Here is a 57,671-nt window from a genome sequence, read left to right on the forward strand (position 1 = left end):
CTGGACCGTCTTCGTGCTGATGCTGGCGGTGCAGGCGGTGGCGCTGATCCGGCAGATCGGGCTGATCCTGCGCCAGTCCGAGCGGGGCATGCCGGCCCTGGTGATCACGGCCGCCTCCTTCCTGGCGCTGATCAGCTTCGCCGCCGCCTACAGCGCGCTGGCCCACCAGCCGGGTGAGTTCAACGGCCTGCACACCCGGCTGGACGCGCTCTACTTCACCGTGGTGACGATGGCCACGGTCGGCTACGGGGACATCACCCCGACCGGCCAGTCGGCCCGGCTGGTGGTGATGCTGCAGATCGGCTACACCCTGGTCTTCCTGGCGGCCGGCTTCACCGCGCTCAGCCAGCGGGTCCGCGGCCGGATCAGCCGGCACAGCGAGCAGCGCGAGGCCCGCACGGAGCACCGGCAACGGCACGGCGACGGCCCGCACGAGGGCGGCCCGGACGGCAGGGGCCCGCACGGTTGAGCTTTCGCGGACCCCGGCACATCCTGGTCAGATGACCGCGATGTTCGAAGAGGAGCTCCGCGCTCAGCTCGCGCTGGCCCGGGAGGACCTGGCCAAGGCCGCCGGTGAGGGCGACCTCGACGGTGTCCAGGCCAGCGAGGGCCGGATCGCCGGCCTGCTGCGGCTGGCCGCCAGCCACGGCATCACCCTCCCCCACACCCCGTCCGAGGAGCGCGGCGAGTCCTGACCCGCCGCCTCCCCTCCCCGCCGCCCGCCCCGACCGCACAGCGAAGCCCCCGCCCCCCGACCGTCCGACTCGCGCGAAACAGCAGGAAGCCCCGGTTCGGATTTCTCCGAACCGGGGCTTCCGGTTGTGCGCGAGGGGGGAGTTGAACCCCCACGCCCTTTCGGGCACTGGAACCTGAATCCAGCGCGTCTGCCTATTCCGCCACCCGCGCATCTGGGTGATGTCGAAGATGCTAGCCGATCGTCCGGGTGAGGTCGAATCGGTTTGGACCCGCTTCTTTCTCACTCGGCCGGTTTCGGCTCCCTCTCGGGCGCCCCTTCCGACGTGGAAAACATTAGCACGGCCCCGGCCGAACCTACGAATCCATTCCGGCCCCGGACCTGCACAGCTCCCCGGAGCCCGCCACCGGAGCGGTCCCCCGGCGGCTCCGGCACAGGGGTGAGCGCCGCGGCGCGCGGGTACGTCCCGTTGCGCGGCACCGGCCGGGTGTGCCGCGCCCCACGCCCGTCCACCACGTGGCCGGGGAACCGTACAGATGACCCGGGCGTGGATACGATCAGTACGGAAGTACCGCAATCGGGCCCGCGCGCCCGGCCGAAGCCCCAGAGCCCTTGGAAGGGGGTGCCCCGTGGGAGTGATGAAGAAGTTCGAGCAGCGACTTGAGGGTCTCGTGAACGGCACCTTCGCCAAGGTGTTCAAGTCCGAGGTCCAGCCCGTGGAGATCGCCGGCGCGCTGCAGCGCGAGTGCGACAACAACGCCACCATCTGGAACCGGGACCGCACCGTCGTGCCCAACGACTTCATCGTCGAGCTGAGCCCGCACGACCACGAGCGGCTGAGCCCCTACGCCGCGCAGCTCGGCCAGGAACTGGCCGGCATGGTGCTGGAGTACGCGGAGGCGCAGCGCTACAGCTTCCTCGGCCCCCTGCAGGTCAACCTGGAGCGGGCCGACGACCTGGACACCGGCCTGTACCGGGTGCGCAGCCGCACCCTGGCGGCCGACGCCCCGGAGCCCCCGGCCGCCGCCTACCAGCCCGCCCCGCAGCAGCCCGGCTACGGCCGCGGCCCGGCCCCCGAACCCACCGGCGGCGGCTGGGCGCAGAGCAGCCAGCCGACGTACGCCGGTGCGCAGCAGCTCCCGGGCACTCCCCCCGCCGCGCCCCCCGCGCCGACGGGCGGCAACGTCCGCCCGTTCCCCGGCAGCGGCACCGGCGCCACCACCCGGCGCTGGATCGAGGTCAACGGCACCCGGCACCAGATCACCGGCAGCGCCTGCGTGCTGGGCCGCTCCACCGAGGCCGACGTGCGGATCGACGATCCCGGGGTCTCCCGCAAGCACGCCGAGATCCGCCCCGGGAACCCGGCCATGGTGCTCGACCTCGGTTCCACCAACGGCATCGTGGTGGACGGGCAGCACACCCAGCGCGCTACGCTCCGCGACGGCTCGCGGATCGTCGTGGGCTCCACGACGATCATCTACCGACAGGTCGAAGGGTAGGGCGAGCAGCGGTGTCCGAGCTCACACTGACAGTCATGCGGCTGGGCTTCCTGGCCGTCCTCTGGCTGTTCGTGATCGTCGCGGTCCAGGTGATCCGCAACGATCTGTTCGGCGCCAAGGGCGGTGCCCGGATCGGCCGGCGCTCGGCCGGCGCGGCCGCCGCCGCGGCCCCCGCAGCCGCCGGTCCCGCCCGCCCGCAGCCGCAGGCCACCGGCCGGGACGGCGCCGCCGCGCCCGCCCAGCAGGGCGGCGGCCGGCGGGCCCGCACCGGGCCCAGCCAGCTGGTGGTGCTCGAGGGCGGACTGGCCGGCACCACGGTCGCGCTGCAGGGCCAGGTGATCACGCTGGGCCGGGCCCACGACTCCACCATCGTGCTCGATGACGACTACGCCTCCTCGCGCCATGCCAGGATCTACCCCGACCAGACTGGGCAGTGGACCGTAGAGGATCTAGGCTCCACCAACGGCACGTATCTGGACCGTCAGCGGCTGACCCAGCCGATGCCGCTGCAGGTCGGCGTGCCGATCCGTATCGGCAGGACCGTCATCGAACTGCGGAAGTAGTAGCGCATGAGGGACAGCAGCACCCCGCCCGTTGGCAGCCGGGAAGGCAGCGCGCCCGTCGCCACTGCCCCGCGCGAGGCACAGAGGGGAGCAGTCGCCGCATGAGCCTCGTGCTGCGTTTCGCCGCCGGCAGCCACAAGGGCCTGATCCGCGAGGGGAACGAGGACTCCGGCTACGCCGGGCCCCGCCTGCTCGCGGTGGCCGACGGCATGGGCGGGGCGGCGGCCGGCGAGGTCGCCTCCTCCGAGGTGCTCAGCTCGCTGATCGCCCTGGACGACGCCGACCCGCACGGCGACCTGCTGGGCCTGCTGAACGACGCGGTCCAGCGCGCCAACGACCGGCTGCGCCTGATGGTCGAGCAGGACCCGCAGCTGGAGGGCATGGGCTGCACCCTGACCTCGCTGCTGTGGACCGGCGAGCGGATGGGCCTGGTGCACGTCGGCGACTCCCGCGCCTACCTGCTGCGGGACGGCGTGCTGCAGCAGATCACCCAGGACCACACCTGGGTGCAGCGGCTGGTGGACGAGGGCCGGATCACCGCCGAGGAGGCCGAGACCCATCCGCAGCGCTCGCTGCTGATGCGCGCCCTGGACGGCCGCGGCCAGGTCGAGCCCGACCTGGCGATCCGCGAGGTCCGGGCCGGCGACCGCTACCTGATCTGCTCGGACGGCCTCTCCGGCCCGGTCAGCCACCAGACCCTGGAGGAGACCCTCGGGAGCTTCTACGCCCCCGAGCCGACCATCCAGGCGCTGATCGAGCTGGCGCTGCGCGGCGGCGGCCCCGACAACATCACCTGCATCGTCGCCGACGTGCTCGACGTGGGCCCCAGCGACACCCTGAGCGGCCAGTTCGCCACCACCCCCGTGGTGGTCGGCGCGGTGGCCGAGGGCCCGCACGGCACCGCCGTGGACAACCAGATCATCGACACCCCGGCCGGCCGGGCGGCCGGCCTGGGCCGCCAGCAGCCCCCGCAGGGCGCCTTCGGCCCGGCCGACGGCTACGACCCGGCGCAGGGCGGCTTCGGCCCCGCCGAGGGCTACCCGGGCGCCGAGGGGTACGGCGAGGGCTACGGCGGCCCCGAGGGCGGCTACGACGCCTACGGCCAGGGCTACTCCCAGCAGCCCGACTACCAGGCCGGCCCGCCCGCCGAGGGCCACCCCGAGCAGTCCGCCGAGCCGGCCCCCGAGCAGCCGAAGCGCAAGCGCCGCTGGTTCCGCCGCTCGGCGATCACCGTGATCGCCCTCGGCCTGGTCGGCGGTGCCGCCTACGCCGGCTACAGCTGGAACCAGGACCACTACTACCTGACCGCCAACGACGGCCGGGTCGCCGTGTACCAGGGCCAGAAGCTGATCGGGCTGGACCTCTCCTCGCTCAAGGAGCAGACGGACGTCCGGACCTCGCTGCTCTCCACCGCCCAGCAGCAGGCGCTCGGCCAGACCATCAAGGTCACCGGCATGGACGCGGTCTCCCAGCGGCTGAACGACTTCCGGGCGCAGGCCGCCGTCTGCGCCAAGGTCGCCGCCACGTCCAACGGCGGCAGCCAGGCACCGGCCGCCCCGGCCGCCTTCCTCACCGCCACCCCGAAGGCCGCGCCCAAGGTCGGCGCCTCCCCGGCCGGACCGGCCGCGACCGCCGCCCCGCTCCCCTCGGCCAGCCCGGCGCCCACCGCACCGGCCACCCCGGCCACCCCGGAGCCCACCGCCACCCCGAGCCCGACCGCCACGCCCGCGCCGAGCGCGCCGCCGCTCAGCGCGGACGAGCAGAAGCTGGCGGGCAACTGCCAGCAGCCCGCCTGAACCGCCCGCACCGACCCGGGGGCCGCACCGGCCCCCGGGTTCGTGCGGTTGAATGACAGTCGCCGCCGGTCCGCGCGGCGTCCAAGGAGGGGACCCGTCTCGTGAACAAGCCGATCCGACGGGTCGCCGTCTTCTGCATGGTGCTGGTCTTCGCACTGCTGCTGCGGGCCAACTGGGTGCAGGCGGTGGTCGCGGACAGCTACGCGAGCAACCCCAACAACGAGCGGGCCAAGTACGACCAGTACGCGAACCCGCGCGGCAACCTCATCGTGGGCGGTCCGAACGGCCAGCCGATCACCCGCTCCGACCAGGTCAACGGTTACCGGTACAAGTACAAGACCGGCTTCACCAACGGCCCGATGTACGCCCCGATCACCGGCTACTCCTCGCAGGCCTACGGCTCCAACGGGCTGGAGGGCCTGGAGAACGGCATCCTGGCGGGCACCGACGACCGGCTCTTCTTCGGCAACGCGATGGACGCCCTGACCGGCAAGGACAAGCAGGGCGGCAACGTCGTCACCACCATCAACCCGGCCGTGCAGCAGGCCGCCTTCCAGGCGATGGGCGACAAGAAGGGCGCCGCGGTCGCCCTCGACCCGCGCACCGGCGCGATCCTGGCGATGGTCAGCACCCCGTCCTACGACCCCAACTCGATCGCCGGGCAGGGCGACTCCGACTCCGCGGCCTGGAAGTCGCTGAACGCCGACCAGAACCAGCCGATGCTCAACCGGGCGCTGCGCGAGACCTATCCGCCCGGCTCCACCTTCAAGCTGGTGACCGCCGCCACCGCCTTCGAGACCGGCAAGTACCAGAGCCCGGACGACCAGACCGACACGCCCGACCACTACATCCTGCCGGGCACCACCACCGAGCTGCACAACGACAGCCCGGAGGAGAACTGCGGCCAGGCGACCCTCAAGTACGCCCTGGAGATCTCCTGCAACACGGTCTACGGCAAGCTCGGCGCCGACCTCGGCAAGGAGAAGCTGCTGGCCCAGGCGCAGAAGTTCGGCTTCAACAGCACCGTGGACACCCCGATCCGCTCGGTGGCCAGCAACTTCCCCACCGACTCCACCCCGGACGGCACCGCCCAGGACGCCATCGGCCAGCACAACACCGCCGCCACCCCGCTGCAGATGGCCATGGTCGCCTCGGCGATCGCCAACAACGGCAAGCTGATGCAGCCCTACCTGGTGGACGAGGAGCGGTCGGCGAGCGGCACCACCATCTCCAAGCACACCGAGAAGTCGCTCGGCCAGGCGATCAGCCCCGCCACCGCGCAGAAGCTGCAGCAGATGATGGCCGACGTGGTGCAGAACGGCACCGGCAAGCGGGCCCAGATCGACGGCGCCGAGGTCGGCGGCAAGACCGGCACCGCCCAGCACGGCGTGGACAACAAGGGTCTGCCGTTCGCCTGGTTCGTCTCCTACGCCAAGGTGGGCACCAACTACCCGGTGGCGGTCGCGGTGGTGGTCGAGGACGGCGCCGCGCAGAGCGACGAGATCAGCGGCGGCAGCATCGCCGCGCCGATCGCCAAGCAGATCATGCAGGCCGCGATCGGACACTAGCCCGAACCGGGGGCCGCACCGAGTAGGCTCCGTCAGTCGGGGGCGATCCGGTACCGGTCTGGTCTCGGCTGCCGGGCGTGTCGAGTTGCCGCCGGGTCGACCGGTAGCGTATCCGCCAGCAGCGGGTCTGCCCGCGGCCCGGTCCTGCCCCGGCGGGACCGGGGTGGGGCCCGAGCCACAGAACCACCGTGGCGGTCGCGGGCGTCACTACTGGAACGTGCGGGGACACCTACGTCACATCCTCACCGGTCGGTGGGGGAGAGGGTCGGAACTATGGAAGAGCCTCGTCGCCTCGGCGGCAGGTACGAGCTGGGCGGCGTCCTCGGGCGCGGCGGCATGGCCGAGGTCTACCTCGCCCATGACACCCGGCTCGGCCGTTCCGTCGCAGTGAAGACGCTCCGGGCCGACATGGCCAGGGACCCCTCCTTCCAGGCCCGCTTCCGCCGCGAGGCACAGTCGGCGGCCTCGCTGAACCACCCCGCCATCGTCGCCGTGTACGACACCGGCGAGGACTACATCGACGGCATCTCCATCCCGTACATCGTGATGGAGTACGTCGAGGGCTCGACCCTGCGCGAGCTGCTGCACTCCGGGCGCCGGCTGCTGCCCGAGCGCGCGCTGGAGATGACCATCGGCATCCTGCAGGCGCTGGAGTACTCGCACCGGGCCGGCATCGTGCACCGCGACATCAAGCCCGCCAACGTGATGCTCACCCGGCAGGGCAACGTCAAGGTGATGGACTTCGGCATCGCCCGCGCGATGGGTGACGCCGGCATGACGATGACCCAGACCTCGGCCGTGATCGGCACCGCCCAGTACCTCTCCCCGGAGCAGGCCAAGGGCGAGACCGTGGACGCCCGGTCCGACCTCTACTCCACCGGCTGCCTGCTCTACGAGCTGCTGACGCTGCGCCCGCCGTTCGTCGGCGACTCCCCCGTCGCCGTCGCCTACCAGCACGTCCGCGAGGAGGCCGCGCCGCCGTCCAGCTACGACCCCGAGGTCCGCCCCGAGGTGGACGCGATCGTGCTGAAGGCGCTGGCCAAGGAGCGCGACTACCGCTACCAGAGTGCCGACGAGATGCGCGACGACATCGAGCGCTTCCTGGACGGCCTCCCGGTCGCCGCCGCCCAGCAGGCCGCGGCCTACGGCATGGGCGGCTACGGCTACGACCAGCAGGGCTACCAGCACGACCCGTACGGCCAGACCAGCATGATGCCGCAGCAGCCCGGCTCCGCGCCGACCACCATGCTGCAGCCGGTCGGCCAGCAGGGCTACGACCCGAACGGCTACCAGGACACCGGATACGACGACGGCTACGGCAACGGCGGCGAGGGCTACGACGACCAGCCGCGCAGCCGCCGCCGGGACGACCAGCCGAAGAAGAGCAACACCTCCTGGATCATCCTGGCCGTCGCGGCCGTGCTGGTCCTGGTCGGCTCGTTCTTCGTCGCCTCGGCGATGTTCAAGGGCAGCAGCGGGCCCAAGCAGCTCACCGTGCCCACCCTGACCGGCAAGACCTTCGACGAGGCCACCAGCACGGCACACACGGCCGGCGCCAAGCTCACCGTGGTGAAGGGCGACGCGATCCCCTGCGGCACCACGCCCAAGGACTCGGTCTGCCAGCAGAGCCCGGCGGCCGGCGGCACCATCGCGGAGAACGGGCAGATCACCGTCCAACTCTCCTCCGGCCCCGGCAAGAGCCCGATCCCGAGCGTCACCGGCCAGAACAAGGACGCGGCCACCCAGGCGCTGCAGGCGGCCGGCTTCCAGGTCGGCCCGCCGACCTACGCCAGCGACGACACCGTCCCGCAGGACTCGGTCATCTCGCAGAACCCGGCCGGCGGCACCCCGGCCGACCCGAACAGCACGGTCACCCTGACCCTCTCCTCCGGTCCCGGCAAGCTCACCGTGCCCAACGTGGTCGGCCAGACCTCCGACGCGGCCACCGCGGCCCTGCAGGCGGCCGGCTTCAGCAACATCGACACCAGCAAGACCACCCCGAGCACCAACGCCTCCCAGGTGCCCGGCACCGTGGCCTCGCAGTCGCCCAACGCCAACGGCAAGGCGGCCAAGAACGCGCAGATCACCCTGACCATCTACGGCCAGGCGGCGAAGGTCACCGTGCCGATCCTGGTCGGCAAGACCTACGCCGACGCCTTCGCCGCCCTCAACCAGCTGCACCTGGCCTCGACCGTGGTCGCCGGCCCGCAGGACGCCAACGCGATCGTCACCGGCGCCAACCCGCAGGCCGGCAGCCAGGTGGACCCGAGCGCCACCATCCAGCTCACCACCATGAAGGCGCCGGAGCAGCCGCCGACCAAAGGGGCCAACCCCACCGGCGGGACCGGGCTCCCCGGCTTCCCCCCCTTCGGCAACGGCAACGGCAACACCACCAACGGGTAAGCACCCGAGGTAGCACCTGAGCGAAAGCCGTGGGGCTGTGGACAACCCGTCAGTTGTCCACAGCCCCACGGCTTTTCCACACCGTCACCGACGCCTGCGCCGCCCGTGCCCCGCCGTGGAGGAGAGCGCGCACAGGTACTCCACCCGGCCGCCCAGCGTCCACACCTCGCCCGACACGTCGCTCAGCCGCACCGTCATCGCCGCCAGCAGCTCCTCGTCCCGCCGCACCCGCCGGGTCAGCTCGGCGTGCCGCTCCTCCAGGGCCGCCAACTGCACCAGCAGCTCCTGGTGGCGCCGCTCCATCCGCTCCACGGCCTGCCCGGCGACCTCCGCGACCAGCGCCTGCGACCATTCGGTGCGCGGCGGCTCGGACGGCACGTAGCGGCCGGTGCGGCGGATCGCGGGGATGACCTCGTGGGTGAGCCAGCGCTTGAAGGCACGGGCCTTGGGCTTGCGGGAGCGGAGCACGAGCGAGTAGAGGCCGGGCTCGTTGACGATGGAAAGCTGCTGGTCACCGCCAGGGGTGTCGCCAATGACGACAGCCTTCTCATCCTCCTCCAGGGTTTTCCACAGGACGTGGCGCGGGTTGCTGATCTCCAGCACCGCACACACGTCGCGCGCCACCCACCAGGGATCGCCGTTGATCATCACCACTCGGACTTCCTGACCGTCGAAGTCGAAGGGGATGAGCGGCCTCTTCTGATGATTCGTCATACCGCTTCAACGATTCACCCATTCGGCAGACACCGACCCACCCCAGCGCACAGGCGCGCGCCACCAGCCCCTCATGCGCCCCGCCGAAAGGGGGGTCTACTTAAAGCGACACCCTTTCACCGCAGCTCCGCCGGCGGCGTCCGCTCGGCGTCCACCGGGTCGACCCGGACCAGCGATCCCCAGACCGCCATCCGGTAGCGGGAGGTGTAGACCGGCGTGCAGGTGGTCAGGGTGATGTAGTGGCCGGGCTTGGCGTAGCCGGCCTTCTCCGGGACCGGGGCGACGATGCCGGTGTCGTACTTGCTGGTCTCCTCCAGCACCGCGTCCACCCGGTAGACGTACCAGCGGTCCCGGGTCTCCACCACGATCGAGTCGCCCCTGTCCACCGCGTCGAGGTCGTGGAACTTGGCGCCGTGGCCGTCCCGGTGGGCGGCGAGGGCGAAGTTGCCGGACTGGTCCCAGGGCATCGCGGCGGCGTAGGGCTGGGTGTAGACGCCCGCCACGCCCTCGTTCAGCACGTCCGGGTCGGTGCCCATCTTGATCAGCACCGAGTTGCCCTTGCCCAGGGCCGGCACGTGCAGGAAGCCGATGCCGTCGCCGGGCTGGTAGCCGGGCACGGAGGAGGCGGCGTCGCCCGGGGCGGGGGCGGTCCAGGTCTGCCGCAGGTGCTGCCCGGCCTGGTCGGCCTGACGGCTCGCCAGCACGTCGGTCCACCAGAGCGAGTAGGCGACGAAGAGGGCCACCACCACCCCCGTGGTGATCAGCAGCTCGCCGACCACCCCCAGCAGCCGGGCCTGCGGCGAGCGCCGCCGTCGGACCAGCCGGGTGCTTCCGGTCTGCTGCTGCGTCACGCGCCCTCCGCTCCCGGGGGCCCGGCCGGGCGGCGGGTGCCGCGCGGCCGGAGCCGGTGGATCAGGAGTTGGTCAGCGCGGGCGGCTGTCCCTGGCTCCTGGGTCGTTCATCGATCATCTTGCCAAAGACGATCAGCCGACCCCGGGCACTGAACTCGGGCGTGCAGGTGGTCATCGTGATGTACCGCCCCGCCTGGTTGAACGGCGAGCCCTTGGGAATCCCCTGAAGCACGGCCACGTTGGTGGGCGGAGTCTCCGCGATGCCGCCCATCACCTGGTAGGTGTAGTAGGTGGTGGCGGTCTCCACCACGATCTTGTCGCCGGGCGAGAGTTCGGCCAAACGGCGGAACGGCTGCCCGTGCGTGGTGCGGTGGCCGGCGACGGCGAAGTTGCCGGCCTGGTCGGTGGGCATGCCCGTGCCGGTGTAGTGGCCGACCAGGCCCTTGTTGAGCACCGAGTTGGTGTCGGTGCCCTCGGCGATCGGGTCGGTGAGGCCGATCTTGGGCACGTGCAGGATCGCGAAGCCCTGGCCCGGTGCGAAGGCGGTCGCGCTGGGCGCGGCGGACGGGGCGCCGCCGGGCGCGGCGGGCGCGGCCGGGGCGTTGTTCCACTGCTGCTCGAGGTTGTTGCGGGTGCTGTCGGCGATCGCGTCGGCCTGCACGTTGGTCCACCAGAGCTGGTAGGCCACGAAGAGCAGCATCACCATGCCCAGCGTGATGAACAGCTCGCCGACCAGCCGGGCGGCGACCACCCGCTTGCGCTCCTTGGGCCGCACCACCGGGCCGCGCTTGCCGGTGGCCCGGCGGCGGCCGGAGCCGGAGCGCATGGCCATCCGCCCCTGCGCCCGCCGGCCCTCGCCGGCCGCGGCCGGCGCCGCCTGCTCGGCCCGCTGCCCGGGCAGCTGGACCACTCGCAGTTGCAGCGTCTGGTCGGCCAGCCACGGGTACTCGGGGGCAGGTTCGACCGGCTCCGGCGCCTGGTAGCCGGTCGGCTCGGCCTCCTGGTAGACGCCCCAGCCGTCGGCCTCGCCGCCGTTCTGCTGGTAGCCGTACCCGGTCTGCCCGCCCGGGTACTCCTGGTACTGCCCCGGCTGGTACGGCGGCTGCCCGCCGTCCTCGTACCACTCGCCCTGGCGCCCCTCCGGGCGCACCGCAGTCATCTCAGCCCCGGCCGATCACCGGGGCGAGGCCGGCCGAACGCCCGACCGCCTCCGCATCCCCGCACTCGGCCAGCCAGTTGGCCAGCATTCGGTGTCCCCCCTCCGTCAGCACCGACTCCGGGTGGAACTGGACCCCCTCGACGGGCAGCTCCCGGTGCCGCAGGCCCATGATGACACCGCTTCCGGTCCGCGCGGTGACCACCAGCTCGGCCGGCACGGTGGCGGGCTCCACCGCCAGCGAGTGGTAGCGGGTGGCGGTCAGCGGCGAGGGCAGGCCGGCGAAGACGCCGGCGTCCTCGTGGTCAACCGCCGAGGTCTTGCCGTGCAGCAGCTCGGGCGCCCGGTCGACCACCGCGCCGTAGGCCACCGCGATGGACTGCAGGCCCAGGCAGACCCCGAAGAGCGGCAGGCCGATCGCCGCGCAGTGCCGGACCATCTCCACGCAGACCCCGGCCTCCTCGGGCGAGCCGGGCCCGGGGGAGAGCAGCACCCCGTCGTACCCGTGCCCGCCGTCCCGCGGCACCGCCCGGTCCACCGTCAACTCGTCGTTGCGCACCACCTCGCAGGTGGCGCCCAGCTGGTAGAGGTACTGGACCAGGTTGAAGACGAAGCTGTCGTAGTTGTCGACCACGAGGATCCGCGGAGCGGTGACGGACGAGGCCATGCGAGCTGACTCCGGTGAGTAGAGGAGGATCGGCGGGACGGGGGTGCGGAACGTCAGCCCTGGCCTCCGCCGCCGTTGTTCACCGTGACGTCGTTGAAGGGGAGCAACGGTTCCGCCCACGGGAAGACGTACTGGAAGAGCAGGTAGACCGCACCGACCACGAGCAGCAGCGAGATGATCGCACGGACCAGCGCGTTGCCCGGCAGGTGCCGCCAGATCCAGCCGTACATGGTGCTCCCTCGAATCGGACCGTGTGGACCAGAGTAGACCGCCCGTCTTCGCGGACGGCCTGCCCAGGCCGATCCGCCCCGCGGTCGCGCCGGGCCGTGCTACTGGCCGGTGGCGGCGTGCAGGTCGGTGCTGCCGGTGTAGCCGGGCAGCGTCAGGTCGCCGCCCTCCTGCACCTTCCAGCCGAGCCCGTAGGCCGCGACGTACTGCAGGTAATTGTGGATCGAGGAGTCGCCGTCCAGCGCGGCCTTCAGGTCGGCGGTGCGCCCGACCGCCCGGATCACGTAGGGCGGCGAGTAGACCCGGCCCTGCAGCAGCAGGGTGTTGCCGACGCAGCGCACCGCGCTGGTGGCGATCAGCCGCTGGTCCATCACCTGCACCCCGGCCGCGCCGCCCCGCCAGAGGGCGTTGACCACGGCCTGGATGTCCTGCTGGTGGATCACCAGGTCGTTGACCCCGGGCTCGGGCACGCCGGGCATCCGGGCGGTGGCGTCCGGCGGGGCGTCGTTGAGGGTGACGGTGAGTCCGGGGCCCTGCACCGGGTCCAGGCCGGTCTGCCCGCGCAGGGCGGCGAGCAGGTCGCTGTCCGCGGGACTGCGCCCCTGCTGGCGGGCGAGCGCGTCCGCGCGCTGCTGGAGGTCGGCGTTGTCGCCCTGGGTCTGCCGGTTCTGGTCGCTGCGCTGCTGTATCAGGTCGCCCAGCCGCAGCAGCGAGTTGTCGGTGCGCAGGTCGATGCCGTGGGCCGCGTGCGCACTGACGTAGAAGAGCACTCCGGCGAGGGAGAAGACGCCGCAGGTCAGGGCACGACCGACAATTCGGGTGGGGTTGCGGCGGGCGGGAGCGGGCTGCTGGTCCGGTTCCCCGGAATTCTCGGAATTCGGCACCGTACCCTTATCTCCTTCCGACCCGCCGAACCACTACGCTAACGGACGCCGGTGGCATGTGCGGAGTACCTTCCGGTACTCCTCGTACGGACCCGGCTCTGCATCTGCCGCCCCGCCCCGCTGCACCCTGCGCGGTCTCACAGCGCATCGACAGGAGAGCCCCTCGTGCCGAAGTCTCGACTCCGCAAGAAGTCCGACTACACCCCGCCCACCACCGCGACCGCGGTCAAGATCAGCTCCGGTCGCAGCTGGGTGGCCCCGGTGATGCTGGCGCTGTTCCTGATCGGACTCGCCTGGATCGTCACGTACTACGTGACGAGCGCGAGCTGGCCGGTCCAGGCCTGGGGCAACTGGAACATCCTGGTGGGCTTCGGCTTCATCGCCGGTGGCTTCGGCGTCTCCACCCAGTGGAAGTAACGCCGGTCCGCTGACCCGAGTTCCTCGGACCGCTCCGCCCACCGGGCGGGGCGGTCCGCAGTGCTGCCCGGAACCTGGGCTCTACCGGGTGCGACCGGTGCTACCGTCCGCTTGTCCACACGGTTATCCACAGTGGGGAAAAGTCACCCGAGCCTGTGGATAACTCGGTGATCGTCAACAGCCCGCCGTCAACCCGGCAGGGGAACGCGCGTAGACCCGATCAGTACCTGCTGTGTGCACAACACTGCGGACTGTGGACAACTGTGCGGTTCAGACGCCGAGCCGGGCGTTCTCCACCAGCACCATGCCGACGACCACGGCCAGCACCAGCAGCACCGTGCCGGCCTGCACCAGGTTCCGGTTGGCCCGCGGCGCGTACATCAGACCGATCCCGGTGAGCAGCCCGGCCACCAGGCCGCCGACGTGCGCCCGCCAGTCGATCCCGGGGAACGAGAAGGTGATCACCAGGTTGAAGACGATCAGCGCCACCACCGGGCCGAGCGGCTGCTTGGCCGCCCGGAAGAGCACCACGGTGGCGCCGAACAGGCCGAAGATCGCGCCCGAGGCGCCCAGCGAGGCCGCGTCCGAGCCCGACACCAGGTAGACCAGGGCGCTCCCGGCCAGCCCGCTGACCAGGTAGAGCGCCAGGAACCGCAGCCGGCCCAGCACCCGCTCCAGGTTGGGCCCGACCCACCAGAGCGCCAGCATGTTGGAGGCCACGTGCAGCGGCGCGGTGTGCAGGAAGGTCGCGGTGAGCAGCCGGTAGTACTCGCCGTCCGCCACGCCGTAGCGGGCGCCGCCGCGCAGCACCCGGCTCCGCAGCACCCAGTCGTCGGCCAGCGGCTTGTAGAGGTAGGCGGCGAGCAGGAAGACCGCCAGGTTGACCCCGATCAGGGCCTTGGTGACCAGCGCGCCGTCCCCGGTGAGCCGGCCGCCGAACCGGGTGGTCGGCACCTGCGCCCTGGCCTGGGCCCGCGCCTCGGGGCCGCGCACGCACTCCGGGCACTGGAAGCCCACGGCGGCGTCGATCATGCACTCGGGGCAGATCGGCCGGCCGCAGCGGGAGCAGCCGACCCCGGTCTCGCGCTCGGGGTGCCGGTAGCAGCGCGGCAGCACGTGCCCGGTGGCTCCGGTGGGTGCGGCGGGGCCGAACGGGCCGTCCTGGGCCATCGCGCCTCTTCCTCCCGAGGTGGTTCCCTGACAAGACGAGTCCCGGTGCGGGTCCGCCGCGCGGCGGTGCACCGGGACCGTCCAGGCTACTGCCGCCGTAGCGGCGCCGACAGGAGTCAGCCGCGCTTGATCTCCACCGACTCGATCACCACGTCCTCGACCGGGCGGTCGTTGCGGCCGGTCTTGACCACGGCCAGGTCGGCGACGACCTTCTGGCTGGCCGCGTCGGCGACCTCGCCGAAGATGGTGTGCTTGCCGGTCAGCCAGGCGGTCGGGGCCACCGTGATGAAGAACTGCGAGCCGTTGGTGCCCGGGCCGGCGTTCGCCATGGCCAGCAGGTACGGCTTGGTGAAGGCCAGGTCGGGGTGGATCTCGTCGCCGAACTTGTAGCCCGGGCCGCCGATGCCCTGACCCAGCGGGTCGCCGCCCTGGATCATGAAGCCCTCGATGATCCGGTGGAAGATCGTGCCGTCGTAGAGCTTGGCGTTGGTCTTCTGACCGGTGCGCGGGTCGGTCCACTCGCGCGTGCCCTCGGCCAGCTCGACGAAGTTCGCCACGGTCTTCGGGGCGTGGTTCGGGAAGAGCTTGACCACGATGTCGCCGTGGTTGGTCTTGAGGGTCGCGAACAGTTCCTCGGCCACGAGGATGCCTTCCTTCTCTCGGTCAATGACCAAAGCATCATGGCAGACGGCTCAGCCTGCCATGCAAAGGGACAAACCGGGATGCATGATCTCGAATGAGGTGGATAAGTGCTTGGTTAGGACGCCCCAGGAGGAGGATCCCCGTGACCCGTATGCCCGCTCTACCCAGTTTGGAAGACGCACGCGAATCGGCCGGCCGGACCCTGGAGTCGCTCGCCCCGTTCGCGGCCACGGCCCGGGAGAGCGCCGCGCAGTACGCCGACGAAGCCCGTCAGCGCCTAGGACCGGCCCTGGAGGCGGCCGCCGAGCAGGCGCGCCAGGGCGCCCACTCGGCCCGCGAGGGCTACCAGAAGCACCTGGTGCCCCGGGTCGGCCATGCTTGGGCCGCGCTGCCGCCGAAGAGCCAGGAGAACGCCCTGAAGGCCGTCCACCGGGCCCAGGAGGCCGCGCTGGCCGCCAAGCACTCCGCCGACCACGCCGTGGCCGCCGCCGTGCCGGTGGTGCAGGAGGCACAGGCCCGCGGCACCGCGGCGCTGACGGCCCTGCAGGGCGGGGTGAGCGCCGAGGAGATCGGCCGGCTGGCCGAGCGCAACCGGCGCCACAGCGGCGGCCGCGGCTCCCGCCTGCTGGCGGTGGCCGGCCTGCTGGCGATCGGCGGCGGGCTGCTGGCCTGGGGCTGGTCCCGCCGCAGCCGTGAGCCGGAGTGGCTGGTCGAGCCGCCGCAGGTGCAGAGCACGCCCGACCCGGTGCACCCCGTCTCCCGGCCCTCCGGCGCCACCGCGGCCGGCGAGGGCGGCCCGGCGGGCCTGAACGGCTCCGGACCGGCCGACCCCGAGCCCGCCGACGAGGACGGCCCGGAGAAGGCCTGAGGGCCGTGCTGACGGCCCGTCGGCCCGGCAGCAGAACAGCAGCAGAACGGCCGATGGCCGGCCCGGTGGAAACCGGGCCGGCCATCGGCCTGACTGTGGAGCTTAGGAGACTCGAACTCCTGACATCTGCCTTGCAAAGGCAGCGCTCTACCAACTGAGCTAAAGCCCCTCGACGGTGCCCCGGGGCGCCGTCGGACAACAGCGTACCGGGTCCACCGGACGATCGTGCGCAGCTCCCGGCACTCGCACCGGGCCACGCCCCGGGCCGGCGACCGGGCCGCCCGGGGACGGGACCGCCGCCCGGCCGAGGGCCGGGGGAGGGGGATTCAGCGGCCGGCCGGGATCGGGTCGGTGGCCTCGGTCCACAGGTCCTGCTCGGCACGGTCGGCCTGGACCTGACGGTAGACAAAGAAGCCGCCGAGGGCGACCAGGGCGACCAGGAGGAGCTTCTTCACCGCGGGACCTCGTCCTTCTCAGCTGGGAGCGATCCGCCGCAAGGGTCCCGGCCGACCGGCCGGGGCGGCGAACCTCGGATGTTCAGGTGCGGGCCGGCGATCTCGTCGACCGCGCCGCCCTGCGGCCGATGATACACACCCGTGTCCTGTCCGAGACCGGCTATCGGGCGCCCAACCGGCGGTCCTTGCCGACAGTTTGACGGCGCAGCGTCCGCCCGGCGCGGCCCCTTCCCCCGGGCGCGCCGGATCCGGGCCCGGTCCGCGGCCGCAGCGGCACCGCCGGGTCGACCTGGGAACGCGGTGTCCGCGCCGCCTCAGGACTCCAGGTCCGCGGGATCGGGGCGGCCGAACAGCACCGTCGCGTCGTCGTGCCGCTTGCCGGCGAACCGGCCCGGCGGGTCGGCGCGCTCGGCCTCCCGGACCGCCGCCACCAGCTCGCCCGGCCCGGCCTTCTCCAGCACCTCCAGCAGTTGCCGCCAGCTCCAGCCGTACCGCTCCACCAGCCGCGACACGCCGTCCGTCAGCACCGCGAACCGGCGCACCTCCCCGATCGGGTGAGAGCCGGTCAGCGCCTCGTCCGCGGCCTCCGGCCGGGTACCGGCCACCCAGAACCCGCCGGGTGCGTTGCGCAGCCGGGAAACGGTCGCCAGGTCGTAGCCGGGCAGGTGCTCCACCCGGTCGTCCAGCACGGTCAGCAGCTCGCCGCCGGCCAGCTCCACCAGCACCGGGGAGTCGGCCAGCACCAGGTGGTCCAGCCGCCCGCTCCCCCAGCGCACCATCGCCACGGTGGCCGACGGGCTGTCCGGGTTCTCCAGGTCGCAGCCGCCGCCGTGCAGCTCCCGCAGCGCCAGCACCCCGGCCCGCAGCACCTCGCGCAGCGCCAGTTCCGGCCGCGCCACCAGGATCCGGGCCAACTCGGCGCCGAGCGTGCGGGCCAGCCAGGCCACGTCGTGCACGCAGCCGGTCGCCGCCCCGCCGGCGGTCGCCCCGTCCAGCACCACCGCGAACCCGTCGCCAGCCAGCACGAAGTCCTCGTTGCCCGGCCGACCCGGCATCGCCTCGGTCAGGTACCCGATCCGCATCGCGGCTCCTCTCCCGGTCCCACCCCGCCGGAGCCACGGTAAAGGAGCCACGGTAAAACAGAGCGCCCCGGATGGTGAACCATCCGGGGCGCTCTCGCAGGTGGGCCTAACAGGACTTGAACCTGTGGCCTCTTCCTTATCAGGGAAGCGCTCTAACCGTCTGAGCTATAGGCCCTTGCCGCACTGAAAGATTAGCGGACCGATGGCCGATCTCCCAAATCGATGCCGGCGCCCCCGTCACGACCCCTGCTTCGCAACCCGCAGCTCAGCGCCGTCGGCCCGCTCGGCGGGGCGCAGCAGCCACTCCTCGCGGGTGGCCGGGAGCCGGGACTCGCCCCGGCTGGTGGTGCGCACCGCGAGCACCTGGTTGATCCCGATCCGGTTCTCCTCGAAGGCCAGCGCGGAGGCCGCCATGTAGAGCCGCCAGACCCGGGCCCGGCCGCGGCCGGCCAGCCGGACCGCCTGCGGCCAGTGCGCCTCCAGGTTGGCCACCCACTCGCGCAGGGTCAGCGCGTAGTGCTCGCGCAGCGCCTCCACGTCGCGCACCTCGAAGCCGGCCTCCTCCAGGCTGGCCACCGTGCTGCCGATCGGCGACAGCTCGCCGTCCGGGAAGACGTAGCGGTCGATGAACGGGCTGGTGCTGTGCGGCACGCCCGGCAGGTCGGGGCGGCGGGAGATCTGGTGGTTGAGCAGCCGCCCGCCGGGGGCCAGCAGGCCGTGCAGGCCCGCGGCGTAGACCCGGTACTGGGCGCTGCCGACGTGCTCGGCCATGCCCACCGAGGAGATCGCGTCGTACGGGCCGTCCGGGATCTCCCGGTAGTCCTGCAGCCGGATCTCCACCCGGTCGGCCAGCCCGGCCGCCTCGACCCGCTCACGGGCCAGCGCCACCTGCTCGGCGGAGATGCTCACCCCGACCGCGTGGACCCCGTAGTGCTCGGCCGCGTGCAGCACCAGCGAGCCCCAGCCGCAGCCGACGTCCAGCAGCCGCATGCCGGGCCGCAGCCCGAGCTTGCGGCAGATCAGGTCGAGCTTGGCGGCCTGGGCGTCCTCCAGGCTCTTGCCCTGCGGGGTCCAGTAGGCGCAGGAGTAGACCATCGAGGGGCCCAGCACCAGCCGGTAGAACTCGTTGCCGACGTCGTAGTGGTGGCTGATCGCCGCCCGGTCCCGGCCGCGGCTGTGCAGCCGGCCCTGCTGGCGGGCCTCCTCCGGCGGCGGCACCGGCCGCGGGCCGAGCGCGCCGACCCGGGCCAGCACCCCGACCACCCGGCGCCCGGCCGGGCCGGCCAGGTCGGCGGCGCCCAGGTGCAGGTCGCGGATCTCCGGCCGCTCGGCGAAGTGCGCCACCTCGGCGAGCACCTGGTACAGGTCCTCGCCGGGGCCGAGCTCCAGGTCTCCGGAGACGTAGGCGCGGGCCAGGCCCAGCTCGCCCGGTGCCCAGAGCAGCCGGCGCAGCGCCCGCCGGTTGCGAAGCACCAGCACCGGTGCCCCCGGTGCGCCCGCGACGCTGCCGTCCCAGGCCTGCAGGCGGAAGGGGAGCCGGCTGCCGACCAGCCCCTCCAACGCGCCGACGAGCTGCGATGCGATCTGTGCCATCCGTGGAACCTCCGCGCAACTGGGGACAGCTGAACGCCGAGCTGGCCGCCCCGAGACCCGATCCGGTAGCCGTGCAGGCGGGCCGACCCAGCCAATCCGGAACCGTGCCGACGGACCCCGGCGGCACGCCGGGCCCCGGACGGCAGTCACCCGAATGACGAGCGAAGGCGGGCCCCCTTCCGGTCGAACAACCGGGGGGACCCGCCTATGCCGGTTTGATGAGAACCGGTTCGCATGAGGTTTCCAGCAGCTGACTTTCGGTCAGTTCACCGGCCGGATGGCCGGATCACTCCTCCTCGGCGAGGGTCAGCTCCACGCCGCCGGTGAAGCCGGCCGCCGCGTTGTAGATGAACGCCGACAGGGTGGCCAGCGCGGTCAGCAGCACCACGTCCACCACGGAGATCAGCGCGGTGTAGGTGATCACCTTGCCGAAGCCCACGTAGTCCATGATGTTGACGCCGCCGGAGCCGCTGCTGCCGGAGCCGGTGACGTCCTTGAGGGTCTTGCCCAGCGAGGAGAAGACGCCCAGCGAGTCCAGGGTGGTCCAGAGCACCGCGGCGGCCACGATCATGATCACGCCGAGCGCCAGCGACAGCAGGAAGCTGACCTTCATCACCGACCACGGGTCGGCCTTCACCACCCGCAGCCGGGCCTTGCGCAGCCGGCTCGCCGCGCCGCCGCCGGCGCCCTGGCCGGACGGCGCCGGACGCCGCGGGGCACCCGGACCGGACGGCGAGCCGTTGCCGCCGGCGCGGCGCTCGCCGCCACCGCCGCCGCCAACTCCGCCACCGGCCCCGCGCGGCTGGCCCTTGGTGTAGGTGGTCGGCTGCGAGTAGCCGCCGGCCCCGGGGGCCGGCGTGCTCGGCGGCGGCGGCACCGGGGGCTGGGCGCCGTAACCGCCGGTGGAGCCCACCGCGGACATCAGGGAGGTGGACTGCGCCGGGTGCTCGGTCGGCGGCTGCGGAACACCTCCGTACGGCGCGCCGCCAGGCACGGCACCTCCCGTGGTCCCACTCACTCTGGATCCTCCCGCAGTTCCTCACCGGGACGCGGCCGCGTCCCGGCTGACACTCCACTGTGCGGCATCAAGCTGAGAAACCCGTAACCGGGGCGGCCGGCGCCCCCGCCGAAGCAGCGGGAGCGCCGGCCGCCCGAGCGGCGTCAGGCCTGGTCAGCACCGTCGGACGGCCCGTCCGCGAGCTGCGCCGCGTCATCCGTGCCGTCCAAGGCGGACGCGGCGCCGTCGGCCTCGTCCTCCTCGGCCTCCGCGTTGCGGGCCATGCCCACCACCGCGTCGCGCTTTCCGAGGTTGATCAGTTGGACGCCCATGGTGTCACGTCCGGTTTCACGGACGCCGGAAACCCTGGTCCGGATCACACCGCCGGAGAGCGTGATCGCCATGATCTCGTCGGTCTCCTCGACCACCAGCGCGCCGACCAGCGAGCCGCGGCCCTCGACGATCTTCGCCGCCTTGGTGCCGTAGCCGCCGCGGCCCTGCACCCGGTACTCGTCCACCGGGGTCCGCTTGGCGTAGCCGCCGTCGGTCGCGGTGAAGACGAAGGTGCCGGGCCGGACCACGTTCATCGAGAGCAGCTCGTCGTCCTCGCGGAACGCCATGCCCTTGACCCCGGAGGTGGCCCGGCTCATCGGCCGCAGCGCCTCGTCGGTGGCGGTGAACCGGATCGACTGGGCCTTCTTGGAGACCAGCAGCAGGTCGTCCTCGGCGGAGACCAGCTCGGCGCCGATCAGCTCGTCGTCCCGGCCGTTCTCGTCGGTGCGCAGGTTGATCGCGATCAGGCCGCCGGAGCGCGGCGAGTCGTAGTCCTTCAGCGGGGACTTCTTGACCAGGCCCTCGCGGGTGGCCAGCACCAGGTAGGGCTTGTCCAGGTAGGTGCGGATCGCCATCACCTGGGTGATGTGCTCCTCCGGCTGGAAGGCCAGCAGGTTGGCCACGTGCTGGCCGCGGGCGTCCCGGCCGGCGTCCGGCAGCTCGTAGCCCTTGGCCCGGTAGACCCGGCCCTTGTTGGTGAAGAACAGGATCCAGTTGTGCGTGGTGGTCACGAAGAAGTGGTCGACGATGTCGTCCTGCTTCAGCTGGGCGCCGCGCACGCCCTTGCCGCCGCGCTTCTGCGAGCGGTAGAGGTCGGACCGGGTGCGCTTGACGTAGCCGCCACGGGTGATCGTGACGACGATGTCCTCCTCCGCGATCAGGTCCTCGACCGACATGTCGCCGTCGAAGGGGATCAGGGTGGAGCGCCGCTCGTCGCCGTACTTCTCGACGATCGCGGTCAGCTCCTCGGAGATGATCTCGCGCTGGCGGGTCGGCGAGGCCAGGATCGCGTTGTACTCGTCGATCTTGCGCTGCAGCTCGTCGTGCTCGTCGGTGATCCGCTGGCGCTCCAGGGCGGCCAGCCGGCGCAGCTGCATCTCCAGGATCGCGTTGGCCTGCAGCTCGTCGATGGCGAGCAGGTTCATCAGGCCGGTGCGGGCGGCGTCCGCCGACTCCGAGGCCCGGATCAGCGCGATGACCTCGTCGATCATGTCCAGCGCCCGGAGCAGCGCGCGCAGGATGTGCGCCCGCTCCTCGGCCTTGCGCAGCCGGAACCGGGTGCGCCGGACGATCACGTCGACCTGGTGGTTGACCCAGTGCCGGATGAAGGCGTCCAGCGAGAGGGTGCGCGGCACCCCGTCCACCAGGGCCAGCATGTTGGCGCCGAAGTTGGTCTGCAGGTCGGTGTGCTTGTAGAGGTTGTTCAGCACCACCTTGGCGACCGCGTCGCGCTTGAGCACGACCACCAGGCGCTGGCCGGTGCGCGAGGAGGACTCGTCGCGGACGTCGGCGATGCCGGCGATCCGGCCGTCCTTCACCAGGTCGGCGATCTTCAGCGCCAGGTTGTCCGGGTTCACCTGGAACGGCAGCTCGGTGATCACCAGGCACTGCCGGCCCTGGATCTCCTCGACCTCGACCACCGCGCGCATGGTGATCGAGCCGCGGCCGGTCCGGTAGGCCTCCTCGATGCCGCGGCGGCCGACGATCAGCGCCCCGGTCGGGAAGTCGGGCGCCTTGATCCGCTCGATCAGCGCCTCCAGCAGCTCCTCGTTGGAGGCGTCCGGGTGCTCCAGCGCCCAGAGCGCGCCGGAGGCCACCTCGCGCAGGTTGTGCGGCGGGATGTTGGTGGCCATGCCGACCGCGATGCCGGTGGCGCCGTTGACCAGCAGGTTGGGGATGCGGGCCGGCAGGACGGTGGGCTCCTGCGAGCGGCCGTCGTAGTTGGCGGCGAAGTCGACGGTGTCCTCGTCGATGTCGCGCATCATCTCCATGGCCAGCGGGGCCATCTTGCACTCGGTGTAGCGCATCGCCGCGGCCGGGTCGTTGCCCGGCGAGCCGAAGTTGCCGTTCCCGTCGACCAGCGGCATCCGCAGCGACCAGGGCTGGGCCAGGCGCACCACGGTGTCGTAGATCGAGGTGTCGCCGTGCGGGTGGTAGTTGCCCATCACGTCGCCGACCACGCGGGCGCACTTGTAGTAGCCCTTCTCCGGCCGGTACCCGCCGTCGTACATGGCGTAGAGCACCCGGCGGTGCACCGGCTTGAGACCGTCGCGGACCTCGGGCAGCGCGCGGCTCACGATCACGCTCATCGCGTAGTCGAGGTAGGAGCGCTGCATCTCGGTCTCGAGCTCGATCGGCTCGACCCGCATCACGACCTGGGAGTTCGCGGGCTGCTCGTCGCCCTCGGGACGGTTGTCGTCGACCACTGCCGGTCAGTTTCCTTTCACGCGTGACTGGACGGAAGGTGACGTGCGGTCACACGTCCAAGAAGCGGACGTCCTTGGCGTTGCGCTGGATGAAGGAGCGGCGCGCCTCGACGTCCTCGCCCATCAGCACCGAGAACAGGTCGTCGGCCCGGGCCGCGTCCTCCAGGGTCACCTGGAGCAGCAGCCGGTGCGCCGGGTCCATGGTGGTGATCCGCAGTTCCTCGGCGTTCATCTCGCCCAGACCCTTGAAGCGCTGGATCGCGTCGTCCTTGGGCAGCCGGCGGCCGGCGGCCGCGCCGGCCGCGATCACCGCGTCCCGCTCGCGGTCGGAGTAGACGTACTCGAAGTCGTCGCGGCCCCATTTGATCTTGTACAGCGGCGGCATCGCCAGGTAGACGTAGCCGGACTCGACCAGCGGGCGCATGAAGCGGAAGAGCAGGGTGAGCAGCAGGGTCCGGATGTGCTGCCCGTCGACGTCGGCGTCGGCCATCAGCACGATCTTGTGGTACCGCAGCTTGGACTCGTCGTAGTCCTCCTGGATGCCGCAGCCGAAGGCCGAGATCAGCGCCTGGACCTCGGTGTTCTGCAGCACCTTGTCGATCCGGGCCTTCTCGACGTTCAGGATCTTGCCGCGGATCGGCAGGATGGCCTGGGTGCGCGGGTCGCGGCCCTGCTTGGCCGAGCCGCCGGCCGAGTCGCCCTCGACGATGAAGATCTCGCACTCGGCCGGGTCCTTGGACTGGCAGTCGCTCAGCTTGCCCGGCAGCGAGGCGGACTCCAGCAGGCCCTTGCGGCGGGTCAGGTCGCGCGCCTTGCGGGCCGCCATCCGCGCGGTGGCCGCGGTGATGGACTTGCGGATGATGTCCGCGGCCTCGGTCGGGTTGCGGTCCAGCCAGTCGTTCAGGTGCTCGTGCACCACCTTCTGGACGAAGGTCTTCGCCTCGGTGTTGCCCAGCTTGTCCTTGGTCTGGCCCTCGAACTGCGGCTCGCCCAGCTTGACCGAGATGATCGCGGTCAGGCCCTCGCGGATGTCCTCGCCGGAGAGGTTCTCGTCCTTCTCCCGGAGCAGCTTCTTCTCCCGCGCGTAGCGGTTGACCAGGCCGGTCAGGGCCGACCGGAAGCCCTCCTCGTGGGTGCCGCCGCCGTGGGTGTGGATGGTGTTGGCGAAGGAGTAGACGCTCTCGGTGTAGGAGGCGTTCCACTGCATGGCGATCTCCACCGAGATCGTCCGCTCCTTGTCCTCCGCCTCGAAGTCGATCACCGAGGGGTGGATGACCTCGCCCTTGCGGGAGTTGAGGTCCTTCACGAAGTCGGCGATGCCGCCCTCGTAGTGGAAGGTGATGGAGAGCGGCTTGCCCTCGTCGTCGGTGTGCTCCTCGCGCTCGTCGGTCAGCGAGATGGTCAGGCCCTTGTTGAGGAAGGCCATCTCCTTGAACCGGCGGGAGAGCGACTCGAAGGAGTAGACGGTGGTCTCGAAGATGTCCGGGTCGGCCCAGAAGGTGACGCTGGTGCCGGTCCGGTCGGTCGCCTCGTGCCGGGCCAGCGGCGCGGTCGGGGCGCCCAGCTTGTACTCCTGGGTCCACCGGTGGCCCTCGGTGTGGATCTCCACCGCGAGCCGGGTGGAGAGCGCGTTCACCACCGAGACGCCGACGCCGTGCAGACCGCCGGAGACCGCGTAGCCGCCACCGCCGAACTTGCCGCCGGCGTGCAGCACCGTCAGCACCACCTCGACGGCCGGCTTGTCCTGGCCCGGCATGATGCCGACCGGGATACCGCGGCCGTTGTCGACCACCCGCACGCCGCCGTCGGCCAGGATGGTCACGTCGATGGTGTCCGCGTGGCCGGCCAGCGCCTCGTCGACCGAGTTGTCGACGATCTCCTGGACCAGGTGGTGCAGACCGCGCTCACCGGTCGAGCCGATGTACATGCCCGGGCGCTTGCGGACGGCGTCGAGGCCCTCCAGCACCTGGATCGCGCTGGCGTCGTACGCCTTCTGGGAGGACGGGTCGGTGGGGACGGGGGACTGGCTGGACTCGCCGGAATCGGCCACGAAGCGCCCTCTCTGGCACAGCGCGGGCCGCATCCCCACCCGGATTCGGGCGGGCGTGCGACCACGGCGTTTCGACTCAGTTACCGCAAGCGGCAGTGTTTGCGCTTCAGTCTACCGGTACGACCGACAGAGATGGGCGTTTGGCAGGCCCTGAAGGCGGATTTGCCGCCCCGAATCCCCTCCGCACATGTCCCGATACTCGCCCCGGGGGCTCAGCGGCTTCACACGGGCCGTCAGCGGTTCCGGAAGTGTGCGCTCCGTCAAGACCGCGGCCGCCCGGTGAGGGGTCCGCGGGGTCAGCCCCAGGTGTCCCGGGGGCCCTGGCTGCCCGGTGCGCGCAGCCGGCCGTACCGCCGCTGCGCCGTCGCCGGACCCAGCACCTTGATCACCAGGACCGTGCCGTGCCCCAGCTCGTGGTTCAGCCGCGCCACCAACTGCCTTGCCAGCAGGCGCAACTGGGTGGCCCAGGCGGTGGAGTCGCAGCGCACCGTAAGGATCGCGTCGGCCTCGTCGAAGTGCTCGGGCACGCAGTGCGCGGCGATGTCGGGGCCGACGATCTGCGGCCAGCGGCCCATCACCCCGGCCACCGCGGCCGGCGCCTCCCAGCCACGCTCCGTGATCAAACGATTGAGCGCGGCCCCCAGCGGAACCGGGTCCCGGCCGTCCGCCCGGGCCCCGCTGCGCAGGCCGTGCCGGCGCGCCTCGCGCTTCTCCCGCACCTGCTCGCCACGCTGCCTGGCCTGCTCCTTGGCCGCGCGCAGCGCGACCCGGGCCAGATCGACCCCGGAGAGCTCCCGTTCCTCGCCCATCGGCGGTGCGCTCCTTCTTCCCCAGGCTGTGGACAGACCAGGGTACGACTACGACGGCATCCTGATGACCTCGCCGCCCGAGACCGCGTACCTGGTCCCGGCCAGCTCCTTCGGCACGTCCTCCGGCACGGCCGCGGTGACCAGCACCTGCTCGCCGTCGGCCACCATCCGGGCCAGCTGGTCCCGGCGCCGGGCGTCCAGCTCGGCGAAGACGTCGTCCAGCACCAGCACCGGCTCGCCGCCGTCCGCCCGCAGCAGCTCGTAGCTGGCCAGCCGCAGCGCCAGCGCGAACGACCAGGACTCGCCGTGGCTGGCGTAGCCCTTGGCCGGCAGCGGGCCGAGCAGCAGGCCCAGCTCGTCCCGGTGCGGGCCGACCAGGGTCAGGCCGCGCTCGGTCTCCTGCTTGCGGACCGCCTGCAGGGCCGCCAGCAGCCGCTGCTCGGCCTCCTCCCGGCTGCCCGGCGGCTCGCCCTCGAAGGCCGAGGCGCGGTACTCCAGCTCGGTCGGACCGCCGCCCGGCGCCAGCCGCTCGTAGGCCTCGGCGACCAGCGGCCGCAGCGCCGCCACCAACTGCAGCCGGAAGGCGGTCAGCTCGGCGCCGGCCTTGGCCAGGTGGCCGTCCCAGACCTCCAGGGTGGACAGGTCGGCGCTCTTGCCGCCGCCCCGGCGGGCCATCGCGGCGGTCTTCAGCAGCGCGTTGCGCTGCTTCAGCACCCGCTCGTAGTCGGCCCGCACCCCGGCCAGCCGGGGTGCCCGGGCGGTCAGCAGCTCGTCCAGGAAGCGCCGCCGCTCCCCCGGGTCGCCCTTCACCAGGGCCAGGTCCTCGGGGGCGAACAGCACGGTCCGCAGCAGGCCCAGCACATCGCGCGGGCGGACGTTGTCGGAGCGGTTGATCCGGGCCCGGTTGGCCTTGCCGGGGGTGATCTCCAGCTCGATCAGGGTGGTCCGGCCGCGGTCCTCGACCGAGCCGCGGACCACCGCCCGCTCGGCGCCGTGCCGGACCAGCGGCGCGTCCGTGGCCACCCGGTGGCTGCCCAGGGTGGCCAGGTAGCCGACCGCCTCGACCAGGTTGGTCTTGCCCTGGCCGTTGGGCCCGACGAAAGCCGTCACGCCCGGGTCGAGGGGCACCTCGACCCGGGCGTAGGAGCGGAAGTCGGCGAGCGACAGATGCGCGACATGCATGGCGAAGCTCGGACTTCCCGGACCGCTCGGACTACTTGGACTCGACCGCGTGGCCGCCGAACTCGTTGCGCAGCGCGGCGATCATCTTCATCTGCGGCGAGTCCTCCTGGCGGGAGGCGAACCGGGCGAAGAGCGAGGCGGTGATGGCCGGCAGCGGCACCGCCTTGTCGATCGCCGCCTCCACCGTCCAGCGGCCCTCGCCGGAGTCGGCCGCGAAGCCGCGCAGCTTGTCCAGGTGCTCGTCCTTGTCCAGCGCGTCCACCGCGAGGTCGAGCAGCCAGGAGCGGATCACCGTGCCCTCCTTCCAGGAGCGGAACACCTCCCGGACGTCGGTCACGCTGTCCACCGCCTCCAGCAGCTCCCAGCCCTCGGCGTAGGCCTGCATCATGGCGTACTCGATGCCGTTGTGGACCATCTTGGCGAAGTGGCCGGCGCCCGCCCGGCCGGCGTGCACGGAGCCGTACTCGCCCTCCGGCTTGAGCGCGTCGAAGACCGGCTGAACCCGGGCGATGTGCTCGGCCTCGCCGCCGTACATCAGCGCGTAGCCGTTCTGCAGGCCCCAGACGCCGCCGGAGACGCCGCAGTCCACGAAGCCGATGCCCTTGGCGGCCAGCAGCTCGGCGTGCTTCTCGTCGTCGGTCCAGCGGGAGTTGCCGCCGTCCACCACCACGTCGCCGGGGGCCAGCAGCTCGGCCAGCTCCTCGATGGTCTGCTGGGTCGGCGCACCGGCCGGCACCATCACCCAGACCACCCGCGGTGCCTGCAGTGCCTCGACCAGCGCGGGCAGCGAGGCCACGTCGGCCAGGGCGGGGTCGCGGTCGTAGCCGATGACGGTGTGGCCGGCGCGGCGGATGCGCTCGCGCATGTTGCCGCCCATCTTGCCGAGACCGATGAGGCCGAGCTCCATGACAAGTCCTTACCTGTGGTTACGTGCCTGACGACGGCGCCGTTGCCGCGACTGAAGAGCCTACGCCGCGCCGCCGTCCACAGGGTGTGGAGCCACAGGGTGTGGACGGCGGCCCGGCGGGCGGCTCGGCGAGGGTCAGCCCGAGAGCCGGACCGGCATGATCAGGTACTGGTAGGCCTCGTCGGCCTCGGCGTCCACGGCCGGCTTGCCGGAGAGCAGCGCGGGCTTGGTGGAGGTGGTGAAGGCCAGCTGGGCGTAGGCGGCGTCCACCGCCTTCAGGCCCTCCTCCAGGTAGCCGGGGTTGAAGGCGATCGAGATGTCGTCGCCCTCGAGGTCGGCGTCCACCCGCTCGGTGGCCTGCGCGTCGTCGCCGGAGCCGGCCTCCAGGGTCAGCACGCCCTGCTCGAAGTTGAGCCGGACCGGGGTGTTGCGCTCGGCCACCAGCGAGACGCGCTTCAGCGCCTCCAGGAAGGGCTGGGTCTGCACCGCGGCGATCGCGTTGAACTCGGTCGGGAAGAGGCTGCGGAACTTCGGGAACTCGCCCTCCAGCAGCCGGGTGGTGGTGCGGCGGCCGTTGCCCTCGAAGCCGATCAGGCCCTCGCCGGCACCGCCGGAGGAGAGCGCGATCGAGACGCTGTCGCCGCTGCCCAGCGACTTGGCGATGTCCTGCAGGGTGCGGGCCGGGACCAGGGCGACCGCGGAGATGTCCGGCTGCTCGGGCTTCCACAGCAGCTCGCGGACGGCGAACCGGTAGCGGTCGGTGGCGGCCAGGGTGATCCGGTCGCCCTCGATCTCCACCCGGACACCGGTGAGCACCGGCAGGGTGTCGTCCCGGCCGGCGGCCACCGCGGCCTGGCTGACCGCGGTGGCGAAGACCTCGCCGGAGACGGTGCCGGTGGCGGTGGGCATCTGGGGCAGCGCGGGGTACTCGTCCACCGGGAGGGTCGGCAGGGTGAACCGGGAGCTGCCGCAGACCACGGTGACCCGCATGCCGTCGGTGGAGATCTCCACCGGGCGGTTGGGCAGGTTGCGGGAGATGTCGTTCAGCAGCCGGCCGGAGACCAGCACGGTGCCCTGCTCCTCGACGTCGGCCTCCAGCTCGACCCGGGCCGAGACCTCGTAGTCGAAGCCGGAGAGGGCGAGGCGGCCCTCCTGGGCGGTGAGCAGCAGGCCGGCCAGCACCGGCACCGGCGGCCGTGCCGGGAGGCTGCGGGCCGCCCAGGCCACCGCCTCCGCGAGAACGTCACGCTCCACCCGGAACTTCACCGGTAACCGCCTCCTGGGTCCTGCTGTCGCTTGCCGATCCTGGCCCTGCTCTGTTGTTGCCGAGGACAGTCTGACGCACTCGACGGACAGTCGACGCCGAGCGGTGCAAGTCGGGGGAACAAGTGTCGGAGCGGCTTGTCCACAGATTTCGGCCCGCCCCGCTGTTGAGCGAATCGGAGGCTCTCTAGGTGTAGTCGTAGTAGTAGGGCCTGTGGATACCGTGGATAACCCCGTTTTCGCAGGTCAAGCCCCGAATTTTGTCCACAGTGGCTGTGGAGGGCGCCGGTGGATAACCAGGGCCCGCTGTGGACGGCGGAGCGTTACCCACAGGGCACGCTGAGTATCCACAGGTTTTCCCCAGCGCCGTCCCCAGGTTTTCCCCCGGTTATCCACGGCCAGTGGGTCAACATCACGTGACGGCTTTCACACCAGCCGATGAACCCTGCGCCAAGGTTGTCGAACAGTGGACATCTCTGTGGAGAAGCTGGGGATAACCGGGCCTTGCCTGGGGACAGCCGGTGGACAACTCTTTCGGCCCCCTGACGCCCCGCCAACTGTCCACATCCTGTGGATAACTGTTGTGCACAAATCCCCAGGGGGCTGACCTGCGGCGAAGAGCGTAGCGGCGCCGGGGCTGTGGAGGAATTCTGGATAACTCCGGGTTCCCCACCCTGTGGACGGCGGCTCGGCCGGTGGTCCTGTGGAGAACGGCTCGACGGGCCCGCACTGTTCGAATCACTGCTCAGTTGTGCGAAGCGGCCCGGAGGCTGTCGGATCGTCAGCCGTGAGCCTTCCCCGGCCGGCGGCCGCTACACCCGGGGTCCCCCGGGTAGCCGAAAAGGGCCGGTGGGCGACCGAAAACGGTCGCCCACCGGCCCTCGGCGCGGTGGGGGTGCCAGGGTCCCGCAACGGCCCTCCGGGGCCGCCGCAGGGCCGCTAGCTCTTGATGCGGTTGGTGAGTTCGGTGACCTGGTTGTAGAGCGAGCGGCGCTCGGCCATCAGCGAGCGGATCTTCCGGTCGGCGTGCATCACCGTGGTGTGGTCCCGGCCGCCGAACTGCGCCCCGATCTTCGGCAGCGAGAGGTCGGTCAGCTCCCGGCAGAGGTACATGGCGATCTGACGGGCCGTCGCCAGCACCCGGCTGCGCGAGGAGCCGCACAGGTCCTCGACGGTGAGCCCGAAGTAGGCCGCGGTCTGCTGCATGATCACCTGCGCGGTGATCTCCGGCCCGGCGTCCTCGTCCCCGCCCGGGATCAGGTCCTTGAGGACGATCCCGGCCAGCTCCAGGTCCACCGGCGAGCGGTTGAGGTTGGCGAAGGCGGTGACCCGGATCAGCGCCCCCTCCAGCTCGCGGATGTTGCGGGTGATCCGGGAGGCGATGAACTCCAGTACGTCCGCAGGGGCGTTGAGCCGCTCCTGGATCGCCTTCTTGCGCAGGATCGCGATCCGGGTCTCCAACTCGGGCGGGGTGACGTCGGTGATCAGTCCCCACTCGAACCGGTTGCGCAGCCGGTCCTCCAGGGTGGTCAGCAGCCGGGGCGGCCGGTCCGAGGAGAGCACGATCTGCTTGTTGGCGTTGTGCAGGCTGTTGAAGGTGTGGAAGAACTCCTCCTGCGTCGACTCCTTGCTCGCCAGGAACTGGATGTCGTCGACCAGCAGGATGTCCATGTCCCGGTAGCGCTTGCGGAACGCGTCCGCCTTGCCGTCCCGGATGGAGTTGATGAACTCGTTGGTGAACTCCTCCGAGCTCACGTACCGCACCCGGGTGCCCGGGAAGAGGCTGCGCGAGTAGTGGCCGATCGCGTGCAGCAGGTGGGTCTTGCCGAGGCCTGACTCGCCGTAGATGAAGAGCGGGTTGTAGGCCTTGGCCGGGGCCTCGGCGACGGCCACCGCGGCGGCGTGCGCGAACCGGTTGCTGGCGCCGATCACGAAGGTGTCGAACAGGTACTTGGGGTTCAGCCGGGCGGCCGGCTCGTCCTTGCGGCCGGGCTCCGCCGAGGGGGCACCGGGCGGGGCGGGCACGCCGGCCACCGGGGTGCGGCCGGCGACCCGCTCGGGCAGGCCGGGGCCGTGGTCGGCGCGGTCCGGCCGGTCCGGCTCGCCGCGCTCCAGGCGTTCGGAGCGTTCGGGACCGGGGCGCTCGGGCCCGGTCCGGTCCGGACCCGGCCGGTCGGAGCCGGCCGGCGGCTCGGCGCCGGGGCGCCCGCCGGGCAGCCCGCGCAGCGCCGCCGGCGGCAGGTCGCGGCGCAGCGGCGGCATCCCGCGCCCCGGGCCGCGGCCGCGCGGCTCGGACTCGGCCGCGTCGTAGGCGCCGCCGAACAGGTCGCCCTGGGCGGGGCGGCCGCCGGGCGGGCCGGGCTCGGGCTCCCACTCGCGGTACTGGTACGGGTGCTGCTCCTGGTAGCCGCCGGGCTGGGGGTAGCCCTGGCCGCCGTAGCCCTGGTCCTGGTACTGGTAGTCGCCGTAGCCGCCCTGCTGCGGGTAGCCGGGCTCGGGGTAGCCGGCGGGGGAGCGGCGCTCCTCGTAGGAGCGGTCCTGGTAGGGCGCCGGCTCGCGGTAGTCGGGCTGCGGCTCCTGCTGGGGTTCGGGCTCCGGGGCGCGCGGGGCCGGGGCGGGCGGCGCCGCGTTGGCGTCCACCATGACGGCGATCCGCACCGGGCGGTCGAACAGCCGGCTCAGCTCCTCGGTCAGCTGCGGCAGCAGCCGGCCCTCCAGCACCTGCTTCGCCCATTCGTTCGGGGCGGCCAGCAGCGCGGTGTCGTGCATCATCCACATCGGCTGGGTGCGCTGCACCCAGACCTTGTCCCCGTCCCCCACCGAGGTGTCGTTGACCAGCCGCTCGACGACCTCCGCCCAGGCGGGGACGAGGTCGCTGTTGACATCAGCCACTGGTGCACGCTTTCTCGTTCCCCCGTCGGGGGGATGAACAAAACCAGACAAGTCCTGCAACGGTAGTCAGCGGGCAGAGCTGATTCAAGTTGTTGTCCACAGGCTGTGGGCGGGCGCCGGACCGGGTGCCGGTTTGACCCTCAGGTGCCGGTCCGCGTACCGTAACCAGGTCGAGTTGTCGATGGCCGCTGCCGCATGCCCGCGGGTCACACCGCTTCCAGATGGCGCGCAGCACGGGCGCCGTGGATTGTCCGAAACCCAGCAGACCTGGGCATTCGGGCCGGATTTCCCGGAAGTGAGGGGAGATCGCGCGGACGCACGGTGACGGCCAACCCGCAAATCGTCACCCTACGATTCACCCCAGGAGCCCCCGAGTGAGCAAGCGCACCTTCCAGCCGAACAACCGTCGTCGCGCCAAGACCCACGGCTTCCGGCTGCGGATGCGTACCCGTGCCGGCCGCGCCATCCTGGCGACCCGCCGTGCCAAGGGCCGCGCCAGCATCTCCGCCTGATCCGCGTCCAGGGTCTGCAGTGCTGCCCTCCGAGAATCGGCTGCGGCGGCGCCAGGACTTCGCGACCGCGGTGAAACGCGGCCGCCGGGCCGGACGGCCCCTGCTGGTGGTCCACCTGAGAACGGCGGACCACTCGGCGGGGCAGGTCGACGGGTACAGCGACTCCCACCCGCACGCCACCGAGGGGCTTCCCTCGGTGCGTGCGGGTTTCGTCGTGAGCAAGGCAGTCGGCCCGGCCGTGGTCCGCAACCTGGTGAAGCGCCGACTGCGTCACCTGGTGCGCGAGCGCCTGGCCGCGCTGCCCGCAGGTAGCCTGATAGTGGTACGGGCGCTGCCCCCGGCGGGGTCCGCCTCGTACCCGGATCTTGCACATGACCTGGATGCCGCGCTGAAGCGGTTGCTCCGGACGGATCCGGCCGCAGCGACCGGATCAGGGCCGACAGGATCAGGGCGATGAAGTACCTGCTGATGGGGCTGATCAGGGTCTACCAGTGGACGATCAGTCCGCTGCTCGGCCAGGTCTGCCGTTACTACCCCTCGTGCTCGCACTACGGGTACGAGGCGGTGCGGGTGCACGGTGCCGTCAAGGGCAGCGTGCTGACCGCCTGGCGCATTCTGCGCTGCAACCCCTGGTCCCCGGGTGGAGTGGACCACGTACCGCCGCGCAAGCGTCCCGTCTGGCACCAGCGCCTGCGGGCGCTGCGGCCGACCAGGACGACCGGTAGCGCCGCGCTCCCGGAGCCGACGACCAAGCCCAATGCTCAAGGAGTCTGACCGGTGACCTGGTCCTTCCTGAACCCCCTCTACACCGCGGTGTCCTGGATCATCGTCCAGTTCCACGCGTTGCTCAGCCACATCTTCCCGGCCGACAGTGGTTGGGCCTGGGGGCTGTCGATCGTCCTGATGACGGTCCTGATCCGGATCTGCCTGATCCCGCTCTTCGTGAAGCAGATCAAGGCGACCCGGGCCATGCAGGCGATCCAGCCGAAGATGAAGGCCATCCAGGAGCGCTACAAGAACGACAAGCAGCGCCAGTCCGAAGAGATGATGAAGCTCTACAAGGAGGCGGGCACCAACCCCTTCTCGAGCTGTCTCCCGATCCTGGTGCAGTCCCCGTTCTTCTACGCGCTGTACGGCGTGCTGCACAAGGTCTCGCAGAACCAGCCGATCGGCTACATCAAGGGCGACGTGCTGGCCAGCGCGCACGCGGCCAAGATCTTCGGCGCCCCGCTCTCCGCGAGCTTCGTGAACAGCCACGAGACCTCGGTGAAGATCGTCACTGCGCTGATGATCCTGCTGATGTCGCTCTCGCAGTTCATCACCCAGCGCCAGCTGATGACCAAGAACGTGGACCTCTCGGTCCAGACCCCGTTCATGCAGCAGCAGAAGATGCTGATGTACGTCTTCCCGTTCATCTTCATCTTCCTGGGCATCAACATGCAGGTCGGTGTGCTGGTCTACTGGCTCACCACCAACGTCTGGACCATGGGCCAGCAGCTGATCGTGATCCGCAACAACCCGACGCCGGGCTCCAAGGCCTGGGACGAGCGGCAGGCGCGGCTCAAGGCGGCCGGCCGGCTGAACCCGGACGGCTCGGTGGTCAAGGGTGCCGGGTTCCTCGGCCTCTTCGGCGGCGGCAAGGCCACCGCGGCCCAGCAGCAGGCCGCCGCGGTGGTGGAGGAGTCGGTGCAGGTGCGCCGGCAGCAGCCGCGGAAGCAGACCAAGGCCCAGCGCCAGCAGGTGCACGGCGGTGCCGCCAAGGCGCAGCCCGGCCAGGCACCGGCGGACGAGGCCAAGGAGGTCGAGCAGCCGGCCGCACCGGTCGAGGACGCGGTGCCCAGCGGGCAGGGAGCCGGCGGCGGCAAGCGCCAGCCGACCACCAAGCAGCCGGGCGGCGGTGCCAAGCGCGGACCGCAGCAGGGCGGCCAGCGGCCGAAGAAGAAGTCCTAGCGCCGCGCCGGTTGGCTCGGAGCCTCTCTGACCGTCGTTCCCAGCCCGCTCGCCGGGCCCGTATTACCTAAGGAGTCCCTCCCGTGACGGAAGGCACCACCTCCGCCGCCGAGACCGGTTCGGCCGCCGCCGACTCGGACACCCTGCTCGCCCGCCTGGAGCAGGAGGGCGAGATCGCAGCCGACTACCTGGAAGGCCTGCTGGACATCGCCGACCTGGACGGCGACATCGACATGGACGTGGAGGGCGACCGGGCCCTGGTCTCCATCGTCGGCGACGGCAGCGACCGCACCCTGCAGCGGCTGGTGGGCCAGGACGGCGAGGTGCTGGAGGCCCTGCAGGAGCTGACCCGGCTGGCGGTGCACCGGGAGACCGGTGAGCGCAGCCGGCTGATGCTGGACATCGCGGGCTTCCGGGCGCGCAAGCGCGAGGAGCTGGCCGAGCTGGGCGCGCAGGCGGCGGAGGAGGCCAAGCGGACCGGCGGGCCCGTGAAGCTGCGGCCGATGACCCCGTTCGAGCGCAAGGTGGTCCACGACGCGGTGGCGGCGGCGGGTCTGCGCAGCGAGTCGGAGGGCGAGGAGCCCCAGCGCTGCGTCGTGGTCCTCGCGAGCTGACCGCGCAGGACCGGTCCGGCGGCCGCCCGGGGAACGACGCGGCCACCGGAGTACCGGACATCGAGGACCCCGCTCGCACGTCGGTGCGGGCGGGGTCCTCGTTCGTTGGTGATGGGCGGCGGGTGCGGTGATGCGCACAATGGCGTGGGATCGTTTCACGTGAAACCTCTGAGCGGAGAGACTGAGATGGCGACGGAGAGTGCGGCGACCGAGGGCGGTGCCAAGGAGCTGCCCGAGGCTCCGCCGGCGGCCCGGGAGATCTTCGGTGAGAACTTCCCGGCGGCACAGCGCTATGCGGAGTTTCTGGCGACCGCGGGGGTGCAGCGCGGGCTGATCGGCCCCCGGGAGGTGCCCCGGCTCTGGGACCGGCACGTGCTGAACTGCGCGGTGCTGGCCGAGCTGCTGCCCGAGGGAGCCTCGCTCTGCGACGTCGGCTCCGGGGCCGGGCTGCCCGGCATCCCGGTGGCGCTGGCCCGTCCCGACCTCTCGGTGACGCTGCTGGAGCCGCTGCTGCGCCGCACCAACTTCCTGGAGGAGGTGGTGCGGGAGCTCGGGCTGGAGAACGTCACGGTGATGCGCGGCCGGGCCGAGGAGATGGTGGGCAAGGTCTCGGTGGAGTTCGTCACCGCCCGCGCGGTGGCCCCGCTGGAGCGGCTGGCCGGCTGGGGCATGCCGCTGCTCCGTCCGTACGGCCAGATGCTGGCGCTCAAGGGCGACACCGCCGAGCAGGAGCTGGCCGACTCGCGGTCGGCGCTGGGGCGGCTGGGCGCGGTGGAGTGCGCGGTGCTGCCGGTGGGCGAGCAGGTGCTGGGTGCCGCGACCCGGGTGGTCCAGGTGAAGGCCGGGGAGAGCCCGGGTGGCGTGAAGGCGGCGAATCGGCGGGCCCGGGCGGCCCGGGCCGGCCGCACGGCAGGCCGGGCGCCGGAGGTGCGCGGCTCCGGCCGCCGCCGGCGCTGATCCCGAGCTCTGGAGAACCCCTGGTCGCAGCCGGTGCGACCAGGGGTTCTCGGTTTCTTCGGAGTGTCGCGCCGTCAGAATTCCGACATTGCGGGCATGGTGTTTCACGTGAAACGTCGTTCCCTGCTCTCGGGCATCCTCGGCCGCAGCCGGGCGGCGACTGTTGCCGCTCCGGTTTCACGTGAAACACTGGCTCCCATGCAGGAGTCGGAGACCATCGACCAGATCGATGACACCCCCATCGCACGCGCGGCACAGGCCGCGGTCCAGGCCCTGGGGCGGGCGGGCGAGGGCCTGCCGAGGCCGCCGGCGACCCGGGTGATCGTGGTGGCCAACCAGAAGGGCGGGGTGGGCAAGACCACCAGCACCGTCAACATGGCTGCCTCGCTGGCGATGCACGGACTGCGGGTGCTGGTGATCGACCTCGACCCGCAGGGCAACGCCTCCACCGCGCTGGGGATCGACCACCACGCGGAGGTGCCGTCGATCTACGACGTGCTGGTGGAGGGCAAGCCGCTGGCGGACGTGGTGCAGCCGGTGGTGGAGGTGGAGGGGCTGTTCTGCGTGCCGGCCACCATCGACCTGGCCGGTGCGGAGATCGAGCTGGTCTCGCTGGTGGCCCGGGAGAGCCGGCTGCAGCGGGCGATCGCGGCCTATGAGCAGCCGCTGGACTATATCCTGATCGACTGTCCGCCCTCGCTGGGCCTGCTGACGGTCAACGCCCTGGTGGCCGGTCAGGAAGTGATGATCCCGATCCAGTGCGAGTACTACGCGCTGGAGGGGCTGGGGCAGCTGCTGCGCAACGTGGAGCTGGTGCGGGCGCACCTCAACCCGGCGCTGCACGTCTCCACCATCCTGCTCACCATGTACGACGCCCGGACCCGGCTGGCCTCCCAGGTGGCCGAGGAGGTGCGGAACCACTTCTCCACAGAGGTGCTGCGGACGGCGATCCCCCGCTCGGTGCGGATCTCCGAGGCCCCCAGCTACGGGCAGACGGTGCTGACCTACGATCCGGGTTCCACCGGCGCGCTCTCCTACCTGGAGGCGGCGCGGGAGCTGGCGCTGCGGGCGGTGGGCGTGGAGTCGGCGGCGCCGACGGCGGTGGAGCAGGCGGCGGCCGAGGCGCTGGGCGCCGTCGGGCGGCACACGATCGGCGCCCAGGCGGGCCCGATGGCAGAGCAGAGCATGATGGAGGGCAATCGGTGAGTGGTCGCAGGGGTCTCGGCAAGGGGTTGGGAGCGCTGATCCCGGACTCCGGCTCGCGCGCGCTCGCCGGTACGGCGACGGCTCCGGCCCGGCCGGCCGCGGGTGCCGCCGCCGTGGTCTCGCCGAGCGCGGTGCCGCTGCTGCCGACGCCGGCTCGGGGCACGGTGGCGGAGAAGGCGGCCGAGCAGGCGGTGGCGGAGCTGGCCCCGGTGGCCGGGGCGCGGTTCGCGGAGCTGCCGCTGGACTCGATCACGCCCAACCCGCGGCAGCCGCGTGAGGTGTTCGACGAGGAGAAGCTCGGCGAGCTGGTCGCCTCCATCAAGGAGGTGGGCCTGCTCCAGCCGGTGGTGGTCCGTCAGGTCGCGGCCGAGCGCTTCGAGCTGATCATGGGCGAGCGGCGCTGGCGGGCCTCCCGGGAGGCCGGGCTGGACCGCATCCCGGCGATCGTCCGGGCCACCGAGGACGACAAGCTGCTGCTGGACGCGCTGCTGGAGAACCTGCACCGCGCCGAGCTGAACCCGCTGGAGGAGGCGGCCGCCTACGACCAGCTGCTGCGCGACTTCGGCTGCACCCAGGACGTGCTGGCGGACCGGGTCGGGCGCTCCCGCCCGCACGTCTCCAACACGCTGCGGCTGCTGAGGCTCTCCAGCGCGGTGCAGCTGAAGGTGGCGGCCGGGGTGCTGACGGCCGGTCACGCCCGGGCGCTGCTCGGCCTGCCGGACGCGGAGCGGCAGGAGGCGCTGGCCAAGCGGATCGTGGCGGAGGGGCTCTCGGTGCGCACCACCGAGGAGATCGTCACGCTGATGGGCCAGGAGCAGCCGAAGCAGTCGGCCGCCCCGAAGGCGGGCCGGATCCTCTCGCCGGCCTTCAACGACCTGGCCGGCCGGCTCTCCGACCGGTTCGACACCCGGGTCAAGGTGGAGGTCTCCCAGCGGAACGGGAAGTTGGGCAAGGGCAAGGTGGTGCTGGAGTTCGCCTCGGTGGACGACCTCAACCGGATCCTGGACAGCCTGGCGCCGGGCGAGGAAGGGCTGCGGCTCTCCAACGGCTGAGCTCGGGCGGATCGATCTGCGGGTGCATGTTTCACGTGAAACATGCACCCGCAGGCGTTGTGGGTGTTGGCGGGCCGGAGCGGGTTGGGCCGGGCTGCCAGGGGGAGGAACCGAACGAGGAGGTGTGCTGCGATGGGGCGCAGGATCGTCCCGCTGACGCTGGACAACCTGGCGGACCTGCCCGGGCCCTGCCACTCCTGCGTCTTCTGGGAGCTGGACCCGGTGAGCGGGCGGGCGGCGGTGGAGTCGGGCAAGGCGGAGGCGGAGAAGGAGGGGTGGATCTCCGCGGTGCTGCTGGAGTGGGGCTCCTGCGGCCGGATCGTCTACGTGGACGAGCAGCCGGCGGGGTTCGTGCTCTACGCGCCGCCGGCCTATGTGCCGAGATCGCAGTCCTTCCCCACCAGTCCGGTCTCGCCCGATGCCGTTCAGCTGATGATCAGTCGGGTGCTGCCGGCGTTCCAGGGCCAGGGGCTGGGCCGGGTGCTGGTGCAGACGGCGGCCAAGGACCTGCTGCGGCGCAACGTCCGGGCGATCGAGGCGATCGGCGTGCTGGGGACGAAGGGAAAGGAGCGGCCGAGCTGCCTGCTGCCGGCCGAGCACCTGCTGGCGGTGGGCTTCAAGACGGTGCGGCCGCACCACCGCTACCCGCGGCTGCGGCTGGAGGCGCGCACCACGCTCTCCTGGCGCCGCCCGGCGGCGCTGGACCGGCTGCTGGGCGGGGCGCCGCAGGAGCCGGCGCTGCGGCCGTTCTGAGCTACCGTCACGGCGGCGCCGTCATCCAGGCGGGAATGCGAAGGGGCGGGCCCTGACGGGCCCGCCCCTTCGCCGTGCCGACGCGGGATCAGATGATGCCCTCGAGGTCGCGCAGCAGCGCGGCCTTCGGCTTGGCACCGACGATGCTCTTGACCAGCTCGCCCTTGATGTAGACGTTCAGGGTCGGGATGGAGACCACGCCGTACTGGGCGGCGGTGGCGGGGTTGTTGTCGACGTCGAGCTTGGCGACGGTCAGCTTGTCCTGGTGCTCGTCGGCGATCGCCTCGAGGACCGGGGCCACCTGGCGGCACGGGCCGCACCAGGTCGCCCAGAAGTCCACGAGGACGGGCTTCTCGCTCTTCAGGACGTCGGCGTCGAAGCTCGCGTCGGTCACGGTGATGGTGGCGCCGGCCACGGGATCTCCTAGGGTCGTCGGTACAACTGCGTCAGTGGTTCTGAACACCGGCGGGCGCCGTCTTGTTTCACGCCCGCCGGTCGGCTTCGGAAGGGGTCAGACCGCGGCGACCGCGGCCGGCTCCTGCGCGCTGTCGGCCAGGTGGGCCAGGAAGCGCTCGGCGTCCAGCGCGGCGGAGCAGCCGGTGCCGGCGGCGGTGATCGCCTGGCGGTAGGTGTGGTCCACCACGTCGCCCGCGGCGAAGACGCCGGGGAGGTTGGTCCGGGTGCTGGGGGCGTCCACCTTCAGGTAGCCCTCGGCGTCCAGGTCAAGCTGGCCCTTGAACAGCTCGGTGCGCGGGTCGTGGCCGATCGCGATGAAGAGGCCGGTGACCGGCAGCTCGCGCAGCTCGCCGGTGGTGGTGTCGCGCAGGGTCAGTCCGGTGAGCTTGGGGTCGCCGTGGATCTCCTCGACCGCGCTGTCCCAGGCGAAGGTGATCTTCGGGTCGGCGAAGGCGCGCTCCTGCATCGCCTTGGAGGCGCGCAGCTCGTTGCGGCGGTGCACCACGGTGACGCTCCTGGCGAAGCGGGAGAGGAAGGTCGCCTCCTCCAGGGCGGTGTCGCCGCCGCCGACCACCGCGATGTCCTGGTCCTTGAAGAAGAACCCGTCGCAGGTGGCGCACCAGGAGACGCCGCGGCCGGAGAGCGCGTCCTCGCGGGGGAGGCCGAGCTTGCGGTGCTGGGAGCCGGTGGTGACGATCACCGCGCGGGCCCGGTGCACGGTGCCCTCGGAGTCGGTGACGGTCTTGATGTCGCCGGTCAGGTCGACCGAGACGATGTCGTCCGGGACCAGCTCGGCGCCGAACCGCTCGGCCTGTGCCCGCATGTTGTCCATCAGCTCGGGGCCCATGATGCCGTCCCGGAAGCCCGGGAAGTTCTCCACCTCGGTGGTGTTCATCAGGGCACCGCCGGCCGTCACCGCGCCCTCGAAGACGAGGGGCTTCAGCGAAGCCCGCGCGGTGTAGAGCGCTGCCGTGTAGCCGGACGGGCCGGAGCCGATGATGATCACGTTACGGACGTCGCTCACTGCATCTCCTGTTGGCATCGCGACCCGCGCCGACGGGGTCGGCGCGGGGTGGGCTGCGGTGGCGGTCCTGCTCCGCCGACCCGGACAACGACTCACCAGTCTGGCGCATTCCCAGCGCCGGACGCACCAGGTGCCCGGGGTCCGTGCCGCCGTGCCGCCACCTCGATCAGCCGGCCGGGACCTCCTGCTGGAGCTGCACCGCGGCCGGGGTGGTGGTGCAGCCGGGGGTGAGCAGGAAGACGTCCAGCCGGGCCGGGTCGGCGTCGTCCCGGAAGACGTAGGCGTCCACCGGGGCGCCCTGGTAGCTGCCGTGCGCGGTGAGCACCGGCTGCTCGCCCTGATGGCCGGCGACGGCCTGCCGGACGCACTGCGGGAGACCGCCGCCGCCCAGGGCGCCGCTGCCCTGCTCGGTGGTGGTGTGCGGCTGGACGGCGGCGGTGGGCGGCAGCAGGCGGTGGATCTGGTCGGGCAGGCCGGCCGCGGTGAACTCCGGGCCGGCCGCCTGGGCCGGGCGCTCGGCGGGGAGCTGGGCGCCGGGCGAGCTGCTTCCACCGGGCTGCCCGGGGGCACTCGCGCCGACCGCGCTCGGGCTGCTGGAGGGCTGGGAGAGCAGCACTCCGCCGGTGCCCAGGCCGAGCGCGGCGAGGCAGGCCGCGGCGGCCAGCAGCAGCCGGCGGCGGCGTCGGGTGCCCGGCCGGGTGCTGCGGTCGGACCGGGCCGGCGGGCGGGTCGGTCCGGGCGTGGAGTTCGGGAGGGGCGGGGTGCCCGGCACGGTCGGTGCGCTCGGCTGCTCGGCGGGCTGCTGGGCCTCGGCCAGGGCGGCGTCGATCCGGCGGGCCACCTCGGCGGGCATCGGCTCGACCCGGTCCGCGGCCAGCAGGGCGGAGAGCTCCTCGAGCGCGGCCATGGTGTCGGCGCACTCGGGGCAGTCGGCCAGGTGCGCGCTCAGCTCCCCGGCCCGGTCGGCGGGGAGCAGGTCCTCGGCCAGATCGGCCAGCTGCTCGACCGGGGGGTGGAGGGCGTCGGCCGACTCGTCGGCGTGCGGCGGCTGGTGCGTCATCGGTTCGTCGCGCCTCCTTCCAGGGTCGGCTCGTGGCGCGGGCCGGTCGGGCCCGGTGATGGGACGGGGCCGGGGCGGTTCGGGTTCCCCGGGGTCCGCCGGGGGCCGTCGGCCAGCGCCGTTTCACGTGAAACGGCGTCCGGTGGATCCCCCGGTTCGACCCGGAGGTGGCGCAGTAGCGGCAGCAGCCGGGCCCGGCCGCGGGCGCACCGGCTCTTCACCGTGCCCACCGGGACGCCCAGCAGCTCGGCCGCCTCGGCCACCGGGTAGGCCTGCATGTCCACCAGCACCAGGGCGGCCCGCTGGTCGGGCGGCAGCTCGGCCAGCGCGGCGGTCACCTCGCGGCGCAGCTCGGCGCGGAGCACCGGTGCCTCGGCCGGCTCGGCGGGCGGCACCAGGGTGTCCAGGGCCGGGCGGTCGTCCTCGGCGGAGCCGGGGGCGTCCAGCGAGCCGGCCCGGCGGACCGCGTTCCGGCGGGCCCGGTCCAGGCAGGCGTTGACCACGATCCGGTGCAGCCAGGTGGTGACGGCCGAGCGGCCCTGGAAGGTGTGCGCGGAGCGGAGCGCGGAGACCAGCGCGTCCTGCAGCGCGTCGGCGGCCTCCTCGCGGTCCCCCAGGGTGCGCACGGCGACCGCCCAGAGCCGGTCCCGGTGCCGGGCGACCAGCCGGCCGAAGGCGGCCCGGTCGCCCGCCAGGTGGCGCGCGAGCAGCTCGGCGTCGTCCGGCTCCGACCCGGGCTCGGGCTGGAACCCGGGCGCCGCGGGGCCGCCGGGGGACTCCGCCGGGTCTCGCTCGGGTCGCGCCGGTCCTGCCATCCGCCCCACACCTCTCCGGGCCGGCCCGACAGGGGTCAGCCGGTCACCTTGATCTCGGCCACCTGGCCGCGGTACTTGCCGCTGTCATCCTTGGGGAGGCTGGTCAGCCAGATCAAGAGGTAGCGGGTCTTGACCGGCTTGGCGGGCTGCAGCAGGGCGTCGGTGCTGGCGCCCGTGGCGACCGCCTTGCCGAAGTCCTCGAAGCGGGTGGGGGCGGTGTCGCCCGGCGCGTTGGGCACGTGGAGCTCGACTCCGGTGGAGCCGCCGAGGAACTGCACCTCGACCGAGCTGACCGATCTGGCGCTGCCGAGGTCCACCAGCAGCCCGGTGTCGTGGCCGATCAGCGGCAGGTCCTCGTCATAGCCCTCGGTCTGCCAGGCGGTGGCCGGGTTGCCGTCGTGGGTCAGCGGGAGCTGTGCCGAGTGCACGCTGGAGTTGGTGCCGTAGGGGTTGAACGAGCTGACGTCGCCGATCGCCACCGGGGTGGGCGCGGCCGAGCTCGGCGGGGCGCTGGAGGCGTTGCCCGCGCCGCCGGAGCTGCTGAGCGCCTGCGGGCCGCTGCTGGTGCCGGTGGCGCCGAGCTTGCCGGCCAGCTGCCACGAGCCGTAGCTGATCGCGGCCAGCAGCACCACCGAGACGGTCCAGCGGAGCGCCTTGGCGGCCCGGCGCGGGGCTCGCTGCGGGGGCCGGGGCGGGGCGGGCTGGTAGCCGCCCGGGCCGCCGGGGGCGGGCCGCTGCGGGTGCGGGTGCTGGTGCGGGTGCGGTCGGGGGCCCGGGCGGACGGGTGCGGCGGGCTGCGGGCGGGGTGCGGTGGCCGGGCGGTGGCCGGAGGCGGGCGCGGCGGGAGGGGTACGGCTGACGGTCTGGCCGGGCGCGGGATAGCGGCTGCCCGACCCCGAGCCGCTCTCCGGCTGCCGGATCCGCGGCATCGCGGCGATCGCCTTGGCCAGTGCGGCGGGCGACTCGATCCGGCGCGTCCCGGTCTCGCAGAGGATCCGGGCCGCCAGCTCGGAGAGCTCGGGGTGGGCCTGCGAGCGGAGCTCGGTGGGCGGCGGCGGGCCGTCCGGCAGACCGGCCAGCTTGTAGCGGTCCTCGGGGTGCGGCCAGCGGTGGGTCAGCGCGGCGTAGAGCAGGTCGCCGATCGCCTCGGTGTCGGCCGCCTCGGCCTCGGCGGGCCGCGCGGGTGCGGGCAGGCCGCGCAGCGCCGCGTCCACCGCGACGCCGTTGATCCGGTACTGGCCGGTGTCGGTGCGCAGCACCGCCCGCGGAGTCAGCCGCAGGTGCGAGCGGCCGCCGCGGTGCGCGGCGGCCAGCGCGTCGGTCACCTGGCGGACCATCTGGTAGGCCTCGTAGGGCTCCAGCGGGCCGTCGGCGAGCAGGGTGGCCAGGTCGGTGGCGTCGGGCAGCCACTCCCGGACCACGTAGACCAGGTCGCCCTCCTGGACGGCGTCCAGCACCTGGACGAACCGGGGGTCGCCGAGCAGGGCGGCCGAGCGGGCGGCGGCCACCACCTGCTCGGCGCGGCGGCTGCCGGCGGCGAGCAGGTGCACGCCGACCGCGCGGCGCAGCTTCTCGTCGACGGCGCGCCAGCTGCTGAAGGCGGTGGACCGGGTGAAGCACTCCTCCAGCCGGTAGCGGCCGGCGATCCGGTCGCCGGCCTGGCGGGCCGGGACCGGCAGCTGCGCGGGCAGCTCGTCGGTGGGGTCGTCAGCGGCGGGCTCCCCCGCGGGCTCCTCGGCCGGTGCCTCGGCCGAGTCGTCCGCCGGTGCCTCGGCGGCGGCCTCGGCCGGGTCCCCGGTGTCGGGCTCGGGGGAGTCGGCATCGTCCGTCGCGGGGAACTCGGGGTCGGGGCCGGCGGCCGAGGGCCCGGCCAGCTCGGCGGCGAGCTCGGCGCTGGAGAGCTCCGTGGTGATCTCCGCAGTGATCTCCGCGGTGGCCTCCGCGGTGGCCTCCGCGGTGGCCTCGGCGGGCGGCTCCGCGGCCGCCTTCGGCGACGGTTTCGCGGACTTCGCGGACGGCTTGGCTGCCGCCTTGGCGGCCTTGGGAGCGGCAGTGGCGGACCGCGTGGCGGTGGACCCGGACGGTGCGTCAGCCACCGCCCCGGCGCCCGCTCGGGGCCCGCGGCGGGCCTTGCCGGCGGTGCTCCGCGCGGCCTTCACCTCGGGCAGCGGCACGGTCGGCTCCGACCCGGCGGTCGGCAGCGGCACGGTCAGCTCGGCGGTCGGCTCGAGGAGCGCGTCCGCGACCGGCAGCACGGCAGTGGGCTCGCCCTCCGACGCGGCAGCTGACGTGTCGACGGCTGCCCTGGTGCGATCCGTGGTGCGATCAGCCACCGTCGTCTGCCTCCCCTAGTAGCGCCCGGTCCGGCGCCCCCGCCGCGGCCGCGTCGGAACGTGGACAGGCGGGGACCCGGGGCCGCGGTCACCGCGGTCCCAGTCGTTCGAAGACAATTGTGCCCACTCTTCCCACCGGAGTACGACCGCTGATGCGGCCATCCGGTTCCAGCGCCGCCCGAACTGCTCAGTCGGTGGGCGAACTGAGGAGAGGTCAGCGGCCCAGCCGACTGCGCACCATGCCGATCATCGACTGCAACTCCTCGATCCGCATCCGCTTGGCCAACTGGACGAAGACCGCCAGCTGCGCCGCCCCGGCGACCACCACCGTGACCACGCTGCCCAGCCAGCCGGAGAGTACCGCGGAGAGCCCGAGCGAGAGCAGCAGGCCGGCCAGCGCGGCCGGCAGGCAGGCGATCACCAGTCGCACGTAGGTCTTGGTGATCCGCTGGGTGTCCAGCCCGCCGATCCGCCGCTTCAGCTTGGGCACCGCCACCGCCACGCCCACCGCGTAGGCCGCGCCGTAGCCGAGCGCCATCCCCGTGACCGCCCACCGGGCCGGCAGCAGCAGGTAGCAGGCCACCGCGGTGCCGGCCTGGGTGGCGGCCACCCAGACGGTGTTGGAGAACGGGGTGCGGGTGTCCTCGTAGGCGTAGAAGCCGCGCAGCAGCACGTACTGCACCGAGTAGGGGATCAGGCCGAGGGCGAAGGCGGAGAGCATGAAGCCGACCGCCGTGGTGCTGTGCGCCACCGCGCCGCCGTTGCCCAGGCCGTAGATCGCCCCGCCGATCTGCGGGCCGAGCGCCAGGAAGAGGAAGGCGGCCGGCACGATCGCCACCGCCGAGGTGCGCAGCCCGTAGGAGAGGTCGTCGCGGACCGCGCCGGCGTCCCCGTCGGCCGCCGAGCGGGAGAGCCGCGGCAGCACCGCGCTCATCACCGAGACGGTGATCACCGCCATCGGCAGCTGCCAGATCAGCAGCGCGTTGGAGTAGGCCGCGAGGCCCACGCCCAGGTAGCCGTGGTCGGCCGCGTCGCTGCCGGCGGCGGTGGCCAGCTGGGTGACCACCAGGTAGCCGGCCTGGTTGGCCAGCACGAAGAGGAAGGTCCACTTGGCCAGCCGGGCCGCCTTGCCCAGGCCGTGCCCGCGCCAGTCGAACCGCGGCCGGTAGCGGAAGCCGGCCGCCCGCAGGTAGGGCACCATGGCCAGCGCCTGCACCGCCAGGCCGAGCAGGGTGCCCACGCCGAGCAGCCGCAGCCCCTCGGGGGAGACCGTCTCCGGGGTGACCCGGCTGTTCTGGAAGCTGCCGAAGACCCAGAGGTACATCGCGAAGGTGAAGATCACCACGACGTTGTTGAGCACCGGGGTCCACATCATGGCGCCGAACCGGCCGCGGGCGTTCAGCACCTGGCCCATCACCACGTGCACGCCCATGAAGAAGATGGTGGGCAGGCAGTAGCGGGCCAGCGCGACCGTGGTGTCGGCCCCGGCGGAGGTGGACATCAGCGAGTGCGAGATCAGCTGGACCAGCAGCGGGGCGGCCAGCACGGCGACGAAGACCACCCCGGCCAGGCCGGCCATCACCAGGGTGAGCAGCCGGTTGGCGTAGGCGGTGCCGCCGTCCTCGTCCTGCTTCATGCTGCGCACCAGCTGCGGGACGAAGACCGCGTTGAGGGCGCCGCCGCCGATCAGGATGTAGAGCAGGGTGGGCAGGGTGTTGGCGGCCGAGTAGGCGTCGCCCATGGTGCCGACGCCGATCGCGGCGGCGATCACCATGGTGCGCAGGAAGCCGGTGGCCCGGGAGACCAGGGTGCCGGCGGCCATCACCGCGCTGGAGTTGACCAGCGAGCCGATCCGGCCCGGACCGGCCTCGCCCGGCTCCCCGCCCGGCTCTTCGGCGGCCGGGGACTGCTCCCCCGGCCCGGCCGGCTCGGCGGACTCCGGCGGCTCCTCGTCCCGGCCGTGCGGGGCGGCGGCGGGCTCCAGTGGCGGGTCGAACTCGATCACCGGGACGAACGGCTTGCCGGACTCGGCGGCCACCGCGCCGGCCGCCGGGCCGAGCAGCGCGTCCACGCCCACGAACTCGGCGGGGACGGCCTCCTCCTCGACCGGCTCCTCCTCGACGGCCCCGGTGGCCTCCGCAGCTGTCTCCTCTGCAGCCGCCTCCTCCTCGGCCGGGGCCTCCAGCGCCGCGGCCGCCCGGGCCCGGGCGGCCGCGGTCAGCCGGGCCCAGCGGGAGGCCGGCACCACCGGCTCGGCCAGCGGTTCGGCGCCCCCGCTCTGCTGCTCCGGCACCGGCTGCCCCTCCGCCCCGGCGGCGGCCGGCTCGGCGGCCGCGGGCCGGCCCGCAGGCGCTGCCGCGGCATCGGCGGCGGGCGGGTCGAGGGTCGGGTACGGCCCCTGGCCGGCGGCGGTCGCGTACGGGTCGTCGGCGGTGAACGGATCCCGTGCGTAGGTCTCGCTCAGGTACCAGTCCGGCTCCTCGGCCAGCCGATCGTTTCCGCCGCGCTCGCTCATGCCACCTCATCGCTGTCCGGGACCGACCTGGGCACCTCAGGCACCTACTGTCTCACCACCGGTGACCCGAACCCGGCTTTCGACGCGGACCTAGGGATGCGCTTCGGCCCGGTCCGCCGAGTGGCCCGGCAGCGGGCCGAAGGGGTCCTCGGCGGAGTCCTCGGCGGACGGCTCGGCCTGCTCGCCACCCTGCGGCGCGTCGGGGTCGGAGAGCGGGGCGTCCGGGTCCTCCGGCGGCTCGTAGCCGCGCTTGCGGCGCTGCAGCAGGATGCGCAGCCCCGCGACCAGCACCAGCGCGGCGCCGGCCCCGACCACCCACCAGACGCCGCTGGTCACCTGGGTCACCTGGACGGTGAAGGTCTGCGCCTCGCTGTACTTGTGCTCGCCGTCCGGGCCCACCGTGAAGAGCTGCGCGGTCAGCTGCACCGAGCCGTTGCCGAGCGCCTGGGCCTGGAACCGGGCGGAGGTGCTCTGCGCGGCGTCCAGGGTGATCGACTGGCGGCTGGTCACCTTGAGCCGGTTCGGCTGGGCCGAGGTCAGCCGCAGTTCGAGGTTGGTCACGGTCTGCTGCAGCGTGTTGCGGACGCTCACCTGGAGCACGCCCGAGTCACCCGCCAGGGTGATGGTCTTGCTCTTCGGCGGGATCAGCACCGCGCCGACCAGGTTCGCCGAGTACTCCTCGGCATTGGTCCGGTAGTCCTGGCCGGCCTTCGCCGCGGTGCGCCACTGGGTGGAGAGCGAGCGGTCCAGCGAGCCGGTGAACGGCCCGCTGACCCGCTTGGCGATGGTGACGATCCGCAGCAGCTTGGCCTCGTTGTCCTGGATCGCGCCGACCTGGTCGAAGGCCGCGGCCGGGAGCTCGGAGCCGCGCAGGTCGCCCGGGTAGGAGTCCGGCCCGGCCACCGCGCTGCCGGCCTTGGGGTCGGCCGGGGCGGTGACCACGTCGTTCAGCGGGACCGGGCTCAGCCAGCCGCCGGCCTTGGCCGTGTTCAGCGAGTCCGCCAGCACCTTGGCGGTGTCGGCGGTCAGGTCGCGCGGCGGCATCACCAGCAGGGTGCGCTGCTGGTTCGGCTGCTGCTGCTGGATCTGCAGCGTCTCGGCGAGGAAGCGCTGCTGGGCGTGCATCTGCACGTCGGCCGACTTCAGGTCGCCCTGGAAGAGGCCGGCGACGGTCGGGTCGGCGGCCACCGCGGTCTGGCCGTGGCCGATCGGGCGGGCCGCGTTCGGCGTGTAACTGAGGCTGGCCGGGTCCGGCACGCTGGCGCCGTTCACCAGCAGCACCGAGGCGCCCAGCTGCTGGCTGACCTGCTGGACCGACGGGTCCAGGTAGCCCTGGTAGGGCCAGGCGATGTCGCTGCGGACGTCCACCGAGAGCCGGCCCTCCGCGGTGTAGGTGCCGGCGGTGCGGGCGGTGGCCAGCACCGACTCGGCGTCGGCCAGCTTGCCGTTGGCGTGCGCGATCGAGGCCAGGTCGGGGTCGCCGTAGGGCAGCGCCACCACGCTCGCGCCGGCGGCGGTGACGGCCGAGCGCAGCAGGTTCAGCCAGTCGTTGGCCACCGCGGTGCCGATGCCGGCCGTGGTGTTGCCGTCCTGGGCCGACTGGCCGGGGCGGCTGCCGGGCGACTGCACCCGGTAGGGCTTGGTCATCGCCAGCACCGCGTCCAGCAGGTCCGGGTCGACCACCCAGGTCGCGTTGGGCACGGTGCTGCCGGTCTTGACCAGCTGGTAGAGCCGCCCGCCCGGGGCCAGCTCGCCGACCAGGCTGTCGTCGCGCAGCACCAGCGCGTCGTTGTCCCCGCTGGTCTGCGGGACCAGCTCGGGGGCGTGGGTGAGCGGCCAGAGGACGGCCGTCTGCAGCTGCTTCTCGCCCGCGGGGGCCGGGTAGTAGGGCAGGGTGCTGCGGGCGATGCCGACGGTGTGCTGGTCGCTGTCGTCGGCGGTGCCGGCCTCGACGTCCACCGCCAGCTCGTAGACCCCGTTGCCCTCCAGCTTGAGGTCGCTCAGCTGCACGGCGGGCAGGTCGAAGGTGGTGGTGGCGCCGGGCCCGAGGTCCGGCAGCTGCCTGGTGGTGCCGGGCACCTGGTGGCCGTCCGCGCCGATCGGGTCGGTGCGGTTCAGCATCGCCTGGATGTCGCTGCGGGTCTTCTCCTTGGCACTGCCCCGGCCCAGCGCCAGGCCGACCTGGAGGCTCTTCAGCGGGCTGGAGCCGCTGTTGGCGATGGAGCCGGAGACCTGCAGGGTGCCGTTGGCGGCGGTCGAGTTCTGCTTCACGGCGGTGATGGTGACGGTGGCCGGGAAGTCGGGCGAGGCGGACGGCGCGGCGGTGGCGCCCGGTGCGGCCAGGCCGCCGAGCAGCGCCAGCAGTCCGGTGGCCAGGGCGGCTCCCCGACGGGCCAGGGGCCACCGCCGGCCCCGCCCGGTGCCGCGCGGAACCTCGGTGTGCCGTGCTGGCTCGCCCACGCGTTTCGCCCTCGCCGTTCTGGAATCGCCGTCGTCTTCGCTGCTCCGGCCGCGGCGCCGAGCCCGGCCGGTCCGCGGCCCACCCGGAACGACGCGCCGCGCCGCCGAAGGGTTCCGCCACCGGCATGGTAACGACGCTTCCCGGCCCGCAGTGGCGCGGGCCGGGCGAAAGCGGGCGCGCGCTGCCCGGGAAAAGCCGTACGGACCGCCGGGCGCGGCCACGTACCCTTGTGTGCCGTGTCCAACGCCAATGAGCCCACCCCCGCCCGTACCGATCCGTCCGCCGCCGCGGCCCTGCCAGGGCTGAGCGAGGCCCAGACGCTGGGGCTGCAGGAACTGCTGCGGGTCTCCCCGGTGGCGGACGAGATCGCCCGCCGGTTCCAGGAGGCCGGCTTCCGGCTGGCGCTGGTCGGCGGCTCGGTGCGGGACGCGCTGCTCGGCCGGCTCGGCAACGACCTGGACTTCACCACCGACGCCCGCCCCAAGCAGGTGCTCAAGCTGGTCAAGGGCTGGGCGGACGCGGTCTGGGACGTCGGCATCGCCTTCGGCACCGTCGGCGCCCGCAAGGACACCTCCGACGGCAGCTTCCTGATCGAGATCACCACCTACCGCAGCGAGGCCTACGACCGCACCTCCCGCAAGCCCGAGGTGACCTACGGCGACACCATCGAGCAGGACCTGGTCCGCCGCGACTTCACGGTCAACGCGATGGCCGTCGACCTGCCCGGCCGCGCCTTCGTCGACCCGCACCACGGGCTGGACGACCTGGAGGCCCGGCTGCTGCGCACCCCGGCCACCCCGGAGGAGTCCTTCTCCGACGACCCGCTGCGGATGATGCGGGCCGCCCGGTTCGCCGCCCAGCTGGACTTCGACCCGGCGCCCGAGGTGATCGCGGCGATGACCGCGATGGCGGACCGGCTGTCGATCGTCTCGGCCGAGCGGATCCAGGCCGAGCTGAACAAGCTGCTGCTCTCCGCCCACCCGGTGAAGGGCCTGCGGCTGCTGGTGGAGACCGGGCTGGCCGAGCAGGTGCTGCCCGAGCTGCCCGCGCTGCGGCTGGAGAAGGACGAGCACCACCGGCACAAGGACGTCTACGAGCACTCGCTGACCGTGCTGGAGCAGGCGATCGCGCTGGAGACGGACGGCCCGGACCTGACGCTGCGGCTGGCCGCGCTGCTGCACGACATCGGCAAGCCACGCACCCGCCGGTTCGAGCCGGACGGCCGGGTCTCCTTCCACCACCACGAGATGGTCGGCGCGAAGATGACCCGCAAGCGGATGCGCGACCTGAAGTACTCCAAGGAGCTGATCGACGACGTCTCGCGGCTGGTCGAGCTGCACCTGCGGTTCCACGGCTACGGCGGCGGCGAGTGGACCGACTCGGCGGTGCGCCGCTACGTGACCGATGCCGGCCCGCTGCTGGAGCGGCTGCACAAGCTGACCCGGTCGGACTGCACCACCCGGAACCGGAAGAAGGCCGCCGCGCTCTCCCGCACCTACGACGGCCTGGAGGAGCGGATCACCGAGCTCCGCGCCCAGGAGGAGCTGGACGCGATCCGGCCGGCGCTGGACGGCAACCAGATCATGGAGCTGCTGGGCCTGCGGCCCGGGCCGGCGGTCGGCCGGGCCTACAAGCACCTGTTGGAGCTGCGGCTGGAGCACGGCCCGATGGCCGAGGAGGACGCGGTCGCCGAGCTCAAGGCCTGGTGGGCCGAGCAGCCGGAGTCCTGACGCCCGGTCGGCCCGCGGAAACGGATCGGGTGCCCGGCGGATCGCCGGGCACCCGATGGCGTCTGGGAGCGGGGAGGGTCAGGTGGCGGCGCCGCCCGAGCTGCCGGACCCGCTCGAACCGCTGGAGCCGCTGGAGCCGCCGGAACCGGAGTCGCCGCCGCTGAGCGCGGCGTTCGGCGGGGCGAGGCAGAGCACGTAGCTGTAGGTCGGCTCCTGGTGCTGGAACCACTTGGTGACCACCGAGTAGTGCGAGCAGACCGAGGAGCCGTCGTTCATGGTGCCGACCCGGGCCACCACCTTGAAGTCGGCCGACTTGCTGGAGCAGGGCACCACCACGACCGAGGGCTTGCTGTCGTCGACGCCGCCGGCGGCGTTGTAGTCGTGCAGGCAGTCGCCGGGCTGGGCGGTGTCGACCGAGGCGCCGGTCACCTCGGCGGGGGTGGTGGAGCCGGCCAGCGCGATCGGCAGCGCGATGGCCAGCGCCACCGCGGCCACCGGGAGCGCCAGCATCCAGATCGCGCCGCGCTTGGTGAGCGGGCGGCCGGGGTCGAGCTGCGGCCCGTGGGTGCCGGGCTGCGGCGCGGGCAGCCGGCGGATCTTCTGGTAGGCGGACCGGTTGCCGATCAGGGCGATCAGCGTGAAGAGCCAGGAGAGGTAGCTCCACCAGCCCTTGAGCAGGGTCTGCGCGGACATCTCGCGGACCGTGGCGGTGCCGCAGACCTGGCAGAACGGCCCGCGGCTGGTCAGGAAGCGCATCAGCACGAGCATGCCGCGGTGCCCGCGCACCGTCACGTCCGCGGCCGGGAAGCCGCCGCAGACCCGGCAGTTGAGCATGACCGGGGTGCCGTAGCCGGCCTGCTGCGGGTAGCCGCCGTAGGCCGGGGCGCCGTAGCCGGGCTGCGGCTGGCCGCCCTGGCCGGGCGCACCGTAGCCGTAGGCCGGCGGCTGCTGCGGCGGTGCGGCCCACGGGTTCTGCTGGGCCGGGACGGCCGGCGGCGGGACCGGCGGGAACGCGGGCGGAGCGGGAGGACCGGCGGGTGCGGTCGGGGGAACCGGAGGCGCGGCGGGGACGGCCGGCGGGGCGGGCGGGGTAACGGGCGGCGCGGCCGGTGGCGGAGGTACCGGCGCGTACGGGTTCGGCTGGTCGGGTTGGGTCACGACGGCTCTCCGGTGGGTCGGCTGACGATGCGTCGGTGCTCGTACCTGATTGTCAGACAGACCCTAGCGCCGCCCGCGAGCCCCCCGGGCGTAAAAAAGCGCACTGATCGCATAAGCGAGGGCGACGGCGACCACCACCGGTACCGAGTGTCCGCTCAGCGGCAGGACCAGGGCGGTCACCGCACCGGCGGCCACGAAGGCCACGTTGAAGAGCACGTCGTAGAGCGCGAACACCCGGCCGCGGTAGTCGTCCGCCACCTCGTGCTGCACGATGGTGTCCGCGCAGATCTTGGTCGCCTGGGTGATCAGGCCGAGCAGCAGGGCCGCGACCATGATCGGGCCGACCGCGAAGGAGAGGCCGAGCGCGGGGACGAAGACCGCGGCCGAGGCCAGGCAGGTGGTCATCCAGCCGTCCAGCCCGAGCCGCCGGCTGCACCACGGGCTGACCACCGCGGCCAGGAAGAAGCCCACCGCGGAGAAGGCCAGGGCGGTGCCCAGGGTGGCCAGCCCGCCGCGGGCGTCGGTCGGGCGGTTGAAGGTGTAGCGGGAGAGCATCAGCACGACGACGATCAGCACGCCGTAGCAGAACCGGGCGGCGGTCACGGCGGCCAGCGCCCGCACCGCCGGCCGGCTCTCCCGGACCAGGTGGCGCAGCCCGTCCAGCAGGGCCTGGCCGGCCTGGCCCAGCGCGGCCCGCAGGTTCGGCCGGTCCGGGTGGTGCTCGGGGCCGAGCAGCTCCGGGTCCATCCGGCGGGCGGCCAGCCCGGCGGCCAGGTAGAGCCCGGCGGCGACGGTGACCAGGGCGGCGTCGGAGAGCGGGCCGGGCGGCAGCAACTGGTGCACCAGCACGCCGGTACCGCCGCCGATCACGGCGGCCACCGTGCCGGCGGTGGGGCAGAGCGCGTTGGCGGTGACCAGCCGGTCGGCGGCGACCACCCGGGGCAGCGAGGCGGACAGGCCGGCCAGGATGAACCGGTTGACCGCGGTGACCAGCAGCGCGGCGGCGAAGAAGAGCCACTCCTGGGCGCGGAGCAGCAGCAGCCCGGCGGTGCCGACGCTCAGCCCGAACCGGGTCAGGTTGCCCAGGTAGAGCACCTGGCGGCGGCGCCAGCGGTCCAGCAGCACGCCGGCGAACGGGCCGATCACCGAGAACGGCAGCAGCAGCACGGCCATCATCGAGGCGATGTCCGCCGGGGTGGACTGGCGCTCCGGCGAGAAGATCACGTAGGAGGCCAGCGAGGCCTGGAAGACCCCGTCGGAGAGTTGGGAGAGCAGCCGCACCTCGAGCAGCCGGCGGAAGTTCCGGGTCCGCAGCAAGGCGGACAGGGTGGCTCGGCCGGTGTCGGGGGAGCTGGGGGCCGGGGCAGCTCGTCGGGTCATCGCCACCCGCCCAGGGTGTCATGCCTAGGGCCGATGTTTCACGTGAAACATCGGCCCTAGAGGGTGCTGATCGGTGATCAGCGGGTGAACTCACGCGGTGAGCACACCTGGGGTCAGCGCTCGACCTCGCCGCGGATGAACTTCTCGACGTTCTCCTTGGCCTCGTCGTCGAAGTACTGCACCGGCGGCGACTTCATGAAGTAGGAGGAGGCGGAGAGGATCGGGCCGCCGATGCCGCGGTCCTTGGCGATCTTCGCGGCGCGCACGGCGTCGATGATCACACCGGCCGAGTTCGGGGAGTCCCAGACCTCGAGCTTGTACTCCAGGTTCAGCGGGACGTCGCCGAAGGCGCGGCCCTCGAGGCGGACGTACGCCCACTTGCGGTCGTCCAGCCAGGCGACGTAGTCCGACGGGCCGATGTGGACGTTCTTGGCGCCCAGCTCGCGGTCGCGGATCTGCGAGGTGACGGCCTGGGTCTTGGAGATCTTCTTGGACTCCAGCCGGTCGCGCTCGAGCATGTTCTTGAAGTCCATGTTGCCGCCGACGTTCAGCTGCATGGTGCGCTCGAGGACGACACCGCGGTCCTCGAAGAGCTTCGCCATCACGCGGTGCGTGATGGTCGCGCCGACCTGCGACTTGATGTCGTCGCCGACGATCGGGACACCGGCCTCGGTGAACTTGTCGGCCCACTCCTTGGTGCCGGCGATGAACACCGGGAGGGCGTTCACGAAGGCGACCTTGGCGTCGATGGCGCACTGGGCGTAGAACTTGGCGGCGTCCTCGGAGCCCACCGGCAGGTAGCAGACCAGGACGTCGACCTGGTTGTCCTTGAGGACCTTGACGACGTCGACCGGGGTCTCGTCGGACTCCTCGATGGTCTCCCGGTAGTACTTGCCGAGGCCGTCGAGGGTGTGACCGCGCTGGACGGTGACGCCGGTCGGCGGCACGTCGCAGATCTTGATGGTGTTGTTCTCACTGGCGCCGATGGCGTGCGCGAGGTCCTGGCCGACCTTCTTGGCGTCGACGTCGAACGCGGCGACGAACTCCACGTCACGGACGTGGTACTCGCCGAACTGCACGTGCATCAGCCCGGGGACCTTGCCGGCCGGGTCGGCGTCCTTGTAGTACTCGACACCCTGCACCAGCGACGCGGCGCAGTTGCCCACGCCCACGATGGCTACGCGAACCGAACCCATTCCGGTTGCTCCCTGTGTTCTCGTGAGGCTCGTCGGGGGGCGACGATCCTCGTCCTGCATCTCATCTGACTGTCTGACGGGCGCGCGCGGCGCCCAGCCCGCCGACTGCACGCGTGATGTCCACGCGGTCGCGGCGGCGGCGCTCCTAGTGGGAGCGCCCCGGGCGGTCGTACGGTGACCGGACCGGATCGGGGGATCCGTCCGCCTGGTCACGGCCGTCCGAAGTGTGTGGGGCCGCGCTGCCGCCGGGTGGTGCCGGGGCGCGGCCGGTGCGGTTGGCCCGCTCGGTCTCGATCAGTTCGTTGAGCCAGCGGACCTCGCGCTCCACGGACTCCAGTCCGTGGCGCTGGAGCTCGAGCGTGTAGTCGTCGAACCGCTCGCGGGTGCGGGCCACGGAGGAGCGCATCCGCTCCAGCCGCTCCTCGAGTCTGCTGCGCCGGCCCTCCAACACGCGCATCCGCACCGCTCGGTCGGTCTGGCCGAAGAAGGCGAAGTGCACGCCGAAGTGCTCGTCCTCCCAGGCGTCCGGGCCGGAGTCGGCGAGCAGTTCCTCGAACCGCTGCTTCCCCTCGGCCGAGAGCCGGTAGACGATCTTGGACCGCTTGCCGTTCAGCGCGGTCGCCGGGACGTACTCGGCGCTGGGGTTGTCCTCCACCAGGAAGCCCTGGGCGACCAGGCTCTTCAGGCACGGGTAGAGCGTGCCGTAGGAGAACGCGCGGAACGAGCCGAGCAGCACGTTGAGGCGTTTGCGCAGCTCGTAGCCGTGCATCGGGGCGTCGTGGAGGAGGCCGAGAACGGCGAACTCCAGTACTCCCGAGCGCCTGCTCATGCGGTCCTGCCTCCTTCCGATGCGTCCGGAGCCGGCACACCGCGACGGGTATGCCGCTGCGATGTATCGACTCGATATATCGAGAACGATAGGCCGAGGTCACGATTGGGGCAAGGGGGGCACGGGTGAATGTGATCACAAGAAGTCACGGAGCCGTCGCCGGGGCCCCCGCGACCTGCTGAGACGGGTCCGGGACGGGTCCGCGGAGCGCTCGTGGACCGCCCCGCGGGTCGAGCCGGGCCCGAGTCGGGGCCGACTCGGGGAAGCTGAGCAACGGGCCTGTAATGATCTGACGGTGATTCATGGCTCTTGTCAGGAAATGCCCGAATAGTGCCTCATTCGACCCCCGTACGCTGTCGCGTGTGCACGAGGACCACCTCCGGGGAAGGGGCCGTACGGCCTAGGGCGGTTGCGGGCATCGGAAGAGAGTCTGCTGACAGGCGTCCGTGCCTGGCCTAGGAGTTACTGGACAATGAGCGAACACCGGCGACGGTCGCCCGACCAGGGCGGAGACCAGCAGCCGCCGGCCCGCCGTGACGGCGGCCGCCCCTACGCCTACGGCACCCCGCCCGAAGGGGCGCCGTCCTACGACACCCCCGGTCGTCCGACCCCGGCCCGCGGCCCCGCCGCCGGCCAGGGCCGCCCGGACGGGACGCGGGAGACCGCCGCGCAGCCCCGGATGACCCGGGCCGAGATGCGCAAGGCCTCGCAGAAGGGCGGCGGCGGCAGCGGCGGCGGGCGGCGCGGCCCCGGTGGGCCGGGCGGACCCGCCGGCCGGGGCCCGGGCGGTCCGGGCGGCGGCAAGCCGCCGGGCAAGAAGAAGTGGCTCGACTACCCGCGCTGGGGCAAGACCGGCGTGCGGCGCTGGCTGCCCTCCTGGAAGCAGCTGCTCTCGCTCTTCCTGATCTTTTTCGGCGGCTCGGTGGCCGCGGTGGGCACCGCCTACTCGATGACCACGGTGCCCCAGCTCAAGGACCTCAGCCCGGTCCAGAACAACATCTACTACTGGGCCGACGGCAGCGAGATGACCCGCACCGGCCAGAGCAACCTCCAGCTGGTGGACATCACCCAGATCAACAAGTCGATGCAGGACGCGGTGATCGCCGCCGAGAACGAGACGTTCCGCTCGGACAGCGGCATCGACCCCAAGGGCATCGCCCGCGCCGTCTACAACATGGCCTCCGGCCAGTCCACCCAGGGCGGCTCGACGATCACCCAGCAGTACGTGAAGAACGCCTACCTGAGCCAGGACCAGACGGTCACCCGCAAGCTCAAGGAGTTCTTCATCACGCTGAAGCTCAGCCAGGTGAAGACCAAGGACGACATCCTCGACGGCTACCTCAACACCAGCTGGTTCGGCCGCAACTCCACCGGCATCCAGGCCGCCGCGCACGCCTACTACGGCGTGGAGGCGAAGGACCTGACGCCCTGCCAGAGCGCGATGCTGGCCGGCCTGCTGAAGGGGGCCGGCTACTACGACCCCTCGCTGAGCAACGCCAACCACATCCGGATGTTCGGCACCCAGGCCGACCCGGCGAGCGGCCGCTGGGAGTGGATCCTC

General features: G+C 72.4%; 50 protein-coding genes and 3 tRNA genes (2 of these 53 only partly in view). 20 read left to right on the forward strand and 33 right to left on the reverse strand.

All coding sequences use genetic code 11. The annotated features are described in order from the left end of the window. Both ACFYNO_RS05500 and ACFYNO_RS05505 read left to right on the forward strand, forming a co-directional pair. On the forward strand, positions 1-469 hold the 3' portion of the coding sequence (locus ACFYNO_RS05500) for a potassium channel family protein (protein ID WP_388005673.1). The gene continues 125 nt to the left of window position 1, outside the view; only the last 469 of its 594 coding nucleotides appear in the window; its start codon lies beyond the left edge, outside the window; the stop codon is at positions 467-469. Positions 470-500: 31 nt separating this feature from the next. Then, on the forward strand, positions 501-695 hold the full coding sequence (locus tag ACFYNO_RS05505) for a hypothetical protein (protein ID WP_388005676.1): 195 nt from the start codon (positions 501-503) through the stop codon (positions 693-695). Positions 696-822: 127 nt separating this feature from the next. Here the strand turns inward: ACFYNO_RS05505 and ACFYNO_RS05510 are convergent. After that, positions 823-906 (reverse strand) — tRNA-Leu (locus ACFYNO_RS05510). Positions 907-1,323: 417 nt separating this feature from the next. Here ACFYNO_RS05510 and ACFYNO_RS05515 point away from each other — a divergent pair. From ACFYNO_RS05515 to pknB, 5 genes are all read left to right on the forward strand, one after another. Next, entirely contained in the window at positions 1,324-2,193 is an 870-nt protein-coding gene (locus ACFYNO_RS05515; RefSeq protein ID WP_388005679.1) for an FhaA domain-containing protein, read from the forward strand. An 11-nt stretch (positions 2,194-2,204) separates the two neighbouring features. Further along, entirely contained in the window at positions 2,205-2,756 is a 552-nt protein-coding gene (locus tag ACFYNO_RS05520) for an FHA domain-containing protein (protein WP_388005682.1), read from the forward strand. 101 nt (positions 2,757-2,857) lie between these two features. Beyond that, entirely contained in the window at positions 2,858-4,552 is a 1,695-nt protein-coding gene (locus ACFYNO_RS05525; RefSeq protein WP_388005685.1) for a PP2C family protein-serine/threonine phosphatase, read from the forward strand. 101 nt (positions 4,553-4,653) lie between these two features. Beyond that, positions 4,654-6,120, forward strand: a complete 1,467-nt coding sequence (locus ACFYNO_RS05530; RefSeq protein WP_388005688.1) for a peptidoglycan D,D-transpeptidase FtsI family protein — start codon at positions 4,654-4,656, stop codon at positions 6,118-6,120. 273 nt (positions 6,121-6,393) lie between these two features. Next, positions 6,394-8,523 carry a Stk1 family PASTA domain-containing Ser/Thr kinase gene (gene pknB, locus ACFYNO_RS05535; RefSeq protein ID WP_388005691.1) on the forward strand — a complete coding sequence of 710 codons (2,130 nt, stop codon included), beginning with the start codon at positions 6,394-6,396 and terminating at the stop codon, positions 8,521-8,523. Positions 8,524-8,607: 84 nt separating this feature from the next. On the opposite strand, the gene ACFYNO_RS05540 is transcribed toward pknB, so the two are convergent. The 6 genes from ACFYNO_RS05540 to ACFYNO_RS05565 form a co-directional block, all read right to left on the reverse strand. Continuing rightward, positions 8,608-9,237 (reverse strand): Bro-N domain-containing protein, encoded by a 630-nt coding sequence (locus tag ACFYNO_RS05540; protein WP_388005694.1) that lies wholly within the window; start codon positions 9,235-9,237, stop codon positions 8,608-8,610. 116 nt (positions 9,238-9,353) lie between these two features. After that, on the reverse strand, positions 9,354-10,088 hold the full coding sequence (locus ACFYNO_RS05545) for a class E sortase (RefSeq protein ID WP_388005697.1): 735 nt from the start codon (positions 10,086-10,088) through the stop codon (positions 9,354-9,356). Between the two features lie 61 nt (positions 10,089-10,149). Next, entirely contained in the window at positions 10,150-11,247 is a 1,098-nt protein-coding gene (locus tag ACFYNO_RS05550; protein WP_388005700.1) for a class E sortase, read from the reverse strand. Between the two features lies 1 nt (position 11,248). Continuing rightward, positions 11,249-11,911 carry an aminodeoxychorismate/anthranilate synthase component II gene (locus tag ACFYNO_RS05555; RefSeq protein WP_388005703.1) on the reverse strand — a complete coding sequence of 221 codons (663 nt, stop codon included), beginning with the start codon at positions 11,909-11,911 and terminating at the stop codon, positions 11,249-11,251. 53 nt (positions 11,912-11,964) lie between these two features. Next, positions 11,965-12,141 (reverse strand): hypothetical protein, encoded by a 177-nt coding sequence (locus tag ACFYNO_RS05560; RefSeq protein ID WP_388005706.1) that lies wholly within the window; start codon positions 12,139-12,141, stop codon positions 11,965-11,967. A gap of 99 nt (positions 12,142-12,240) precedes the next feature. Next, a complete protein-coding gene (locus ACFYNO_RS05565; protein WP_388005709.1) occupies positions 12,241-13,023 on the reverse strand; it encodes a DUF881 domain-containing protein in 783 nt (260 codons plus the stop codon). Between the two features lie 165 nt (positions 13,024-13,188). Here ACFYNO_RS05565 and crgA point away from each other — a divergent pair, with 165 nt between their 5' ends. Next, positions 13,189-13,440: a cell division protein CrgA gene (gene crgA / locus ACFYNO_RS05570; RefSeq protein ID WP_388005712.1), complete on the forward strand. Its 252-nt coding sequence runs from the start codon at positions 13,189-13,191 to the stop codon at positions 13,438-13,440. Positions 13,441-13,710: 270 nt separating this feature from the next. Here crgA and ACFYNO_RS05575 read toward each other — a convergent pair whose 3' ends face one another. After that, a complete protein-coding gene (locus ACFYNO_RS05575) occupies positions 13,711-14,610 on the reverse strand; it encodes a rhomboid family intramembrane serine protease (protein WP_388005715.1) in 900 nt (299 codons plus the stop codon). A 116-nt stretch (positions 14,611-14,726) separates the two neighbouring features. After that, complete coding sequence (locus ACFYNO_RS05580) at positions 14,727-15,251, reverse strand: peptidylprolyl isomerase (protein WP_388005718.1); 525 nt, start codon at positions 15,249-15,251, stop codon at positions 14,727-14,729. 170 nt (positions 15,252-15,421) lie between these two features. Here ACFYNO_RS05580 and ACFYNO_RS05585 point away from each other — a divergent pair, with 170 nt between their 5' ends. Beyond that, positions 15,422-16,120 carry a DUF5324 family protein gene (locus ACFYNO_RS05585; protein ID WP_388005721.1) on the forward strand — a complete coding sequence of 233 codons (699 nt, stop codon included), beginning with the start codon at positions 15,422-15,424 and terminating at the stop codon, positions 16,118-16,120. Positions 16,121-16,216: 96 nt separating this feature from the next. On the opposite strand, the gene ACFYNO_RS05590 is transcribed toward ACFYNO_RS05585, so the two are convergent. From ACFYNO_RS05590 to dnaA, 13 genes are all read right to left on the reverse strand, one after another. Further along, a tRNA-Ala gene (locus tag ACFYNO_RS05590) sits at positions 16,217-16,289 on the reverse strand. Positions 16,290-16,446: 157 nt separating this feature from the next. Beyond that, on the reverse strand, positions 16,447-16,575 hold the full coding sequence (locus tag ACFYNO_RS05595; RefSeq protein WP_211786189.1) for a DLW-39 family protein: 129 nt from the start codon (positions 16,573-16,575) through the stop codon (positions 16,447-16,449). 314 nt (positions 16,576-16,889) lie between these two features. Next, on the reverse strand, positions 16,890-17,657 hold the full coding sequence (locus ACFYNO_RS05600) for a protein phosphatase 2C domain-containing protein (protein ID WP_388005725.1): 768 nt from the start codon (positions 17,655-17,657) through the stop codon (positions 16,890-16,892). Between the two features lie 101 nt (positions 17,658-17,758). Further along, positions 17,759-17,832 (reverse strand) — tRNA-Ile (locus ACFYNO_RS05605). A gap of 62 nt (positions 17,833-17,894) precedes the next feature. Continuing rightward, positions 17,895-19,250 (reverse strand): class I SAM-dependent methyltransferase, encoded by a 1,356-nt coding sequence (locus ACFYNO_RS05610; RefSeq protein WP_388005728.1) that lies wholly within the window; start codon positions 19,248-19,250, stop codon positions 17,895-17,897. Between the two features lie 286 nt (positions 19,251-19,536). Next, positions 19,537-20,244 (reverse strand): DUF3566 domain-containing protein, encoded by a 708-nt coding sequence (locus ACFYNO_RS05615; RefSeq protein WP_388005731.1) that lies wholly within the window; start codon positions 20,242-20,244, stop codon positions 19,537-19,539. Positions 20,245-20,411: 167 nt separating this feature from the next. Then, positions 20,412-22,949, reverse strand: a complete 2,538-nt coding sequence (gene gyrA / locus ACFYNO_RS05620; protein ID WP_388006569.1) for a DNA gyrase subunit A — start codon at positions 22,947-22,949, stop codon at positions 20,412-20,414. 106 nt (positions 22,950-23,055) lie between these two features. Next, positions 23,056-25,089 (reverse strand): DNA topoisomerase (ATP-hydrolyzing) subunit B, encoded by a 2,034-nt coding sequence (gene gyrB, locus ACFYNO_RS05625; protein WP_388005734.1) that lies wholly within the window; start codon positions 25,087-25,089, stop codon positions 23,056-23,058. Between the two features lie 263 nt (positions 25,090-25,352). Beyond that, positions 25,353-25,865 carry a DUF721 domain-containing protein gene (locus ACFYNO_RS05630; protein ID WP_388005737.1) on the reverse strand — a complete coding sequence of 171 codons (513 nt, stop codon included), beginning with the start codon at positions 25,863-25,865 and terminating at the stop codon, positions 25,353-25,355. A 48-nt stretch (positions 25,866-25,913) separates the two neighbouring features. Next, entirely contained in the window at positions 25,914-27,047 is a 1,134-nt protein-coding gene (gene recF / locus ACFYNO_RS05635) for a DNA replication/repair protein RecF (RefSeq protein ID WP_388005740.1), read from the reverse strand. A gap of 31 nt (positions 27,048-27,078) precedes the next feature. Next, a complete protein-coding gene (gnd, locus tag ACFYNO_RS05640; protein ID WP_388005743.1) occupies positions 27,079-27,954 on the reverse strand; it encodes a phosphogluconate dehydrogenase (NAD(+)-dependent, decarboxylating) in 876 nt (291 codons plus the stop codon). Between the two features lie 135 nt (positions 27,955-28,089). Continuing rightward, positions 28,090-29,220, reverse strand: a complete 1,131-nt coding sequence (dnaN, locus tag ACFYNO_RS05645; RefSeq protein WP_388005746.1) for a DNA polymerase III subunit beta — start codon at positions 29,218-29,220, stop codon at positions 28,090-28,092. Between the two features lie 936 nt (positions 29,221-30,156). After that, positions 30,157-32,109, reverse strand: a complete 1,953-nt coding sequence (gene dnaA / locus ACFYNO_RS05650; protein ID WP_388005749.1) for a chromosomal replication initiator protein DnaA — start codon at positions 32,107-32,109, stop codon at positions 30,157-30,159. A 374-nt stretch (positions 32,110-32,483) separates the two neighbouring features. On the opposite strand from dnaA, the gene rpmH reads away from it, so the two are divergent. The 9 genes from rpmH (at position 32,484) to ACFYNO_RS05695 (ending at position 39,153) form a co-directional block, all read left to right on the forward strand. Next, positions 32,484-32,621 carry a 50S ribosomal protein L34 gene (gene rpmH / locus ACFYNO_RS05655; protein WP_388005752.1) on the forward strand — a complete coding sequence of 46 codons (138 nt, stop codon included), beginning with the start codon at positions 32,484-32,486 and terminating at the stop codon, positions 32,619-32,621. 19 nt (positions 32,622-32,640) lie between these two features. After that, positions 32,641-33,078 (forward strand): ribonuclease P protein component, encoded by a 438-nt coding sequence (rnpA, locus tag ACFYNO_RS05660; protein ID WP_388005755.1) that lies wholly within the window; start codon positions 32,641-32,643, stop codon positions 33,076-33,078. Then, positions 33,075-33,395 carry a membrane protein insertion efficiency factor YidD gene (gene yidD, locus ACFYNO_RS05665; RefSeq protein ID WP_388005758.1) on the forward strand — a complete coding sequence of 107 codons (321 nt, stop codon included), beginning with the start codon at positions 33,075-33,077 and terminating at the stop codon, positions 33,393-33,395. Before rnpA ends, yidD begins: the two co-directional genes overlap by 4 nt. 3 nt (positions 33,396-33,398) lie before the next feature. After that, positions 33,399-34,571, forward strand: a complete 1,173-nt coding sequence (yidC, locus tag ACFYNO_RS05670) for a membrane protein insertase YidC (RefSeq protein ID WP_388005761.1) — start codon at positions 33,399-33,401, stop codon at positions 34,569-34,571. 83 nt (positions 34,572-34,654) lie between these two features. Continuing rightward, positions 34,655-35,185 carry a protein jag gene (locus ACFYNO_RS05675; RefSeq protein ID WP_388005764.1) on the forward strand — a complete coding sequence of 177 codons (531 nt, stop codon included), beginning with the start codon at positions 34,655-34,657 and terminating at the stop codon, positions 35,183-35,185. A gap of 186 nt (positions 35,186-35,371) precedes the next feature. After that, positions 35,372-36,142: a 16S rRNA (guanine(527)-N(7))-methyltransferase RsmG gene (rsmG, locus tag ACFYNO_RS05680; protein WP_388005767.1), complete on the forward strand. Its 771-nt coding sequence runs from the start codon at positions 35,372-35,374 to the stop codon at positions 36,140-36,142. Positions 36,143-36,238: 96 nt separating this feature from the next. After that, entirely contained in the window at positions 36,239-37,348 is a 1,110-nt protein-coding gene (locus tag ACFYNO_RS05685; RefSeq protein WP_388005771.1) for a ParA family protein, read from the forward strand. Next, positions 37,345-38,400, forward strand: a complete 1,056-nt coding sequence (locus ACFYNO_RS05690) for a ParB/RepB/Spo0J family partition protein (protein WP_388005774.1) — start codon at positions 37,345-37,347, stop codon at positions 38,398-38,400. Before ACFYNO_RS05685 ends, ACFYNO_RS05690 begins: the two co-directional genes overlap by 4 nt. Positions 38,401-38,532: 132 nt before the next feature. Further along, a complete protein-coding gene (locus ACFYNO_RS05695) occupies positions 38,533-39,153 on the forward strand; it encodes a GNAT family N-acetyltransferase (RefSeq protein WP_388005777.1) in 621 nt (206 codons plus the stop codon). A gap of 88 nt (positions 39,154-39,241) precedes the next feature. Here the strand turns inward: ACFYNO_RS05695 and trxA are convergent, their stop codons facing one another. From trxA to ACFYNO_RS05730, 7 genes are all read right to left on the reverse strand, one after another. Continuing rightward, positions 39,242-39,568, reverse strand: a complete 327-nt coding sequence (gene trxA / locus ACFYNO_RS05700; RefSeq protein ID WP_388005780.1) for a thioredoxin — start codon at positions 39,566-39,568, stop codon at positions 39,242-39,244. Positions 39,569-39,664: 96 nt separating this feature from the next. After that, positions 39,665-40,633, reverse strand: coding sequence for a thioredoxin-disulfide reductase (gene trxB / locus ACFYNO_RS05705; RefSeq protein ID WP_388005783.1), 969 nt, complete (start codon positions 40,631-40,633; stop codon positions 39,665-39,667). Between the two features lie 166 nt (positions 40,634-40,799). Beyond that, positions 40,800-41,693 carry an anti-sigma factor family protein gene (locus tag ACFYNO_RS05710; protein ID WP_388005786.1) on the reverse strand — a complete coding sequence of 298 codons (894 nt, stop codon included), beginning with the start codon at positions 41,691-41,693 and terminating at the stop codon, positions 40,800-40,802. After that, positions 41,690-42,508 (reverse strand): RNA polymerase sigma factor SigM, encoded by an 819-nt coding sequence (gene sigM, locus ACFYNO_RS05715; protein ID WP_388005789.1) that lies wholly within the window; start codon positions 42,506-42,508, stop codon positions 41,690-41,692. Before sigM ends, ACFYNO_RS05710 begins: the two co-directional genes overlap by 4 nt. 35 nt (positions 42,509-42,543) lie before the next feature. Beyond that, positions 42,544-44,841: a serine/threonine protein kinase gene (locus tag ACFYNO_RS05720; RefSeq protein WP_388005792.1), complete on the reverse strand. Its 2,298-nt coding sequence runs from the start codon at positions 44,839-44,841 to the stop codon at positions 42,544-42,546. A gap of 214 nt (positions 44,842-45,055) precedes the next feature. After that, the gene (gene murJ / locus ACFYNO_RS05725) at positions 45,056-47,356 is read right to left on the reverse strand and encodes a murein biosynthesis integral membrane protein MurJ (protein WP_388005795.1); all 2,301 of its coding nucleotides are present in this window, start codon (positions 47,354-47,356) and stop codon (positions 45,056-45,058) included. Between the two features lie 90 nt (positions 47,357-47,446). Further along, positions 47,447-49,816, reverse strand: coding sequence for a DUF6049 family protein (locus ACFYNO_RS05730; protein WP_388005798.1), 2,370 nt, complete (start codon positions 49,814-49,816; stop codon positions 47,447-47,449). Positions 49,817-50,110: 294 nt separating this feature from the next. On the opposite strand from ACFYNO_RS05730, the gene ACFYNO_RS05735 reads away from it, so the two are divergent. After that, positions 50,111-51,547 carry a CCA tRNA nucleotidyltransferase gene (locus ACFYNO_RS05735; RefSeq protein ID WP_388006572.1) on the forward strand — a complete coding sequence of 479 codons (1,437 nt, stop codon included), beginning with the start codon at positions 50,111-50,113 and terminating at the stop codon, positions 51,545-51,547. Positions 51,548-51,625: 78 nt separating this feature from the next. Here ACFYNO_RS05735 and ACFYNO_RS05740 read toward each other — a convergent pair whose 3' ends face one another. The 4 genes from ACFYNO_RS05740 to ACFYNO_RS05755 form a co-directional block, all read right to left on the reverse strand. Next, entirely contained in the window at positions 51,626-52,705 is a 1,080-nt protein-coding gene (locus ACFYNO_RS05740; RefSeq protein WP_388005801.1) for a hypothetical protein, read from the reverse strand. Between the two features lie 63 nt (positions 52,706-52,768). After that, positions 52,769-54,022 (reverse strand): MFS transporter, encoded by a 1,254-nt coding sequence (locus tag ACFYNO_RS05745; protein WP_388005804.1) that lies wholly within the window; start codon positions 54,020-54,022, stop codon positions 52,769-52,771. Between the two features lie 176 nt (positions 54,023-54,198). Further along, positions 54,199-55,281 (reverse strand): inositol-3-phosphate synthase, encoded by a 1,083-nt coding sequence (locus ACFYNO_RS05750; RefSeq protein WP_388005807.1) that lies wholly within the window; start codon positions 55,279-55,281, stop codon positions 54,199-54,201. A gap of 145 nt (positions 55,282-55,426) precedes the next feature. Further along, on the reverse strand, positions 55,427-56,110 hold the full coding sequence (locus ACFYNO_RS05755) for a PadR family transcriptional regulator (RefSeq protein ID WP_388005810.1): 684 nt from the start codon (positions 56,108-56,110) through the stop codon (positions 55,427-55,429). A 472-nt stretch (positions 56,111-56,582) separates the two neighbouring features. Between ACFYNO_RS05755 and ACFYNO_RS05760 the strand changes: the two genes are divergently transcribed. Beyond that, on the forward strand, positions 56,583-57,671 hold the beginning of the coding sequence (locus ACFYNO_RS05760) for a transglycosylase domain-containing protein (protein WP_388005813.1). Its footprint extends 1,731 nt past the window's final position; the window shows 1,089 of its 2,820 coding nt (coding positions 1-1,089); the start codon lies at positions 56,583-56,585; its stop codon lies beyond the right edge, outside the window.

This window comes from Kitasatospora sp. NPDC006697 (assembly GCF_042869935.1).
Classification (GTDB): domain Bacteria; phylum Actinomycetota; class Actinomycetes; order Streptomycetales; family Streptomycetaceae; genus Kitasatospora.

Coding starts and splice junctions, on each gene's coding strand:
- ACFYNO_RS05505 (WP_388005676.1), top strand. CDS start 501: ATGACCGCGATGTTCGAAGAGGAGCTCCGCGCTCAGCTCGCGCTGGCC.
- ACFYNO_RS05525 (WP_388005685.1), top strand. CDS start 2,858: ATGAGCCTCGTGCTGCGTTTCGCCGCCGGCAGCCACAAGGGCCTGATC.
- pknB (WP_388005691.1), top strand. CDS start 6,394: ATGGAAGAGCCTCGTCGCCTCGGCGGCAGGTACGAGCTGGGCGGCGTC.
- ACFYNO_RS05540 (WP_388005694.1), bottom strand. CDS start 9,237: ATGACGAATCATCAGAAGAGGCCGCTCATCCCCTTCGACTTCGACGGT.
- ACFYNO_RS05550 (WP_388005700.1), bottom strand. CDS start 11,247: ATGACTGCGGTGCGCCCGGAGGGGCGCCAGGGCGAGTGGTACGAGGAC.
- ACFYNO_RS05555 (WP_388005703.1), bottom strand. CDS start 11,911: ATGGCCTCGTCCGTCACCGCTCCGCGGATCCTCGTGGTCGACAACTAC.
- ACFYNO_RS05560 (WP_388005706.1), bottom strand. CDS start 12,141: ATGTACGGCTGGATCTGGCGGCACCTGCCGGGCAACGCGCTGGTCCGT.
- ACFYNO_RS05575 (WP_388005715.1), bottom strand. CDS start 14,610: ATGGCCCAGGACGGCCCGTTCGGCCCCGCCGCACCCACCGGAGCCACC.
- ACFYNO_RS05600 (WP_388005725.1), bottom strand. CDS start 17,657: ATGCGGATCGGGTACCTGACCGAGGCGATGCCGGGTCGGCCGGGCAAC.
- ACFYNO_RS05610 (WP_388005728.1), bottom strand. CDS start 19,250: ATGGCACAGATCGCATCGCAGCTCGTCGGCGCGTTGGAGGGGCTGGTC.
- gyrA (WP_388006569.1), bottom strand. CDS start 22,949: ATGCGGGTCGAGCCGATCGAGCTCGAGACCGAGATGCAGCGCTCCTAC.
- gyrB (WP_388005734.1), bottom strand. CDS start 25,089: ATGCGGCCCGCGCTGTGCCAGAGAGGGCGCTTCGTGGCCGATTCCGGC.
- ACFYNO_RS05630 (WP_388005737.1), bottom strand. CDS start 25,865: ATGGGCGAGGAACGGGAGCTCTCCGGGGTCGATCTGGCCCGGGTCGCG.
- recF (WP_388005740.1), bottom strand. CDS start 27,047: ATGCATGTCGCGCATCTGTCGCTCGCCGACTTCCGCTCCTACGCCCGG.
- gnd (WP_388005743.1), bottom strand. CDS start 27,954: ATGGAGCTCGGCCTCATCGGTCTCGGCAAGATGGGCGGCAACATGCGC.
- yidD (WP_388005758.1), top strand. CDS start 33,075: ATGAAGTACCTGCTGATGGGGCTGATCAGGGTCTACCAGTGGACGATC.
- rsmG (WP_388005767.1), top strand. CDS start 35,372: ATGGCGACGGAGAGTGCGGCGACCGAGGGCGGTGCCAAGGAGCTGCCC.
- ACFYNO_RS05685 (WP_388005771.1), top strand. CDS start 36,239: ATGGTGTTTCACGTGAAACGTCGTTCCCTGCTCTCGGGCATCCTCGGC.
- ACFYNO_RS05695 (WP_388005777.1), top strand. CDS start 38,533: ATGGGGCGCAGGATCGTCCCGCTGACGCTGGACAACCTGGCGGACCTG.
- ACFYNO_RS05710 (WP_388005786.1), bottom strand. CDS start 41,693: ATGACGCACCAGCCGCCGCACGCCGACGAGTCGGCCGACGCCCTCCAC.
- sigM (WP_388005789.1), bottom strand. CDS start 42,508: ATGGCAGGACCGGCGCGACCCGAGCGAGACCCGGCGGAGTCCCCCGGC.
- murJ (WP_388005795.1), bottom strand. CDS start 47,356: ATGAGCGAGCGCGGCGGAAACGATCGGCTGGCCGAGGAGCCGGACTGG.
- ACFYNO_RS05750 (WP_388005807.1), bottom strand. CDS start 55,281: ATGGGTTCGGTTCGCGTAGCCATCGTGGGCGTGGGCAACTGCGCCGCG.
- ACFYNO_RS05755 (WP_388005810.1), bottom strand. CDS start 56,110: ATGAGCAGGCGCTCGGGAGTACTGGAGTTCGCCGTTCTCGGCCTCCTC.